General features: G+C 68.1%; 45 protein-coding genes and 1 pseudogene (1 of these 46 running past the window's edge). 18 read left to right on the plus strand and 28 right to left on the minus strand.

What is annotated here, in order from left to right; all coding sequences use genetic code 11:
* Positions 1 to 68 precede the first annotated feature (68 nt).
* The 5 genes from ABZ671_RS17240 to ABZ671_RS17260 all read right to left on the minus strand — a co-directional run bounded on the left by ABZ671_RS17240 (position 69) and on the right by ABZ671_RS17260 (position 9090).
* Complete coding sequence (locus ABZ671_RS17240; RefSeq protein WP_357858357.1) at positions 69 to 758, minus strand: hypothetical protein; 690 nt, start codon at positions 756 to 758, stop codon at positions 69 to 71.
* 312 nt (positions 759 to 1070) lie between these two features.
* Positions 1071 to 4262 (minus strand): type I restriction endonuclease subunit R, encoded by a 3192-nt coding sequence (locus ABZ671_RS17245; RefSeq protein ID WP_357858360.1) that lies wholly within the window; start codon positions 4260 to 4262, stop codon positions 1071 to 1073.
* A 49-nt stretch (positions 4263 to 4311) separates the two neighbouring features.
* Positions 4312 to 5424 carry a restriction endonuclease subunit S gene (locus ABZ671_RS17250; protein WP_357858363.1) on the minus strand — a complete coding sequence of 371 codons (1113 nt, stop codon included), beginning with the start codon at positions 5422 to 5424 and terminating at the stop codon, positions 4312 to 4314.
* Positions 5417 to 7033, minus strand: coding sequence for a class I SAM-dependent DNA methyltransferase (locus ABZ671_RS17255; protein ID WP_357858366.1), 1617 nt, complete (start codon positions 7031 to 7033; stop codon positions 5417 to 5419). Before ABZ671_RS17255 ends, ABZ671_RS17250 begins: the two co-directional genes overlap by 8 nt.
* Before the next feature lie 20 nt (positions 7034 to 7053).
* The gene (locus tag ABZ671_RS17260; protein WP_357858369.1) at positions 7054 to 9090 is read right to left on the minus strand and encodes an SAM-dependent DNA methyltransferase; all 2037 of its coding nucleotides are present in this window, start codon (positions 9088 to 9090) and stop codon (positions 7054 to 7056) included.
* 149 nt (positions 9091 to 9239) lie between these two features.
* Between ABZ671_RS17260 and ABZ671_RS17265 the strand changes: the two genes are divergently transcribed.
* The 6 genes from ABZ671_RS17265 to ABZ671_RS17290 all read left to right on the plus strand — a co-directional run bounded on the left by ABZ671_RS17265 (position 9240) and on the right by ABZ671_RS17290 (position 19782).
* Positions 9240 to 11648 carry an AAA family ATPase gene (locus ABZ671_RS17265; RefSeq protein ID WP_357858372.1) on the plus strand — a complete coding sequence of 803 codons (2409 nt, stop codon included), beginning with the start codon at positions 9240 to 9242 and terminating at the stop codon, positions 11646 to 11648.
* The gene (locus ABZ671_RS17270) at positions 11645 to 12019 is read left to right on the plus strand and encodes a hypothetical protein (RefSeq protein ID WP_357858375.1); all 375 of its coding nucleotides are present in this window, start codon (positions 11645 to 11647) and stop codon (positions 12017 to 12019) included. Before ABZ671_RS17265 ends, ABZ671_RS17270 begins: the two co-directional genes overlap by 4 nt.
* Positions 12013 to 12513, plus strand: a complete 501-nt coding sequence (locus ABZ671_RS17275; RefSeq protein WP_357858377.1) for a hypothetical protein — start codon at positions 12013 to 12015, stop codon at positions 12511 to 12513. The genes ABZ671_RS17270 and ABZ671_RS17275 overlap by 7 nt, the downstream gene beginning before the upstream one ends.
* Before the next feature lie 329 nt (positions 12514 to 12842).
* The gene (locus tag ABZ671_RS17280; RefSeq protein ID WP_357858380.1) at positions 12843 to 16901 is read left to right on the plus strand and encodes an AAA domain-containing protein; all 4059 of its coding nucleotides are present in this window, start codon (positions 12843 to 12845) and stop codon (positions 16899 to 16901) included.
* Positions 16901 to 17737 (plus strand): hypothetical protein, encoded by an 837-nt coding sequence (locus ABZ671_RS17285; protein WP_357858383.1) that lies wholly within the window; start codon positions 16901 to 16903, stop codon positions 17735 to 17737. The genes ABZ671_RS17280 and ABZ671_RS17285 overlap by 1 nt, the downstream gene beginning before the upstream one ends.
* 200 nt (positions 17738 to 17937) lie before the next feature.
* Complete coding sequence (locus ABZ671_RS17290) at positions 17938 to 19782, plus strand: hypothetical protein (protein ID WP_357858385.1); 1845 nt, start codon at positions 17938 to 17940, stop codon at positions 19780 to 19782.
* Positions 19783 to 19820: 38 nt separating this feature from the next.
* Here the strand turns inward: ABZ671_RS17290 and ABZ671_RS17295 are convergent, their stop codons facing one another.
* From ABZ671_RS17295 to ABZ671_RS17305, 3 genes are all read right to left on the minus strand, one after another.
* Complete coding sequence (locus tag ABZ671_RS17295; protein ID WP_357858388.1) at positions 19821 to 20783, minus strand: hypothetical protein; 963 nt, start codon at positions 20781 to 20783, stop codon at positions 19821 to 19823.
* On the minus strand, positions 20699 to 24055 hold the full coding sequence (locus ABZ671_RS17300) for an ATP-binding protein (protein ID WP_357858391.1): 3357 nt from the start codon (positions 24053 to 24055) through the stop codon (positions 20699 to 20701). The genes ABZ671_RS17295 and ABZ671_RS17300 overlap by 85 nt, the downstream gene beginning before the upstream one ends.
* A gap of 174 nt (positions 24056 to 24229) precedes the next feature.
* Positions 24230 to 24382, minus strand: a complete 153-nt coding sequence (locus ABZ671_RS17305; RefSeq protein ID WP_357858394.1) for a hypothetical protein — start codon at positions 24380 to 24382, stop codon at positions 24230 to 24232.
* 510 nt (positions 24383 to 24892) lie between these two features.
* Between ABZ671_RS17305 and ABZ671_RS17310 the strand changes: the two genes are divergently transcribed.
* Positions 24893 to 26281, plus strand: coding sequence for a helix-turn-helix transcriptional regulator (locus tag ABZ671_RS17310; protein ID WP_357858397.1), 1389 nt, complete (start codon positions 24893 to 24895; stop codon positions 26279 to 26281).
* Between the two features lie 4 nt (positions 26282 to 26285).
* Here the strand turns inward: ABZ671_RS17310 and ABZ671_RS17315 are convergent, their stop codons facing one another.
* Positions 26286 to 28088, minus strand: coding sequence for a prolyl oligopeptidase family serine peptidase (locus ABZ671_RS17315; protein ID WP_357858400.1), 1803 nt, complete (start codon positions 28086 to 28088; stop codon positions 26286 to 26288).
* A gap of 366 nt (positions 28089 to 28454) precedes the next feature.
* Here ABZ671_RS17315 and ABZ671_RS17320 point away from each other — a divergent pair, with 366 nt between their 5' ends.
* From ABZ671_RS17320 to ABZ671_RS17340, 5 genes are all read left to right on the plus strand, one after another.
* The gene (locus tag ABZ671_RS17320; protein WP_357858403.1) at positions 28455 to 28619 is read left to right on the plus strand and encodes a hypothetical protein; all 165 of its coding nucleotides are present in this window, start codon (positions 28455 to 28457) and stop codon (positions 28617 to 28619) included.
* Positions 28616 to 28861: a hypothetical protein gene (locus ABZ671_RS17325; RefSeq protein WP_357858406.1), complete on the plus strand. Its 246-nt coding sequence runs from the start codon at positions 28616 to 28618 to the stop codon at positions 28859 to 28861. Before ABZ671_RS17320 ends, ABZ671_RS17325 begins: the two co-directional genes overlap by 4 nt.
* Positions 28862 to 28872: 11 nt before the next feature.
* A complete protein-coding gene (locus tag ABZ671_RS17330) occupies positions 28873 to 29184 on the plus strand; it encodes a hypothetical protein (RefSeq protein WP_357858409.1) in 312 nt (103 codons plus the stop codon).
* 133 nt (positions 29185 to 29317) lie between these two features.
* A complete protein-coding gene (locus ABZ671_RS17335; protein WP_357858412.1) occupies positions 29318 to 29467 on the plus strand; it encodes an FxLD family lanthipeptide in 150 nt (49 codons plus the stop codon).
* A gap of 83 nt (positions 29468 to 29550) precedes the next feature.
* On the plus strand, positions 29551 to 31794 hold the full coding sequence (locus ABZ671_RS17340) for a lantibiotic dehydratase family protein (RefSeq protein ID WP_357858415.1): 2244 nt from the start codon (positions 29551 to 29553) through the stop codon (positions 31792 to 31794).
* A gap of 549 nt (positions 31795 to 32343) precedes the next feature.
* Here the strand turns inward: ABZ671_RS17340 and ABZ671_RS17345 are convergent.
* The 5 genes from ABZ671_RS17345 to ABZ671_RS17365 form a co-directional block, all read right to left on the minus strand.
* Positions 32344 to 33735, minus strand: a complete 1392-nt coding sequence (locus tag ABZ671_RS17345; protein WP_357858418.1) for a UDP-glucose/GDP-mannose dehydrogenase family protein — start codon at positions 33733 to 33735, stop codon at positions 32344 to 32346.
* A gap of 203 nt (positions 33736 to 33938) precedes the next feature.
* A complete protein-coding gene (locus ABZ671_RS17350; protein WP_357858421.1) occupies positions 33939 to 34550 on the minus strand; it encodes a GTP cyclohydrolase II in 612 nt (203 codons plus the stop codon).
* The gene (locus ABZ671_RS17355; protein ID WP_357858424.1) at positions 34547 to 35425 is read right to left on the minus strand and encodes a class I SAM-dependent methyltransferase; all 879 of its coding nucleotides are present in this window, start codon (positions 35423 to 35425) and stop codon (positions 34547 to 34549) included. Before ABZ671_RS17355 ends, ABZ671_RS17350 begins: the two co-directional genes overlap by 4 nt.
* Positions 35422 to 36705: a hypothetical protein gene (locus tag ABZ671_RS17360; protein ID WP_357858428.1), complete on the minus strand. Its 1284-nt coding sequence runs from the start codon at positions 36703 to 36705 to the stop codon at positions 35422 to 35424. The genes ABZ671_RS17355 and ABZ671_RS17360 overlap by 4 nt, the downstream gene beginning before the upstream one ends.
* Positions 36702 to 38174: an FAD-dependent oxidoreductase gene (locus ABZ671_RS17365; RefSeq protein ID WP_357858431.1), complete on the minus strand. Its 1473-nt coding sequence runs from the start codon at positions 38172 to 38174 to the stop codon at positions 36702 to 36704. Before ABZ671_RS17365 ends, ABZ671_RS17360 begins: the two co-directional genes overlap by 4 nt.
* Before the next feature lie 215 nt (positions 38175 to 38389).
* On the opposite strand from ABZ671_RS17365, the gene ABZ671_RS17370 reads away from it, so the two are divergent.
* From ABZ671_RS17370 to ABZ671_RS17385, 4 genes and pseudogenes are all read left to right on the plus strand, one after another.
* Entirely contained in the window at positions 38390 to 39811 is a 1422-nt protein-coding gene (locus tag ABZ671_RS17370; RefSeq protein WP_357858434.1) for a hypothetical protein, read from the plus strand.
* Positions 39812 to 40134: 323 nt separating this feature from the next.
* A pseudogene (locus ABZ671_RS17375) lies at positions 40135 to 40323 on the plus strand (DNA-processing protein DprA); the annotation flags it as partial.
* 209 nt (positions 40324 to 40532) lie between these two features.
* Positions 40533 to 41054 (plus strand): toll/interleukin-1 receptor domain-containing protein, encoded by a 522-nt coding sequence (locus ABZ671_RS17380; RefSeq protein ID WP_357858437.1) that lies wholly within the window; start codon positions 40533 to 40535, stop codon positions 41052 to 41054.
* A gap of 241 nt (positions 41055 to 41295) precedes the next feature.
* Entirely contained in the window at positions 41296 to 43584 is a 2289-nt protein-coding gene (locus ABZ671_RS17385) for a hypothetical protein (RefSeq protein WP_357858440.1), read from the plus strand.
* A gap of 86 nt (positions 43585 to 43670) precedes the next feature.
* Here the strand turns inward: ABZ671_RS17385 and ABZ671_RS17390 are convergent, their stop codons facing one another.
* The 14 genes from ABZ671_RS17390 to ABZ671_RS17455 all read right to left on the minus strand — a co-directional run bounded on the left by ABZ671_RS17390 (position 43671) and on the right by ABZ671_RS17455 (position 56739).
* Positions 43671 to 44687 carry a hypothetical protein gene (locus ABZ671_RS17390; protein WP_357858442.1) on the minus strand — a complete coding sequence of 339 codons (1017 nt, stop codon included), beginning with the start codon at positions 44685 to 44687 and terminating at the stop codon, positions 43671 to 43673.
* Between the two features lie 353 nt (positions 44688 to 45040).
* Positions 45041 to 45385, minus strand: coding sequence for a hypothetical protein (locus ABZ671_RS17395; RefSeq protein WP_357858445.1), 345 nt, complete (start codon positions 45383 to 45385; stop codon positions 45041 to 45043).
* A gap of 132 nt (positions 45386 to 45517) precedes the next feature.
* Positions 45518 to 48982 carry a LysM peptidoglycan-binding domain-containing protein gene (locus ABZ671_RS17400; protein ID WP_357858448.1) on the minus strand — a complete coding sequence of 1155 codons (3465 nt, stop codon included), beginning with the start codon at positions 48980 to 48982 and terminating at the stop codon, positions 45518 to 45520.
* Positions 48983 to 49002: 20 nt separating this feature from the next.
* Positions 49003 to 49425 carry a TadE/TadG family type IV pilus assembly protein gene (locus tag ABZ671_RS17405; protein ID WP_357858451.1) on the minus strand — a complete coding sequence of 141 codons (423 nt, stop codon included), beginning with the start codon at positions 49423 to 49425 and terminating at the stop codon, positions 49003 to 49005.
* Positions 49422 to 49856 (minus strand): TadE family protein, encoded by a 435-nt coding sequence (locus tag ABZ671_RS17410; RefSeq protein ID WP_357858454.1) that lies wholly within the window; start codon positions 49854 to 49856, stop codon positions 49422 to 49424. The genes ABZ671_RS17405 and ABZ671_RS17410 overlap by 4 nt, the downstream gene beginning before the upstream one ends.
* Positions 49853 to 50194: a TadE family protein gene (locus ABZ671_RS17415; RefSeq protein ID WP_357858457.1), complete on the minus strand. Its 342-nt coding sequence runs from the start codon at positions 50192 to 50194 to the stop codon at positions 49853 to 49855. Before ABZ671_RS17415 ends, ABZ671_RS17410 begins: the two co-directional genes overlap by 4 nt.
* Before the next feature lie 83 nt (positions 50195 to 50277).
* A complete protein-coding gene (locus ABZ671_RS17420) occupies positions 50278 to 50478 on the minus strand; it encodes a hypothetical protein (RefSeq protein WP_357858460.1) in 201 nt (66 codons plus the stop codon).
* Positions 50479 to 50510: 32 nt separating this feature from the next.
* A complete protein-coding gene (locus ABZ671_RS17425) occupies positions 50511 to 51368 on the minus strand; it encodes a type II secretion system F family protein (protein WP_357858462.1) in 858 nt (285 codons plus the stop codon).
* Positions 51365 to 52270 (minus strand): type II secretion system F family protein, encoded by a 906-nt coding sequence (locus tag ABZ671_RS17430; protein WP_357858465.1) that lies wholly within the window; start codon positions 52268 to 52270, stop codon positions 51365 to 51367. The genes ABZ671_RS17425 and ABZ671_RS17430 overlap by 4 nt, the downstream gene beginning before the upstream one ends.
* Positions 52267 to 53796 (minus strand): ATPase, T2SS/T4P/T4SS family, encoded by a 1530-nt coding sequence (locus tag ABZ671_RS17435; RefSeq protein ID WP_357858468.1) that lies wholly within the window; start codon positions 53794 to 53796, stop codon positions 52267 to 52269. The genes ABZ671_RS17430 and ABZ671_RS17435 overlap by 4 nt, the downstream gene beginning before the upstream one ends.
* Positions 53786 to 54586, minus strand: coding sequence for a ParA family protein (locus ABZ671_RS17440; protein ID WP_357858581.1), 801 nt, complete (start codon positions 54584 to 54586; stop codon positions 53786 to 53788). The genes ABZ671_RS17435 and ABZ671_RS17440 overlap by 11 nt, the downstream gene beginning before the upstream one ends.
* A 10-nt stretch (positions 54587 to 54596) precedes the next feature.
* A complete protein-coding gene (locus ABZ671_RS17445) occupies positions 54597 to 55274 on the minus strand; it encodes an SAF domain-containing protein (RefSeq protein WP_357858471.1) in 678 nt (225 codons plus the stop codon).
* Positions 55271 to 56155 carry a hypothetical protein gene (locus ABZ671_RS17450; RefSeq protein WP_357858474.1) on the minus strand — a complete coding sequence of 295 codons (885 nt, stop codon included), beginning with the start codon at positions 56153 to 56155 and terminating at the stop codon, positions 55271 to 55273. The genes ABZ671_RS17445 and ABZ671_RS17450 overlap by 4 nt, the downstream gene beginning before the upstream one ends.
* A complete protein-coding gene (locus ABZ671_RS17455) occupies positions 56149 to 56739 on the minus strand; it encodes a hypothetical protein (protein ID WP_357858477.1) in 591 nt (196 codons plus the stop codon). Before ABZ671_RS17455 ends, ABZ671_RS17450 begins: the two co-directional genes overlap by 7 nt.
* Positions 56740 to 57038: 299 nt before the next feature.
* Here ABZ671_RS17455 and ABZ671_RS17460 point away from each other — a divergent pair, with 299 nt between their 5' ends.
* Positions 57039 to 57560, plus strand: coding sequence for a hypothetical protein (locus ABZ671_RS17460; protein WP_357858480.1), 522 nt, complete (start codon positions 57039 to 57041; stop codon positions 57558 to 57560).
* Between the two features lie 2 nt (positions 57561 to 57562).
* A protein-coding gene (locus ABZ671_RS17465; protein ID WP_357858483.1) for a hypothetical protein crosses the window boundary here: on the plus strand, positions 57563 to 57671 show its beginning. Its footprint extends 464 nt past the window's final position; the window shows 109 of its 573 coding nt (coding positions 1–109); its start codon is at positions 57563 to 57565; its stop codon lies off the right edge, out of view.

Consider the following 57671-nt stretch of genomic DNA (forward strand, 5'->3'; position numbering starts at 1 on the left):
GATCGTGGCCGCCGCACTCATCCTGCTCCACACCGAACACGACCGCACCACATGATCACCTTCGGTGATCAGAACGTTGCGCTGAATGCCTCACTACCTGGTTCTTCCTGTCTGCATTTGTTGTCGAGGGTCCGCATCACGTCGAGTTGTTGCCGAAAGTGGTCGTCGACACGACAACGCCAGGACGAACCGTCGGGGACCATCCGCTTGTACTGGACCAGGACAAAACTGCGCCGTTGCTTGTGGTAGTAGATGAGGTCGGTACCGAGCCGGGTTTCGATCGGCCACCGGTTGACGTTCATGATTTCCAGCGTGCGCCCCTTGCCATCGGTGAACTTCCGAACGGCCAGCCGGTCGCTTTCCTGGCGGGTCCAGCCGAGGAACGTGTTCGCGTCGTGTTCGACCATTGGATCTTCTCGTGGCGTGATGCCGGGCATCGAGGGAAGGAGGGAGTCGCGGTCGGAGATGCTGCCAATCTCCTCCTCTGTAAGGAAACCGTCGGCCGGCAGCAGGTCGGGAGCGCCAGTGAACGCACACAGAGATGCGAAAGAGTCCCGCTCCTCCGCCAACGCCACCTTGCGCGGCACCGGCAGGTCGATGTCCCTGATGCCGAACAGTGATCCAATCACCGGATCAAGCTCGGGCTCCTCGGCAAACAGGACCTCGAGCACGACTCTGCTGGCCTTGTCGGTCAGCTTGCCCTGACGCTCCAGCGGCCGTCGCTGGTCCTTCCGAAGTGCAGCCCGCAGACGGCTCATTTCCAACGGACGCTTGAGTTGAGTCAGTTCTCGCAGCCGAAACGCCCAGCGGAGGTCATCGGCCCTACTGTCGTCATCGACACCCGCGATGAAATGTATGGCCTGTCGATATGAAATCAGGACTACGTCAGCTCCGACCCGGGACCGGACCGGGAAGGAGACTTGGCAGTCACCCGGACCGGCACCTCGTGCTCGCCGGTCAGCGACCTCCTGTAGATACGACATGCATGCATCGTCGGCGAAAACTATCCCCAACTGGCGGCCACCCACTGTGCCTCCCTGCGATCGGCCGAGGTGCGAGTTCCGTTTTGGCTATTTCGCGGTCGCTCCGGGCGACCATTCGTTGGCGAAGGTTTCCATCTGGCGGATGACCAGGTCGACGGCGGCGCGCTCGTGGTCCGGTGGGTAGTCGTAGCGGGCGAGCAGCCGGCGAATGTGGCTGCGGAGCTTGGCGCGTACCGGTTCACGGGAGAACCAGTCCACCGTGATCGACGACTGGATCGACTTGACCAGCTCCCGGGCGATCTCCGCCAGGGTGCCGACACCCATGAGCTCCGTGGCCGCGCCGTTCTGCGCGACGGCGTCGTAGAAGGCCAGTTCGGCGTGGTTGAGCGGAGGGTCGAACTGCTGGCCGCGTCGGGCGTCCGCAGACACCTCCTTGGCCAGCTCGACCAGCTCGATGATCAGCTGCGCGCTGGTCAGCTGCTGGCGCATGTAGCGGTTCATCAGGTCTTCGAGCTGGGCGGAGAAGCGTTCCTGACGAACCACGTTGTGCTTGGTGACCTCACGCATCTTCCGCTCAATCAGCCGGCGCAGCGCCGAGGCCGCCAGGTGCGGGGTGTCCGAGTTCTGCAGGCGCTGCAACGCGACCCCGTTGAGCTCGGTGATGTCGAGCTTGCCGAGGCCGGCCTCCTCGTAGATGTCGGTGATGTCTGCGGCGTCGACCACCTCGGCGGCGAGCTGCGACAGGTAGCGCTCAACCTGGGCCGTGTTCGGCAGGCCCTTCGCCTCCCGGTCGGCGGCCTCTTCCTTGACGATCCAGACCCGGACGTCGCGAAAGAAGTGGATGTCGCGGCGCAGGCGCTGGATGTCGCCAGCACGGTCGACGAAGTCGCGGCTGGTGGCGCAGAGCGTGTAGAACCGTTCCAGCCGGCCCGCCGCGTCGCGGAAACGCTGGTGCAGCGGCTTCGTGCCGGGCTCGACAACGTTGCCGGGGGTCCGCGGGTCGCGCAGGAAGTTGGCGGCCTTCCGTACCGCCCGCAGCCAGCGGGTCGGGTTCGTCTCGTCGTCGAGGATCGCCCGCCACTTCACCGGGGCCAACATGGTCTCGATGACGGAGATCTCGTTGTTCACCTCGCTGATCGCCCGGTCGATCTCCCTGCCGAGGGTCTGGTCTTCCTGATCGCTGGGGGTGTACTCGGTCAGCGCCTTCCGCAGGTTCTCGGTCAGCGGGGCGTAGCCGACCAGCAGCCCGTCCTGCTTCTCCCGGAAACGACGGTTGACCCGGGCGAGCGCCTGCATGAGGTTGGCGCCCTTCATCGGCCGGTCCATGTAAATGGTGTGGATTGGCGGCGCGTCGTAGCCGGTGAGCAGCATCGAATGCACGATGAGCAGCTCCAGCTCGTCGTTCGGATCCTTGGCGCGGGCCTGGACGGTCTTCTGCTGCGACGGGCGCAGGTGATGCGGGCGCAGCACCTGCTCGTCGCTGGGCACCCCATGGAAAACGATCTTCATCTTGCCCTTGTCGACGGCCGGGTCCGCCCAGCAGGGCCGCAACTCCTTGATGGCGTCGAAGACGCGGACGCAGATCTCCCGGGTCGCACAGACGAGCATCGCCTTGCCCGGCCCGCCGAGCTGCGGCCGCATTAGCTCGCGTCGCTTCTCCCAGTGTTCGACCAGGTCCTTCGCAAGGGTCTCGACCCGGTCGGGGGCACCGTAGATGGTGTTCATGGTGGCCGCGTACGCCTCGGCCTTACGCCGCTCCGCGTCGTCCAGGCTGGCGGTCAGCGTCTCCACCTGCTCGTCGATGCTGTCCGGATCGATGTCCGGTGGCAGCGACACCGGTATGATCCGCGGCTCGTGGTAGACCCGTACGGTCGCCTCGTCGTCGACGGCACGCTTGAGGTCGTACACGTCGATGTAGTCGCCGAAGACGGCGCGGGTGTTCACTTCGGCGGTGGCGATCGGGGTGCCGGTGAAGGCAATAAACGTGGCGTACGGCAGCGCGTCGCGCAGGTGCCGGGCGTAGCCGTCCAGGCTGTCGTAGTGGCTGCGGTGCGCCTCGTCGACGATCACCAGGATGTTGCGCCGTTTGGAAAGCAGCGGATGCGGCCTCCCCGCCTTCCGCTCTTCTCTCGTACGCCCGAATTTCTGCAACGTCGTGAAGATGATGCCGCCGGAGTTCCGGTTCGAGAGCTTGTCCCGTAGTTCGGCGCGGGTGTCGGCCTGCTCCGGCTCCTGGCCGAGCAGCATCTGGCTGTCCTGGAACGTGCCGAAGAGTTGATCATCAAGGTCGTTGCGGTCGGTGAGCACCACGATGGTCGGGTTCTTCAACTCGGGGTGTCGGGCGGCGAGCGCCGCCGTGCACACCATCTCCTCGGACTTGCCGGAGCCCTGGGTGTGCCAAACGACGCCCGCCTTTCCGTTGCTCTGCGATGCCCGCACGATGCACTCGACGGCCCGGATGACCGCGAAGTATTGGTGCGCCTTGGCGATCCGCTTGCTCTTCGGCGTGAAGTTAACGAACCCGCCGGTCAGCTCCAGGAAACGCCGCTGGTTGAACAGGCCGTAGAGGGCGACGATCAGCGCCTCCGGCCCGTCGTAGTCGGGCGCGTGGGCGTCGACGCGCTCGCCCTCGTCGTCGATGTTCCACGGCGCGAAGTGCTCGTACGGGGTGAACGGGGTGCCGTACTTCGCGGTTATCCCGTCGGAGATCAGGCACAGCACGGCGTGCCGGAACGCCAGCGGGAACTCCGCGAGGTACGCCTGAAGCTGGGCGTGCGCGCCGGTGAGGGTGGCGTTCTCGTCGGCGGCGTTCTTCAGCTCGAAGATCGCGATCGGCAGGCCATTGAGGTAAAGCACAATGTCGAAGCGGCGCCGGAAATCACCGTCGACGATCGTGACCTGGTTGATCGCCCGGTAGACGTTGCGGTCGGGGTCGTGCAGATCGGCCAGGCGCACGGTGGGGTTGTGCTCGGCGCCGAACGCGTCGGTGTACGTGATCGAGCGGACGCCGTGAACCAGCCGCTCGTGCGCTGCCCGGTTCTCAGCGAATGCCTCCCGGGAGGCCACATCGGTGGCGGCCCGCACCGCGTCCGCGACCGCCCCAGGCGGAAGATCGGGGTTGAGCCGCTCGATCGCCGCCCGCAGGTCCTCGAAGAGAACGAGGTCGGTCCAATCCCGCCGCTGCCCCGACCCCGGCGCGAAGTCCTTCCCGGCTCCAGGCTCCCACCCGATTTCGCCGAGCTGGTCCAGCGCCAGTGCTTCCCAGTCCGCCTCGTTCATCCGCCCGTCCAACCCCATTACGCCCCCTCCCAGTGACTCTTCGTCCTGCCTAATTCGCTTCTTCGACGATCTTCTCGGCGTCCTTGACTCGCAACCGCCCTGAGAGCAGCTCCGGCAACAACGTGTCCCTGAGCTTGGCTAGCGATTGGGATTCATTGAGCGCGGCATCCGCTCGGGTTTCTACGGCGGACAACCGAGCCGCTAGCTCGTCGAGATCGCCCTTCGGAACCCGCACCATGACAGACGCCAGCTTTGCCCGGCTGAGCTCCGTTTGCCCTGTAGAGCCCTCACCCAACGATTCAAACTGTTGCTCCGCGCCGAGGACTGCGAATGCTCCGACGATTGCGGGCAACGCGGCATCAACTCGAACTATGGTTACGTGCGAGTCGACGGTTGCCGCGATATCGTGCGACCAGATTCCAACTCGGCCCAAGGTGCCCACGCCGGTCGAGTTCACCAGCACATCGCCCCTGCGCAGGATTCGATCCGCTTTCACTCTATCCGCTTGAGCTCGACGAGCGGGTTCGAGGCTGACGCGGCCGTCCCGGACGCACTTCTGATTTACAACGACGATGCAGGACTCGTCATCGGCGTATTTCGGTGCCTGTCCTCGGTTCAGGAAACCCGCGATGTCTTGAATCCGCTTGTTCTCACTCGAGTCCTGAATGGCTGAAACGAACAGGTCGATGTTGAGTTGTCGTGCAGTCGCGGCGATTCGGTCGTTGACTGCGATCTTGTCATCTAGCGCACCTAGAACATGTGCGATCGCCTCTTGCTCCACCCTTGAGGGCCACAGCACCGGCAATGGGTGCACATGGTTCCTGTTCAAGGTTGGATTGGATGAGCCGACATCCATTGCCAAAAAATCAAGAGTTTGCAGGAAGTAGTAGACGAACCGCGGGCTATTGCTTTTGAAATCTTTTACCCACAGCGTGGTGTCGTGCGGCCAGTAGGGGCCGGGCAGGTAGAACACCTTGCCAAGCGTTCCCTTACGGCCCATGACAACACCCGGCCCGTCGGTGATCGCTGTGTCATGGAAGCTACTGATGCCACCCGAGGAAACAACCGGGATCTCACCTGGCCGCTGGACCGCCTTGGTGATGTCGAATCCCCGCTGAAGCGTAATGACCTCGCCAATCGTTGTTGGGAACCAGTCAGACATCGATCCTCCTGAGCTGCTCCCGGACGACCACTTCCAGCCGGGAAGCCTCGTCGAAGTGGGCGCACAACTCCTTAGTGAGGCGCTCGATACGGTCGGCGAGTGGTTCGGCGTTTGGGTCTTCTTCGGCTTTGGCGGTGCCGACGTAGCGGCCGGGGGTGAGGAGATGGTCGTGGGCGGCTACCTCGTCGAGGTTGGCCGAGTAGCAGAAGCCGGGCACGTTCTCGTACGCCTGGCCCTTAATTTTGGCGGACTTGGTCCCGCGCCAGGCATGGTAGGTGTCGGCAATCTTGGCGATGTCGTCGTCGGTGAGGACGCGTTCGGTGCGGTCGACCATGGTGCCGAGAGCGCGGGCGTCGATGAAGAGGATTTCGCCGCGCCGGTCGGTCAGCGCCTTCGCGCCGTGCGGTGACTTGTCCTTCGTCAAGAACCAGAGGCAGGCGGGGATAGCGGTGCTACGGAACAGGTTCGGCGGGAGGGCGACCATACAGGCCAACAGGTCCGCCTCGATAATCGCGCGGCGGATCTCACCTTCGCCGGACTGCTTCGAGGACATCGAACCATTGGCGAGGACGACACCGGCGCTACCGCGGTCGCCGAGCTTGGAGAGGATGTACTGGAGCCAGGCGTAGTTGGCGTTGTTCTGAGGCGGCACGCCGTAGCGCCAGCGCGGATCCGTCGCGCGGCGCGCCCAGTCGCTCATGTTGAACGGCGGGTTGGCCATGATGAAGTCGGCCCGCATGTCGGAGTGCTTGTCGTCGGAGAACGTGTCGGCCCAGCGGTCGCCGATACCCACGGGGTCCATGCCGTGGATGGCGAGGTTCATCTTCGCCAGTCGCCAGGTGCGCTCGTTTTTCTCTTGGCCGTAGATGGCGATGTCGTGGGTGTGGTCTCGCCCGGCATGGTTCTCGACGAACTTCTTGGACTGTACGAACATGCCCCCGGAACCGCAGCACGGATCGTAGACCCGGCCCTCATAGGGTTCCAGCACATCGACGAGGACCCGCACCACGCTGGGCGGGGTATAGAACTCGCCAGCCCGCTTGCCCTCGGCACGGGCGAACCGCTCCAGGAAGTACTCGTACGTCTCACCGAGGACGTCCTTCGCCTCCCGGCCGTCGTGGCCGGTGAAGCGGGCGTCGCTGATCAGGTCGACGAGTTCCTTCAACCGCTTTTGGTCGACGTTGTCTCGGTTGAAGATCTTCGGGAGGACGCCGGTCAGCGCGGGGTTCTCTCGCATGATCGCGTCCATGGCGTCGTCGAGCAGCGCGCCGACGCCACCGGGCGCATTCTCCACCAGGTAGTCCCACCGAGCGGTCTCCGGAACCCAGAAGACGTTGGCGCTGGTGTACTCGTCGCGTTCGTCGAGGAACTGGGCGCGGCGGTTCTCCGGGATGTCGGCGAGGCTGGCCCTGATCTGGTCGCGGCGTTCGGCGAACGCGTCCGAGACGTACTTGAGGAAGACCAGGCCGAGGACGAACTCCTTGTACTGTGCAGCGTCCATGGAGCCGCGCAGCTTATCGGCGGCCTTCCAAAGGATGTCCTGGATCTGCTTGGTGCTGGACACGCCGAACAGCTCGGCCTGTCCGTTGGCACGTTTACGTGGGGGCACTGTGCGTTCCGTTCTCTCGTTCAGGAGTTCGTACCGTACAAAGTCGTGAGGGTGCCGTCGGCGAAGCCGGTCACGATGAGTTCGCGCAACTTCGCCAAGAGATCGGCTTGGTGCTGCAACAGGCGCTCGCGCTCCTCCAGGCAGCGCAGCACCTCGTCCAGGCGGGCCGCCTCGTCACGGGCCAGGTCGGGGATCGTGACGTCCTGCGGCCGTGGGCCGCGTACTGCACCAGGGCTACGTGCGGTGTTGCGGGCGATCCCCAGGAGGGCCCGCAACACCCGAGAGGTGAGGGGGTCGCCGGGGGATATGTGCAGGCCGCAGGCCGGAAACTCGATCACCGAGAAGCCGTCGTCGTCGAGGAAGGCGCCGAACTGGGGGACGGTGGTGACCACGAGGTCGCCCGGTTCGGTGAGGGCGACGTGCGGGTACTCCGCGGCGAGCATGAGCCGGTCCATCCAGCGCTTGGACGACTGCGCGAGGACCTCCGCCGAACCGATGACCCGGTGGTGACCACGCGGTCCGACGTGCTGAGGTGAGAGACGGTGCCCGGTAAGGAGGCGGACCCGGCGGGCCGTTCGTAGCGCCCCAACGGAATGCTCCTTTGGCCTGGTTCCGTCGCGCTGCGCCGCCCCGGTGTTCAGGGGGCCGCGCTCCTCCACGTACAGGATGGTTTTCTGCTCCGCATCGGTGAGGCGGCGCTCAATCTCGCCGACGAGCGCGGGGCGGTCGGTGGCCAGCCTGGCACGCAGGGTGACCGACGCCGGACCCGGCGGCCGGAGTGCGGCACCCCGCCGCAGGTGGAGGCTCTCCAGCAGGACGATCCGGCCAGTCCGCGGATCGTGGCCGTCGCTGCGGTGACCCTCGGCGCGCCAGAGGAGAATGTCCTCGGCTGCGGACTCGACAGTGGGTTGGTCGAGTGCAGCGCCGCTGAGGTCGGCGAGCAGCACGCGACCCTTGGTGGTGGGGATCGGGTCCCGGGTCAACAGCCACAGCGCGGCGGGATGGCCCGGTCTGGCCGGATAGACACCGCCCGGTAGCCGCACGACTGCCTCGACGATGCCGCTGCCCAACAGCGCTGCTCGGCGCAGCACTGCGAGCCCGTCCCGCAACTCGTCGACGAGGCTGCTGGCGGGACCGACGACGATGGCCGTGCGGCCCGGACCGAGCAGATCGGCGATCGCCTCGACCCGGTCGAGGTCGGCGAGGGCGTCCCGGCTCTCAGCCGGCCGGTAGGGAAGCCGGGTGACGATGAGGTCCGGATCGGCGAACTCCTCGTTCAGCTCGTCGGCGCGCACGTCGAAATGGAACTCGGGTAGCTCGGCGAGGAGCAACTGCCGGCGCACCAGGCGGGCGAGCGCCTCGTCGGCGACGAACGCGTTGACTCGCAGGTTGTCGCGGTCCTGGTCGCTGATCAGCGCGGTCAGCAGGTCGCCCGTGCCCGCGTTGGCGTCGGCGATGGTGACGGTGCCGTGGGCACGCAGCCGGGCCGGCACGTCGGCGACCCGACGGATCAGGGCGACCGCCTCCGGGGTGAGCGCGTCCGCCGTCAGCTCGGGCCAGCCGAGGCGGTTGGCGGAGCTGAGCAGGAACTGGCAGCTCCGCCAGGGGTCATAGGCCCCCTCGATCAGTTGCTCTACCAGCTGGGCCAGCCCGGCCGGCTCAGGCGCGTCAGCCAGCTCGTACAACAGAAACTCGTCCTCGGGATCGAGGCGGCGGGCCAGCGGCAGAGGATCGGCTGGCAGCGCCCGGCCGGTGAGGTGGCGGAGGCAGAGCGCGGCGCCGAGAACGACGATCGCGCGTCGGCCTCCGTGCCGCCGGGCGTACGCCGCCAGCGTGTGCAGGGACCGCTCGGCGCGCAGAGTGTCCGGGTCGGCGTGGCCGAGTCCGGTCCGGAGTAGCCAAGCCACGACCGCGTCTGCGGGAAAGAGGGGCTGGCCGTGGTTACCCGACACGGGCGCAGGGAAGTCGGGGTGCCGCCGGCGCCAGGTCGTGACCGCAGGCTTGCTGACCCGCGCGAGCAGTGCGATCTCCCGCTGCGACATCAACTCCGCCTCCATGGCTCACCTCCCCGCTTCGGCCCTCACGGTACGAGTCCTGGAACCTCCAAGACGAACGTAGATCTGTTATCCCGGGATAACAGGGTGTAGAGAAGTGTAAGCGACGAATTTGCGATTCCCTCGATGCGCCAACGACATCAGGGGGTCTGATGAACGACACGCTCACGCTCTACCAGGAACTCGCCGACCGCCTTCAGCGGTCCCAGGTGCCGCGCGCGGTCAGCGACCTGGTTCTTGCCGCCTTCCACGGCGAGCAGGTTCTCGATGCCGTGCTGCGGGGTGCGGCCCTCCCGCCGTCGCCCGAGCCGGGCGAGGCGGGCGATGCCACGCCACAGGCGTTCCTGGAAGAGGTCCGGGTCGCCGGCTTCCGCGGGATCGGCCAACAGGTCACGGTCGGGCGGCTGCCCAAGACCGGGCTGACCGTGTTCGTGGGCCGCAACGGCTCCGGGAAGTCCAGCATCGCCGAGGCCATCGAGTACACGCTGACCGCGGATTCCCCGCGCTGGGCGCAGCGCCCGCCGGTCTTCCGCGAGGGCTGGCGGAACCTGCACCACGACGGCGCATCGGAAATCCGCCTCAGCCTCCGGCTCGACACCGGCCAGCAGGTGACGACCCGCCGCGCCTGGCCTGCCGGGGCCACCGATCTGACCTCCGCGACGGTCACCACGACCACCGGCGGCGCCGCGATGCCGCCCGGTCAGGTGCCGCAGTGGATCAGTCAGGCCGCCAGGTACCGGCCGTTCCTGTCCGCCCGCGACCTCGAACGAGTCATCACCGCGAAGCCGACCGAACTGTACGACGCGATCGCGCCGATCCTCGGCCTGGGCCCGCTACGCGACGCCGACGCCCGGCTGCAGCAGCGGCGCAAGGCCTATGACGACCGGGCCAAGGCGCTCAAGGCGGCCTTCACCGAGCTGCGCGAACAGCTCGGCCAGATCGACGACGACCGCGCCCGCGACGCCGTGCGCGCCCTCGGCACGCAGGCCGGCCGGGCGAACCTGACCAGTCTGGCCGACCTCGCCGGCAGCGACACCGCCGCGTCGGAGGAGCCCGCAGCGGCAGCCGCGCGGCGGCTCGCCGAGCAGGAACTGCCCGACCTCGGCCGGGCACTGGTTGCCCTGAACGAGGCCGAGGCGGCCGTGCGGCGGGCGACCGCCACCGACAGTGGGGCCGCCGACCGGAACGCCCAGCTGCTGCGGGCCGCGCTCGGCGTGCACCACGACCGTGGGGACGGGCCCTGCCCGGTGTGCCGCGCCGGCACTCTCGATCAGGATTGGCGTACGCAGGCGGAGGAAGAACTCGCCCGGCTGGCCGCAGCCGCCACGGCGGCACGCGCAGCCCAGCAGGCACACGCGAACGCCCGCCGCACGGTCGACGGTCTGCTCGACGACGTACGCCGGCTCCTGGAACCAGCCGCCACCACGCTGGCACCCCACGTTCCCGCGCAGAGCACCGCGATGCGTGAGGCTCTTGCCGTGCTCGGCCACGACCTGGCCGCCTGGGACGGTGTCGTTGCGGCGCACGCCGCCCTCGCGGCGGAGGCAGCCGACTGGCTCGCCCAGCGTCACGACGCCTGGCGCGAGCCCGGTGCCGCGATCCGCCGCTGGGTCGACGCCGCGACCCTGAATCGCGCCGAAGCGCCGACCCTCGCGCTGCTCACCAAGGCCCGCACGGCACTCGACAACGCCAACAAGGCGATGCGAGCCGAGCGGCTGAGCACCTTCGCCGCGCAGTCGAATCGGATCTGGCAGAAGCTGCGGCAGGAGAGCAACGTCGAGATGCACCACCTACGAATCGAAGGAGCGAACAACACCCGCCGGGTCCTGTTCCCCGTGGCCGCCGACGGCGTCGAGACCAACGCCCTCGCGGTGATGAGCCAGGGCGAGCTGCACGCCCTCGGCTTAGCAGTCTTCCTGCCCCGCGCCTGCGCCGAGACCAGCCCGTACCGGTTCGTGATCATCGACGACCCGGTGCAGAGCATGGACCCCACCAAGATCGACGGCCTCGCCGAGGTGTTGCGTGACATTGCCTTGACCCGGCAGGTCATCGTATTCACCCACGACGACCGGCTGCCGGAAGCGATCCGGCGCCTCGACATCGAGGCCGACGTCCGGGAGGTCACTCGCCGCGAAGGCTCGATCGTGGAGGTCCGTAGGGTCTGCGACCCGGCGGACCGCTACCTCGACGACGCACGTGCCCTGGTCGCCGCAGAGATCTCGGACGAGGTGAAGTACCTGATGGTCGCCGGGTTCTGCCGGTCCGCGATCGAGTCGGTGAGCATGGATCGCTACCGGGCCGCCCAGCATCAGCGCGGCACGTCCTACCAGCAGATCCAGGAAGGGCTCAGCCGGGCGCACACGGTCAAGGACCGACTCAGCCTCGGGCTCTTCGGCCGCCTCGTACCCCGCCCGGAGCTCTTCGCTCGTCTCGACCGCGACTACGGCGTGCAGGCCACCCGGACGGTTAAAGCGGTGGCGGAGGCGGTCCACGGACACCGAAGCATGCCTGTCCGGGCAATGGTCGCCAACACCGCAACGTTCGTGGGGCGGTTGCGATGACGGCGTCTCTGTATCTCGCCACCGCCGACCTGATGCTCACCAGCGTCATCCGGGGCGCCCGCGGCGCTTGGCCCCGGGCGTGCGCGTGGCTGCTGCGCCACGAACTGGAAGCGGCGATGGACCGTTACTGGGCTCGGGTCTGCCCGGAGATCGGACGGACCCGGGTGCAGCGGCCGAAGCTGCTGCTGCTCGCCCACTACGCCGGCCCCCACCTCGGGCGCCGAGCCGGCTACCTGTGGTGGGCGCTGTCCCGCGCCGGCCACCACCACCACTACGAACTCGGCGTCACCGCAGCCGAGCTGGCCCGGCTCCGCACCGAACTCCTCGACATCGTCGCTCTCCTCGACCACTCGGAGGCCCCCACATGCTGAAGCGGGATCACGCCCTGCTGATCCTCGGCGTTGAGGCGCTGGCCATCGTCGGCGTCGTCTACTACCTCATCACGCTCGACCTCATCAGCCTTGCCTGGTCGGCGTCGATCGCGGTCGCCATCCCGGCCTGGCTGCTCGCCGTGAAGGCGCCGACGACGTGCGGCGTGACCACCCAGACTGGCGGCCGGTGTGGACGGAAGGTCAACGGGGTGATTTTCGGCTGCGGTCGGTCGAACCACACCTGGGCCAAGTTCTTCGCCCGCTTCGGCTGGCGTCGTCAGCCTGACCCGAGTATTCGGCGGAGCCGGTCCGCCGAGGCTGCGGAGGTCACCGAGGTGGTGACGGTGAAGATCGCCGAGGACTGGAAGAGCACCGTGGCGTTCTGGCTCGCCCTCACCGCGACGACGTGCGCCCTGGTCAGTGCCACCATCGATGCCACCAACTTCTTTCGCGGTCAGGAATTGCCGAAGTCGCCGGCCGCCGTCTCCCGTTGAGGGCCTGTCCTCCTCCATCGATGCTTCGATGGCCCTGTTTCCGGGAGGGTCGCCTGATACGGCCTCTCCCCGCGCCATGCACCACCTGTGCGAGTTGGTCTTCATCTGCGCCAAGCACGCACCCCCACTGCAACATCCCGGCCTGCTCAATGAGCCGACACTGCATCCAGGAGAGGTGGAGATTACTGAGCGGGGTCGTTCCGATGACGGCGGTGTCGGTAATCCGATGCATAGATCAACGCGTTATGCGCCCTATCCTGGAGAGCTTTGCCTCGGGCCGACGGCCCGGCGGATCAGCACTGGCGTACGTCGACTGACTTGGAGACGAGATGCTGTTGACCGAACCGGATGTGCTCAACCTCGTCCAGCAGGCCGCTGGCCGGTGGGCAGACCAACTGATCGACTTCGGCCCGCGGAACACGCTGCTCTATTTCAAGGAGCGGCAGGCCACCACGCTGGATCTCGCCGAGGCCGCTACGGACGGGATCGGCGACTTGCTCCGGGGGAAAAAGGTTCGCCTGCGGACGCTGTTTCCGGATCAGGAGCACCACAACAAGGCCTGCAACACTGCCCGCAGCCTGCGCCGCAAGTTGGTCGAGTTGGAGGAGGAACAGGGCATTCAGGCAGGCTGGGTCGCCCGCGGCCTGCTCTGCATGGTCGGTACGTACACCCGCGGGTCCGTGCCGATGCAACCGCTGCGCGCACCGCTGATTCTGCAGCAGCTTGCTCTGGACAGCCGGACGGCGACCGAAAACGACTTCACCCTGGAACTCTCCGACTCACCCGAGATCAACCCCGTGCTCCTGTACGCGCTGGAACGGCAGTACGGCGTGGAGGCGGACATCAGCGCCCTTGGCGAAAAGCTGGGTGCCATGCTGACCGAGATCGCCGACCCCGATCAGCAGCTCAGGACCGCCTACGACCTGATCGCCGAAGCGGTCGCACCAAGCGGCCTTTCCCTCCAGCTCGACCAGGCGATGATCGGCGGCGTCTTCAGCTTCGACAAGCTGCCCATGGTCAAGGACCTGCGCACCTCCGCCAAGCTGCTGGCGTCGCACCCGGTAATCGGTGCCATGGCCGGCGACCGGAGCTCACAGCAACAATTGCGTACCGAGACGGCGCAGGGACCCAGCTCCAGCGCCGACCGGATCGACCCGGCGAAGGAGTTCCTCGTTCACGACGCGGACTCGTCCCAGCAGGCTGCCATCGATGCAGCGCTGTCCGGCCGGCATGTGGTCATCGACGGCCCGCCCGGCACGGGGAAGAGCCAGACGATCGCGAACATCATCGCGTACATGGCTGCGATGGGCCGCAGCGTGCTGTTCGTCTCCGAGAAGCGGGCGGCGATCGAAGCGGTGATGAACCGGCTCGGTGACGTCGGACTCGACAACCTCGTGTTCGACCTGCACGACCGCAAGATCAGCAAGCGGCAGGTCTCCCAGCGTATCGCCGCGGTCCTCGCTCAGGCTGGCACCGAGCCGCCGGTCGACACGAGCGACCTGCATCGACGCCTGCACAGCCGGCGGGCCGCGGCACAGCGCCACCCGGCCGAGATGCACGAGGTGCGGCAGCCCTGGGGCATGAGCGCGTTCCAGGTGATCGAGCAGTTGCTCGCCCTGCCCTCCTACGACGTCAGCGGGTACAACCTGCGGGCATCCGAGCTGCGAAACCTGGACCGGTCGGCGGTCGAGGCTGCGCGGGAGGACCTGCGCACGTTCGTGGATCGTGGCGGCCTGAGGATCTGGCGCGGGGAATCGCCGTGGGCAAAGGCTGAGATCCGCACCACGGACGACGTGGGCGAGGTGCTAATCCATCTCGACGGGCTGGCGGCCGGTGCCCTGCAGGGCGCGCAGCGGCAGATCCGGGAGTTGGTCGACCGGGCCGGGCTGGACGTACCCGATGATCTCGCCGCCTGGACGGACCTGTTCGACTTACTGAGCGAGGTTGATCGCACCCTCGCCAGCTACGGCGAGCAGGCCTTCGGCCCGGACCTGAACGACTTTGTCTACGCGACAGCGCCAGGGCGTTCCCGGCCACGACGGCCAGAAGCTCTCGGACTCTTCCGCCGGTTCCAGCTGCGCCGCGAGCTGCGGCGAGCCTGCCCGGCCGCACCCCGCAAGCGATCCGAGATGTATCAGGGCTTGATCGCTGCGGTGGACCAGCGCGAACGCTGGCGAAAGCTCAGCCGTCAGGACAGCGCACCCACCGCTCTGGCAGGTGCTGATCTCTGCATGTCGTCCTTCGTCCAGGTGCGTAACCATCTCGCGGCGGTGGCTGCCTGTGCGCGCATCGACGGCCTCGACCGGGGACCGGCCACGACCGCGGCCAGCACCCTCGCCGAGTTGAATGGCGACCGTCACACGCTGTTCCTGATGCCCGACCTGAACAAGCAGCAGCAGCTCTTCCGTTCGCTGGGACTGAGCTACATGCTCGATGACCTGGCGGCACGACGCGTCTCGAGCGACGAGGCAGCCGACACCTTGCTGCGCGCCTGGCTTGAGGTGATCCTCGACGAGATGCGCATGCGTTTCCCGTACCTCGGTCAGTTCCTGGGACAGCAGCATGCCGGGGTGGTCGAGGACTTCTGTGCCGCCGACACCCGCCACATCGAGGTGGCGGCCCGACACGTGCGCCGCAACGTAGCAGTGAATCTGCGTAGAGCCCGGGACGCCTATCCCGACCAGAACAGCCTCGTTCGGCGGGAGGCGGCCAAGAAGAGCCGACATCTGCCGCTGCGTAAGCTGCTCAGCAACGCACGAGAGGTACTCCTCGCCGCGTTTCCATGCTGGGCCATGTCGCCCCTCGTGGTCAGCCGCATACTGCCGGCTGAGCAGCTGTTCGACGTGGTCATCTTCGACGAGGCGAGCCAGATCGAGCCGCACGACGCGGTCGCATCGATCATGCGCGGCGCTCAACTCGTCGTGGCCGGCGACCCCAAACAGCTTCCGCCCACGCCGTTCTTCCGGCGGCTCGTCCAGCAGACCACCAACGGCGAGGACGACGACCTCGACGACGACAGCCTCGAAGACTACGAGTCCGTTCTCGACGTCCTCAGCGGTCTCATCTCCAACCGGCACCGCCTGACCTGGCACTACCGCAGCCGGGATGAGCGACTCATCGCGTTCTCGAACGTCGAGATTTACGACCGATCCCTCGTGACGTTCCCCGGCGTGCAGGTCGGCAGTCCGCTACGCCTGGAGACCGTCGACGGTCGCGTCGCCCCCGGCCAGAGCGGCTCCTCACCGGAGGAAGTCAACCGGGCGGTCGACCTCATCCTCGAGCACGCCGAGCGGCAACCCCACGAGAGCCTCGGTGTCATCACCATGGGCCAGAAGCACGCCCTGCGGATCGAGACGGCGCTGCGCAGTCGACGCCGCGAGCACGAGCACCTCGACGACTTCTTCTCTCAGGACCGGGCCGCGAGTCAACGCTTTTTCATCAAGAGCCTGGAGAACGTCCAAGGCGACGAGCGCGACGCGATCATCCTCAGCATCGGCTACGCCAAGACCCGCGACGGTCGCCTGACAATGCGGTTCGGACCACTCAACCAGGAGGGCGGTGAGCGGCGCCTGAACGTCGCGGTCACCCGAGCACGGAGTCGGATGACGGTGGTCAGCGCCTTCTCGCACCACGACATGGACCCAACCCAGACCGCAGCGACGAGAAACCGCGGCCCCGAGCTGCTCCGTCGCTACCTCGAGTTCGTGGCGCTCGGCGGCGACCTTGGGGGACGGCAGCACACCGGGGTTGAGCTCAACGGCCTTGAACGCAGCGTGCTGACGGCCATCCAGCAGCAGGGCATCAACGCGGTGCCCCAGTGGGGGGTGTCCGGATACCGAATCGATCTGGCACTCGCTCACCCGGACCAGCCCGGCCGGATGGTGCTCGCCGTTGAGACCGACGGCCACTCATACCACCAGGCGCACAGCGCCCGAGACCGAGACCGGCTACGCCAGCAGCACCTGGAGCGGCTCGGGTGGGAGTTCCACCGGATCTGGTCGACCGACTGGTACGTGGACCCGGCCGGCCAGACGGCCCGACTCGTCGCCCGTTGGCAGCAGGCGGTCGACCGCGCCGATCACGCTCCGAGGGCTCAACCCACGCCAGCGGCACCGCGGCACGTCAGCCAGCCACCCTCGCCCACGGCGTCCCGCCGTAGTCTGCGTCCCCAGGTACCGATCGGCCTGCGGATCACTGAGTACACCCGGGATCAGCTAGTGCAGATCTGCACGTGGCTGTTGAGCGACCAGCTCCAGCGCGATCGGGACGAGCGTCTGCAGGAGGCCATGACTGAGCTTGGGTTCCGCAAGCGGGGCTCCATCATCATCCAGCGTCTGACCGAAGCACTCGACATCGCGCAGCAGCGCGCCGACCGGGAGGTGTCCTGATGGTCGCACTCGACCTGCTCACCTTGGAACGGGTTGCTCGTTTGATCTGTGACGTAGACGGGCCGTACGAGCGGACCGGGTCGCAGGTCGAGCGATTCCTGCACCGCGTCCGGTGGCCCGGCGATCCGCAGTACGACGGCTCTCCGCGGATTCCCTGGCTTGCGGAAGTCCTGAGCTCCCACGCCGGCGACGCCGCCGCACTCGACCGGCTGCTCTGCCGCATCTGCGATCCCCTGGAGTACGACGGCGGCACCGAGGCCGCAGAGCCGATCGCGCAGGAGCTGAACCGCATCCTGGCTCCCGAGCAGCTCACCATCACGTACGTCGGCGGGCGCCCGGTGCTCGGCCAGCTCAGCCCGGCCGGCGAGATCCCCCTGTATGGTCCACCGCCGGACCTTCACGAGCGAGTGCGACGGCTTACCGCAGACAGCAAGGCAGTCGACATCCTCATGGCGCGCGCCGACGAGGCGTCGATCTGCCAGGCCAACGGTGCGTACGCGCTGGCAATCATCGGCATCGGCAGCTTCGTGGAAGGGCTGCTGCACGTCGTGGTGACTGATCGCGACGAGAGCGTCCGAAGGAGCGGACTGGTCGGCCGGGGTGGCCGGCGGGTTCCGGCCGAACGCGCCGGCCTTCATCTCCTACTCGAGTACGCGCATCGGCAGAAGTGGGTCCAGACCGACGCCAAGGACTTCATGGAGAAGGTCCGAGACTATCGAAACTTCGTCCACCCTCGGCATCAGATCGAGTACGGACTCGTACCCGACCTGGACACCGTCCGGATGTGTTGGGCCCCTGTGCACGCCCTCCTCAATGACCTGGAATCCGCGCCCTGATTACGGATCCATCCTCCTCTGACAGCAGCAAGCAGTTTGACCCACTCCTCGTCCAGATGGTGGCCACGGCCCGCCCGCCACTTCCACATTTAGCTGCGGAAGCAGCGTGGGAGTGGCGGGCGGAGGCAGTCGCCGCATCAAGCGAGTACGACAACGCGTTCGGCTAAGCCTTTCGCCTGGAACCCCACGGGACGGCATAGATGCTCGGATTCAGGTCGATCTTCACGACCCGCGACAAACGTAACTATCTGCTACCGCTGGTGCGGGAACAACTGGACCGGTGGATCGCGGACACCAAGGGCTGGGATACGTCTGCGCTTCGCGAGAACCGGTGGACGACCATCGGCGACAGCGTCCGGGCCCTGCTGCTGCAGCACGAAGGGCAGGACGGATCGGCGTCGACTCGCGTGCGGATTGTTGAGACGAAGCCGGACGGTCGGTGGATCGTCCAGCTGACCGCACATGTGCCCAACGCGAAGGAGCGCGCGGCATGGGCCTGGGTCGACATCGAGTCTCCTGACTCCGACAGCGAGGAATCGCGCAGCCGCCCCCGCCGAGCCGGCACCCCCCGCTTCGTCGCGCCGATTCTCGATGTCATCGATGCCTGGGATGGTGCCGCTCGTTTGACGACGCGGCCGATGATCATCCGCGGCGACGAGGTTGACGAGGTGCACCAAGCGTTGCTCGACACGGAACGGCGAGGCGTTGTCTTCCTCGCTGGCAGCGACGATTCGTTGCCGATGGTCCCGTGGGTGGACCTGATCGCAAAGTTGACCCGGTTCACCAAGGGGACGGCCTCGTGCTACGTGCTCGACGGTGAGGCCACGCGGCTGCTGAACGACCGGGTCGGCCATACCCACGCTGTCCTGCCTGGTCGGCTACGTTCCTATCGCTCCCAAGTCCAGCCAGACTCGGCCGTCGACGCCCTGCGGCACAGAGTGCTGGGCACCGAACGAATCCTCGATGACGGCGAGCATGACCGGCTCGCTCGGATCCTTGCCTCCAACGCCCAACTTCAGGCGCTCGAACAGCCCTTGCAGGCGTCGGTGGCGCGGGTACACCGGATGCTGGAGCGCATCGCCGACGACATGTTAGTGAATCGGCTCAGCGATGCCGGTCTCAAACCGGCATCACTGATTCCGTCGCAACCCCGACCGACGGCCCTCGAGGCCCGGAAAAGTGAACCTCGCCAGGACAATATCGGTGTGCAGCAGAGCATGCTGCTCGATTACCTCAAGGTGAAGACAGGCCTCGACGATCTAACCGTTGACGGGATCGACGAAATCGCGCACTGGGTCGAGGCCGGCAGAGCATCCCGGGAGGCTCAGGAGGATATCGCGTCCCGACTGGCACAACTTCAGACCGAACTCGATGAGACGCAGACGGCATACCGAGACGTCATCCGGCAGCTGGAGGACGAGCAACTCGAAAACCGGGAAGCAGTTGATCTTCTCACTCGGTCGGAGGAAACCGTACGGACGCTACGTCACCGGCTGGCGTCAACGGGCCAGGCAGATGTGGCCTGGACGACTCAGCCATCGGAGGAGGACGTCTCCCGACCGGACAGCTTCGGCGAGTTGCTCCGATGGCTGCCGAAACTCGTGCACGTCGAGTTCACCGGCGACCCTGACCATGCCGCGGACCTCGACAGCAAAGACACCCTCGGCTCCTGGGCCTCCAAGACATGGGACGCGTTGCTGGTGCTTCAGGACTATGCGACTGCCAAAGCAGACGGACGCTGGGACCGCGACGTGCACGGCTTCCTTGAGCACACCCCGGACGGCTGCCACGAGTGGCCAACCCGACGCCACGCCCGCGACGAGAGCGAGGAAGTGCGCACTAACCCGGCCTTCTGGAAGAGGCGCGTTTTGCCCGTGCCAACCACCGTCGATCCGACTGGCATGACCTTCATGGGAGCCCACTTCAAGATCGCTCAGTTCGCGATGATCAGTCCTCGGATGCACTACTACGACGACACGGCGCAGAGCGGCCGCATCTATGTCGGTTACATCGGCCGGCACCTGCCAACCGGGCAGACCAACTGACGGCAGTGGCGGCGGCCCGGTTTCGATCAGGGGTAGCACTATCGGGCGACCGACCGCCGGATCAGCTCATCGGTGTCCTCGTCAGCTGCCGCCGCCCACTTCTCGCCGTCACCGAACGGCTGGTAGGCCAGCTTCGCCGGCCGGCCCCGGTGCCCCTGGGTAACACCGTCGACGACGGAGATCTGCCACTCGCCCCGGGCCTTACCAAGCCGGGCCGTCATCCATGGGCCGATCGGGATCCACGAGTCGGTGCCGGGCCGGTACAGGCCGACTGAGTTTTCCACGGGAGAAGTCCTGCTGATCAATTCGGCGCTGGGCAGCACCGGACCGGTGCCGGTAACCCGGAACGCGGAAACCGCGTACCGTTTTCCATCGAATCGAAGGGATTGGGCGATCATCACGGTGCGGTCCGCGATGTGACGTAGAGCTGTGGCGAACTGCTCCAACAGCGGATCGACCTCGTCTAGCATGCGGGCCAACTCGTCGTTGGGGCGCTCCGAGCGGTGACTGACCACATTGCGGCCGGTCTTTACGACGGCGAGCGCGTCCAAGTCGAGACTACGGATGACCTGCCCCGCATACGAGTCTTGCGCCAGCCGCGAGCCGAGCGTCCTCAGCAACTCAACCCACTTGCCTAGCATCATGTGGGGCGCCAGCACCGGCCGGGGCACCCGCGCGTCCGGGTGGCCGTCCAGGAGCTCGCCGAGCCCGACCGCGCCGACGAACCGGAGGGCGTCCTCCAGCGCCGCGTGACCGGCCCGCACCCTCAGGTTGGCCACCGTCTCCGACTCGTAACGCTGCAGGCCGAGCGCCACCGGCAGTGGCAGATGCTGCAGATCGCTGCGGCTTTGCCGGCGTAAATCGGCTAGGACCTCCTCGACAACGGTGGCGAGTTTCTCGGCCGCGTCCGCCTTGGTCACGTACTTGACGGCGCCCCCCACGTTGATCGCCGCAATCGCCTGATCCAGGCTTCCCTCGCCGGAGAGCACCACCACCGGCACCCGGTGGCCCTCCTCCCGCAGCGCCTCAGCAGCCACAACCCGCCCCAGGGCTCGGGTGGCATCTGCAGGTCGGTGACCACGACGTCGTAGTGCCCGGTGCAAAGCCTGGTCAGGGCGTCTTCGCCGTCGTGAGCGATCTCGACCCGGGCGGCGATCGGCTCGAGGTGCCCGGCCATCGTCCGGGCGACGTTCTCCTGATCATCCACGAGCAACGCCCTGACCGTGCGGCGGGGACCTGCCACCGTCTGCGGCATCGCAGCCGGTCCCCGGTAGGGCGCGTTGGAATCCGTCACCTCCTCGCGTGCCAGGTCGATGATCCAGCGTTGGCCGTCGGCGGCGGGGTCGTCGGAGATCGTGGCACCCAGCCGGCGCAGGTCCATGCGGACCAGCCACAACCCCATGCCCGAGCCGTGCTCCTTGGTGCTCGTCACCGTCTCGTCCCGCCAGAAGCTCTCGCGGATTTCGTCCGGCAGCCCCGGGCCGTCGTCGTGCACGACGAGAAACACATGACCTGGCTCGGTGTACCAGTCGACGATGATCCGGCCGCCATCCGGCATCGCCTCGACGGCGTTATTGACGAGATTGTCCAGAGCCCCCCGCAGCAGCGACGGCGAGAGGGTGACCTCACACTGGCCGGACTCGGCGGGTGGGATCAGGCGTATGTTCGCCCTGTTCCTGAGCTCCAGAACCTTGGCGGCGCAGTACTCATCGAGCCAGCGACCGAACTCGACCGTCTCCTCGTCGGCGTTCGCTAGCGCTCGGTTGGTGCGGTCCAGGTGATCGGCCAGATGGACGGCGGCCTCGTGGTGCCGGGCGACATCGGCTAGCCGGCGGAAGCGGGTCACTCGGTCGCTGGCCAGCGCAGCCTTCTGCGCGAGGTCCTCCATGCCGATCAACTCGTTCTTGAGCCGGTGCAGGACGTTCGCCAAGATCTCGACGCCGTCCTGGTCCTGGGAGCTGTGAAGGGCGAGCCTGCCGGCCGCCGTGAAGGACCGGTCGGCAGGGTCGGGGGCGTAGGTGGCGCTCAGCGTCTGCGTGTCCGGTCCGGCGAAGACCGCGAGGCCCGGCGCCATCTCGGCGAGCAGGTCGATCAGAGTGCGGAGACGGTCGGCCGCGCCCGGAGCCGTGGTGGCGCATTCAACCCGGACCCCGTCGGAGAGCCGCCGGAACCGGACCGTCCCGGCGGACGTGTCAGAAAATTGCCGGAGCAGTTCACCGATGGCGGCAGCGTCGGCCGCGGAGAGGGGTGACGCCGACTCAGGGCCCCACACCGGCCAGGAGCCGGCGAGCTCGTCCACCGTCTTCCGTTCTCGGGCGGCGCCAGCCCGTAGCGCGCCCGCCACCGTCAGAAGGAGGTCCCACTGGGGTGCCTTCCGAACCACGACGTTGCCTTCCGGGTCGAGATTCCGCACCCAGGCCGCTAGGTCCCGCAACGCCTGCTCCAGCTTCGGCCGCGGCCGTGGCTTCACAGCGTTGCCGTAGGCGGTCACCAGATGGTCGAAGACCTCGTCGTCGAGGGGGCCGATCAACGAATCAGCCTCCTGCGCCCAGGTGAGGAAGTCGCTGAGGTCGCCGTCCGAGGCGGCCAGCAGACCCAGCCCCAGAACCCCGTCCTCTATACAGCGCCGCAGATCACGGCCCCGCAGCACCGGCAGGCGCCGGGCCAGGCACTGCAGGAGCAGCATGCTCTCCTCCCGCTCCGCAGCGCTCCGGCCGACGCCTCGGAAGTCCGGTCTCAGGGTGAAGAGTCGGTACAACCGCTCTGCGGCCAGCCGGACGGCCTCTTTTTTCCCCGGCGTCGGAGAACCGGTCCGAACGAGTTGGAGCTCGTCGATACGGACTGTGAGGGTCGCGATGAACCGGGAATCGTGCGCCGGGCCGGCGGAGGTATCGGTGGAGGAGGTCTCGCCGCCGAAGATGACACAGAGGCGCTGCAGCCGGCTCAGCTCATCGAGTCCCCGAGCGAGGGTCTCCTGGAGTATCCAACCCCGCAGCGTCTCCGACAGGCCGGCTTCCCCGAAACGCCAGGCGACCGAGACGATCGCCTGAAAAACATCTGCCTTCATGCGGGGCTTGCACTCGGCCTCACCATGACCGCGGAGCACCGCCGATTCCGGCACGAGCCGGTCGAACATGTCGACGTAGCAGCGCTCCGGCAGCGAATGGATCGCGCCGTCCTCGGGTCCCGGCTTGAGCGTGCGGCGCAGCAGGTCGCGGGTGAACTCCGCCGCTGACACCGCTCTAATGACGTAGGACCCGTGGTTAGCCAAAAGCTCGTAGTCGTTCTGCCGAGCCTGACGGACCAACGACTGGTTCTCGTAAGCCCATGACCTGTGGGTGAGTGCCTGCTGCAGGAAGGCCCGGCGTTCCCGAGTGATACGGAGCGTGTTGGCTAGTTCTGCGACTGTGCGTTCCCAAAGCGGAAGGCCCCGCCCCGGTGGGTAGTCACGGGGCTCCTCGGTGAGCCGCGAGACCGAGCGCCCGCCGAGGCGCGCGATGACCTCGTCATAGAGGCCCGTGTTGCGCAGGTATTCCTGGACCGCCAGATCCTTCGCGCCGATTCGTTTCGAGAACTCACCGCGCCCCCGCCGGCCTCGGTCGTCGACGATTTCCACGACGAAGGTCCGCTGGTGATCCGGGCCCTCCTGATGGTCCTGGACCCTGAACTGTTGAACCGACACGGAGCGGGTCAGCTCAGCCCACCAGTTGACGCCGTCCATGAGCACCTGCGGGAGTTCCTGCTCGTAGACGTCCGCCACCAGCCGCTTGACGGTGGCGTAGCCGCCTAGGAGCACCACCACACCGAGGATCTGGTGCATGACGTCCTCGGCCAGGCGCAACGTGCTCCGCCGGTTCGGCTCCTCGCCCTTGCCCAGGTTCATCGACTCGACGACGGTCAGATTGCCAGCGACCCGCTGGGCGACCCGTGCGGGCATGTGGGCGATGACCTGGTTCTGCCTGCTGACCTTGTTCGGACGAGTGCGCTCCACGACCAGGTCGGCTACCGCGAGCGCCAGATGGGTGGCACCCACCTTGCCCAGTGCCGCCAGCGCGGCGACCGAGATCGGCGGCCGGCCGAGCTCGTATAAGAAAGTGGAGTGACAGGCCGCAAGCCGCAACCAGCGCTCCCGCAGCGGGTCGTCGTCGACCCGCCAGCCTCGCTTGCCGAGTTCGGCGACAAGCGAGTCACTGAGCGGCACGTCATCCGCCGCCAGGGTCGGGTTGGGAAGAGAGGCGAGGGCGAGTCGGGACATGCCGGCGGTGTCCTCCAAGTAGCGCAAGGGTAGGGCAACTCTAACCCGGACGGACTTAGCACAAGGGACGGTCCTGAGTGTGGTTCTCGGCCCGTCATGCCCGCAGCGAGCCAGTCCGCTGCGTACCAGCGCACCCGCTCTACATCGACGCTGCCCATGATCCGGCGACGTCGTGACACGTCCCGGTCGAGGTCACCGAAACGAACACGGGCCTCGGTCGTCGGCGGCCAGTGAAAGATCCTGACCGTTGACAGGTGTGATCTCGTACAGGCAGGCCCGCCACACGACGGTTTCCCCACCGCCGGGCACCACCTGGCCGTCACCGGGCCCGCCGCGCAGCAGCACGTCCGCCCCTCCGACCGTATGTGTGCGATTTAGCCACGGACGCGACGTACGAAACTCTGCCGCCCGGCCGGGGCGCTGCGGGCGGAGCTGGTCCCGCAACTGAATCGCTGCGGGGTCGTCGGTGACCTGCGGCCGTAGCTTTTCCACCTGCAATGGCCGTGGCCGACAGCCACGCGTGTCGTTGATGCGTGAAGAAGTCTTTCGGCCGCCGTTGACAAGTCCACGGCGAGATCGCGGCGCGCCCAGGTCATCGCTTAAGCTCGGCGGCGGCCTCGGGCGGCAGCACTGCGATGCGGCAGCGTCAACTGCTGCCTCCGACTCGTCCGATTGAATGCTGGGCATGCGGACAGCGCGATTGTCCGCATGCTGCGGCCCAACGTCATGCCGTCTTTCACCACGCCGTGCTGATCGCTCCTGCTTGCGCTCTTTCGAACCGCGAGTGACCCTATGCGTGCGCGCTGTCCACGCTGCCGTTACCGTTGCTATGGGCCAGCCCGAGGAGGCGGTGTCATGGGTCAGACCCCGCGGGCGCTCCAGCCGTCGTTGTCCGAGCGCCACTTCTTCGGTGCTGAACTGCGGCGCCTGCGGGAGCAGGCCAACCTCTCGCAGGCGCGGCTCGGCGCCATGATCCGCTTCAGTGCTGACCTGGTGCGTCGCGTCGAGACAGCGGACCGCTTCCCCTCGCAGGAGTTCGTCGAGGCCTGCGACAAGGCGCTGGCGACCGACGGTGCCTTGATGCGGCTGCTGCCGCTGCTCGAACAGACGCGAAACAGCGAGCGCGTGCCCGCGGCTGCCTCACCAACGAGCCACGCCGGAAGCATCAGCTTGTCGCCCACCTCTTCGGCCGAGACACCGGGCTTGGCGGACATGGTCAAGCGGGTGCCGTTCCAGCCAGGCGTCCTCGATCGTGCGGCACTGGACTGGCTGAACGCTCCCGCCGGTCCGCGACTGCCCATAACCAGACAACCCAATTCGCCCGATCAGGTCTCCGAAGAGGATCTCTTCTCCGCTGAGACCGCTCTGGCGATGTTCCGACAGTTGGACCACACGCACGGAGCGGGACGAGTCCACGACCAGGTACAACGGTACGTCGAAAGCGAGCTGAACCGCCTGCTGGCAAACACGCCCGCCTCGGAAGCGATCGGCCAGCAGCTAAACACGCTGGCGGCGGGCTTCTTCGAGCTGTGCGGATACCAGGCAGTCGACACCGGCGCCCACGGTCTTGCCCAGCGCCGGTACCTACGTGCGCTGCAGCTGACGCAGTCGGCCGACGACCGCCTCTACGGCAGCTATCTGCTCGCCGTGAACGTCGGCCACCTCGCGCTGCACTGCGGTCATCCCGAGGCGTCGCTGCGAATGGCGCTCACGGCGGTCAGAGGAAGTGAGATTCAGGCGACGCCAGCCGTAACTGCCGCGTTACATGCCGTGGTAGCGCGGGCACACGCCCGCCTCGGTCGAGAAAGCGATTGCCTGACCCACCTCGACATCGCCGACGGGCAGTTGAACCGCAGCAACACGGAGGACGAGCCAGTTTGGATCCGATACTTCACCCCGGCGTACCTGGCGGACGAGATCGCCCACTGCTTCCACGACCTGGGTAGGCCGCAGCAGACCCAACGGCATCTGGGCGACGCCCTCGCCACGCTGAGTCCCACACACGTCCGGCGACTCGCCATCGACACCGCACTACTCGCGTCGTCACTGGCTGCCGCCGGACGCATCGACGAAGCCTGTTTCACTGCTCGCGAGGCGGTGGACCACGCCGCGAAGACCGCCTCGCACCGCTGCTTGCAGCGCATCGTCGAGGTACAGGCCGACCTTGAGCCCTACCGGTGTGAACCGGAGGTTCGTGAGTTCGGCGAGTACGTGCGCCATCAGCTACCGCTAGCGACCTTGTGATCCCTCAACTGGTCGCTCCGGCCGCCATCACCTTGCGGTAGTGGGCTAGTTCCGCCTCCAGCGCCGCACCTGCCCGAGCGGACGTCGCCACGTAGTGGCCGACATCGGGAAGAAGGAGCAGCCTGTGGGGAGCGTTGCGGGCCGTTAGCTGGTCGGCAAGTTCCCGAACATCCTCTACCACGGCCACGTCATCGGCGGTGCCGTGGATGAACAGCACAGGTCGCTGGACGCCGGAGGCCCGAACCCGCCCAGCGCCGCCCCGCAGCCGCAGAGCGTGCGCGCGCTGGAACCGAGGCACGGTTTCCGCCCACCGATCAGGATCTACGATCGCTGAGACGGCAGTGGCGGCGGCGAACGGACCGGTCTGCGCCACGGCGTGCAGCGCCGTGTATCCGCCGGCGCTGGCACCGCGAATGAAGATCTGCCCCGGCACGGCTCGTCCTGTCGCCAGCAAGTGTTCCGCCACTGCCGCGCAGTCATGGACGTCGTCCAGGCCCCACCGGCCGTACAGCGACTCCCGGAAGACCCGGCCGTACCCGGTGCTGCCCAGGTAGTCGACATCCACGACTGCGAACCCACGACTCGTAAAGAACTGCGCCTGCCAGTCCAGGCGCAGCAGGCAGGAGGCGGTGGGCCCAGGATGAGCCCGAACGATCACGGGTGCCTGCCAGTCCGCCGTCGGGCCTGCAGGCGGATATACCAGGGCCACGACGTCGCGGCCGCGCATGGCCTGAACCCGCAGTTCCGTCGGCGTGGACACCTGAGCCCCGGAGAGTTCGGCGTGCTCGGCCCTCGCGACCACCTCCACCCGCGGCTCGCCATCGACCAGGTCAACCAACGCGACCTGCGGCGCCGCGGTCGGCGACGCCCCGATCAACGCCACCCTCGTCCCCTGAGCGACCAGGTAGGGCTTGATCGACGTGTACGGAAGGCCGACGGAACGAACGGCGCCGCCCGGGCTGATGATGACGAGGCGGTGTCGCGGCCCCTCCTGCACCGCCACGACGATCCGTCCGTCGTCAAGGAAGTCGTACGACGCGTAACCCAGCTCCCACGGCTCTGCGGCGCATTCCCCCGCGATAGCTGCCACCGCTTCGACCTTATGGCCATCCCACCGGAACAGGTTCCACCAGCCGGTGCGGTCCGACATGAAGTACAAGGCCCCATCAGGCCCCCACCGCGGCTCCACCGCCGACTCATCCGGGCCTCCGGCGACCTTCACCGGATTCCCGGCGTGCCCGCGCGGCGAATAGGTGGCAACCCACACTTCACACGCGTCCCAGGGCATGTCGCGTTCATTCCAGGCGCACCAGGCCAGTGATCCTGGGCCCGGTCGAGGCGCACCGAGGAAGCCGCTGCTCGCGAGGAGGGTTCGCGGCTGCGGTGAACCCGTGAGTGGCACCGCAATCAACTCATCGCCGTGCTCAGACTCCCGCACCGCTAGCAGCTCACCGTCACCGACGGTCAGATCTCCGAGGGATGCCGGCAGGATCAACTCGAGCTCATCGCCATGGCGACGGCTCCGGTAAAGGCCATCGTCGCCGACGCACCACAAGGTTCCCCCGGCAACAGCGAAAGATCCACCACCGTACGCGTGAATGCCGCTGGTGACGTTGAAACCCGCAGGGCTGACGTCTCGCGTACCCTCGCCGCGCCGCCAGCGCGTTACTGTCGCGGCCCCGCCAGCGTCGGGGCGAGCCTCCAACCAATAGAGCGACCCATCGCAGGCGCGAAGCTGGTCATAGCTGACGGACGCTCGGACAGCGTCCGCCACCGAGACAGCGGCGACGCTATCCGCCAGCCTCACGGGCCCCTCCTCGAGTAGGAACTGCGTGCCGCAGCCCGAACGGCAGCCGTCCGCCTCATCCGACCTCCGCAGCGTTGGCGCAGCGGCCTCGGCGGCTTCCGCCCGCCAGTGCGAGTGCTCCTCGGACACAGCCGACTCTACGTCCGAACCTACCGCGCCTCGCCGCTGGGCGTCCTGTCCCCACTGCCCGTCGCACCAGCACCTCAACGACGACGACTTCGATGCGGACAATCCCCGCTGTCCGCATTTCCGGTATCGACTCGGCCAATTAGCACGAGCGACCATTTCGGCAGTGCAAGCCATTCACTGATTGTTCAGTAATTGACGTTCCAGTCACCGAGAACATCGGCTTCGTGGAAGGGTGCGATGCAATTGCAGAAGGAGCTGACGCGCTACGACTGCCGCCACGAGCTGGCAGGACGGCTGCGCTTCCGTGACCCGATCGCCTACGGCCTCATCCGCCAACAGCCGTTTCCACCGGCGGCAGTTCACCCGCGCTGTGCACCGACGCCTTACGGGATCGGCTCATGACCGGAGAGCAGTTGACGGTCCCGCGCCGGTTCGCCTTGCTGAGATATAGCGACGGCGATGACAGCCCGGCAGTGGTCGCCTGGGGTATCGAGCTGCCCAACGGATCCGCCGTCTCCGTCGGGCTCGACGGCCAGGCGGTCGCCGTATGCAGCAGAGCCGAACATTGCGAGCTCATCCACGGTGCCGAGCTGTCCTGGATCGATGGCGAGGTCGGTGACTCCGAGAAGAGAGCCTCGCTATGAAGGCCGTTGGCATGAACGAGAGCCAGTACGCCCAGCAGGCGCCCTCGGACAGCGACTTCCATGCGACCGCGCGCATGGTTCTGGACATCCATCGGGATGACAACGGCTTCTGTCTCGGCTGTTACGTCTACTTCTACCAACTCAAACCGTTCCCCTGCGAGTACTACTCCTGGGCTGCGCGAGTCATCGCCACCTACCCAAGGGCGGCTCCCTCGGCCGGCAGAGCACCCGTTCGCAATCGTCAGCCCGTGCCGTCCCTTCAACTGGCGCAACCGGCGACCGCCTCCGCCTGCGACGACACGGTGGTCATCCGCCGGCAGTAGCAGCCAACCCGCCGAGCCATCGGCACCTCGATCTCCAGTTGAATCGGCGGTAGCGGCGACCGTCCCAAAGACGCGGACGCCGAGCTTCATCGCAGGCCAGGTCGGCCCGCAGAACTTCGAGAAGGAGGCGCACATGGCAAACGACACCCTGGAGCTGAGCGCGACGGGCACCGACGACGAGTTCGACCTCGACGTCAGCCTGCTGGAGGTGGCGGACGTCGCCAGCCTGGTCAACCTGACCGACGACGGCTGCGGCAGCGCCTGCACCACAAACGTCGCCTGATCAACGGGCTCCGCAAGGCCGCCGGCCGGCACCCGCGAGCGCCCAGCACCGGCCGGTAGCCCCTGTCTCGCCGAGGTAATCACGTGAGCCGTTCCGGAGACTCCCCCGCCTATCGGTCGATGGACGCGGCGCTTGTCCGGGCCGTCGCCCATCCGGCGATCGAGCTGCCCCCGTGGCCAGATTTGACCGACCCCCGCCCTGACCTCGTGCCATCCTGGATCACCTGGCTACGACAGGTCTGGGCCATCGAAGCCGTGGCCGAGGCGGTCACGCTCTCCAGCCCGGTGCTCGCGCAGCAGGTCGGCCGGCTCTGCGCGGGGGAACCATCTTCCGTACGCGAGGCGCGGCAAACGGTCCACGCCATCGCCCGGTACGCGCAGCGTCTGCTCGGCCATCCCACGCCGCTCGGGCTCCTCGACGGCGTGGCACTCGCCGTGTTCGGGTCACGCGCACCCACCCGGTGGGGCTCGTCTCATCGGGCAATCGCCCGGGCTGGTTCCGCCTGGCTCAACGACGTGATCGCCCATCTCGAAGGGTGCCCGGAGCTGCTGTCCCGACTTCCGGTGGTCGCGAACAGCACGATGACGGTCCGCGATGACCGGCTGGTCGTCCCCTATAAGCCGCAACCGCGGCCCGACGGGCGGCTGAGAGCGGTGGACGTTTCCCTGCGCCATACCGCGCCGGTACGTGCCGCCATCAAGGCGGCCCGTAGCCCGATTCGGGTGGAAGTCCTTGCCGCCCAGCTCCGCGGGGCGTTTCCGCAGGCGTCTGCGGCAGTCGTTATGGCGATGCTCACCGAGTTGATCGCGCACGGCGCTCTCATCACGGGCCTGCACGCTCCCAGCACAGAGCCGGACGCGCTGGGACACCTGGTGCGCCAGCTCGAGGATTTCGGCGCTGGAACGGGTACGCCCGTCGCTGGCATCGTCACCGCTCTCCAGGAGATCCACGCCGGGCTGCAGCGCCATAACACGTCGCAGCAGGACGACGCCGCAGCGACCCGGGGACTGGTGGCGTTTCGGATGCGCGGCCTCGCCCTCTCCGAACACGAGCCGCTCGCGATGGATCTCCGACTGGACGCCTCCGTGGCACTCCCCGATCAAGTGGCGAGAGAGGTCGAACGCGCCGCGCTGGTGCTGACGCGATTGAGCGCATACCCATACGGCACCGGCGCGTGGCGGGCCTACCACCAGCGCTTCTATGAGCGCTACGGGATCGGCTCGCTGGCGCCGTTGCGGGAGGTCATCGACCCAGACAGCGGCATCGGCCTGCCGGACGGCTACCCGGGCAGCCCGGCCACGGATCCTCGTTCGCCGATGTCCCGGCGTGACGAGGTGCTGCTCGGCGTGGCGCAGCGAGCAGCACTGGACGGCGCCAGCGAGGTCGTCCTCGACGAAACACTGATCGGGCAACTGGAGCTGGGCCCGCAGCGGCTGCGCCTACCTCCGCACCTGGAGACGTGCGTACGCGTGCAGGCCTCCGACGAGAAGGACCTGGCGCGCGGCAAGTTCACGATCGAAGTCACCTCTGTCTCCCCGACGGCTGGGAAGCTCACGGGCAGGTTCCTCAGCGTGCTGAGACCGAGGGACGCGGCAGGGCTGGCCGCCGGCTTGAGCGACCTGCCCGCCGGAGACCGGCACACCGTGCCCGCCCAGGTGTCGTTCCCGCCGCTGGATCCCGCGACCGCGCACGTCGCGCGCGCCGTTCAGGTGCTGCCGACGGTCATCAGCCTCGCCGAGCACCGGTGGCCACGCCGGTCGGTGCTCACCGTCGACGACCTGGCGGTGGGGTGCGACGACCGACGCATGTACCTCGCGGTGCCGGACCGCGGCCGCCGGATCGAGGCGGTCGGCATGCACGCGCTGAACCTGCGAACCCACACCCCGCCGCTGGCCCGGTTCATCATGGAGGTCGGGCGGGCCCAGTGCGCTCAGGTCACGGCCTTCGACTGGGGCGCCACCGCCCGGACCAAGCTGCCCTTCCTGCCCCGGGTGCGGTACGGGCGGGCGATCCTGGCCCCGGCGACCTGGCGACTGGAAGCCGCCGAGCTGCCCGACCGTGACCAGCCCTGGTCCTCCTGGGACGAGGACTTCGACGTATGGCGGGCTCGCCTGCGGTTGCCGCGCCTGGTGCACCTGGTCGAAGCCGACCGGCGGCTGCCCTTGGACCTCGATGAGTCGGCACACCGGGTCCTGCTGCGCAGCCACCTGTTCACCGCGCCCCGCGCGGTCCTCGTGGAAGCGCCCACTCCGGAGGATCTCGGGTGGTGCGGCGGCCGCCCACACGAGGTCATCGTCGCGCTGCGCGCCACCGCGCCGCTGCCCTGACCGCCCCTGCCCGCGCCGACCCCGGCCCGCGTCATCGGGCGCGACCGGGGGCAGAGTCCGGCCGCCTCGCGGATCCTGCTCGCGAAGCTGTACGGGGACATCCGCCGCCAGGACCTCCTGCTCGCCCAGCACCTGCCCCAGGCTTCTTCGGCCCGGAGCCGGTCATGAGCCCCGCGTACGAGGACCACCATCTGGCCGTCGCGGTCGCCGACTTGGTCGCCGATTCCGACGCCGCCGGTCTGCCCGTCCACCAACCGTGGTAGCGGCAGTCGCTCGCCCTCGGCGTACTCGGGATCGCGCTGCTGCGCGTGGAGCTGGCAGCGGCGGGGCTAAGACCGTGGCAACGCGCCCATCACTGGCTCACCGCCGCTACCAGGCACCTGGTAACGGCAGGCGCCCACAGCCATCCCTTCCACGGCGCACCCGCGCTGGCCCGCGTCCTCGGCCCCTGTCTGCCAGGGCGAATCCAGCTGCGAGGCCGACCTCGTCAGCACCGTGAGAGTCGGCCGGCCGCTACGAATTTGGGTCGGCGGCCCGTCCGTGCGTCATCTAGAGATGGGAGCGCGGGGGGATGGCAGGCGCGGTCATTGTCAGGTATCGGTAGCCGAGTTCGGTGAGCCTGTCGGCGTTGAGGCAGTGTCGTCCGTCGAGGACGAGCGGTGAGCGCATCGTGGGGGCGAACTTGGCCCAGTCGAGGTCACGGTAGTGCGACCATTCGGTGGCGACCACGATGGCGTCGGCGTCATCGAACACGTCTTCGACGCGGTCGGCGAGGTGCTCGGCCAGGGCGGGTTGTTCGCGACGAAAACGGTCGGCGGCGACGGGGTCGTGCAGGGTGATTCGGGCGCCGCGTTGGAGGAGCAGGTTCGCGATATCGATGGCCGGCGAGTCGCGCAGGTCGTCGGTGTCCGGTTTGAACGCGAGGCCGAGGATGCCGATCTTTCGGCCTTTGATGATGTGGAGTTCGTCGAGGAGCCGGTCGACGACCTTGGTGCGCTGGCGGTGGTTGACGTCGCGGGCGGCGGTGACGATCGGCATGGCGAGGTGGTACTCGCCGGCGGTGGCGATGAGCGCTGCGGTGTCCTTGCCGAAGCAGGATCCGCCCCAGCCGATGCCGGGGTTCAGGAAGCGGGGGCCGATGCGGGCGTCGAGGCCGGTGCCACGGGCGACTTCGCGGATGTCGGCGCCGACCTTGCCGGCGATGGCGGCGATCTCGTTGATGTAGCTGATCTTGAGGGCGAGGAAGGCGTTAGCCGCGTATTTGATCAGCTCGGCTGAGGCCAGGTCGGTGGAGACCAGCGGCACGGCGCCAACGCCGGCAGGGCGGGGCAGCATGGTGGGCGGGTTGAAAGACTGGTTGAGGATGGGGCGGTAGAGCTGGTTAAGGACGTCCAGGCTGTCTTGGCTATCGGAGCCGATGACGATCCGGTCCGGGTACAGGGTGTCGGCGAGCGCGGTGCCCTCGCGGAGGAACTCGGGGTTCGACGCGACCGCGAATTGCCCGTCGGGACGGTGGCCGTGGTGGCGTTCGTACGCTTCGCGCAGGATCGCGTCGACCCAGTTGCCGGAGCCGATCGGGACGGTGCTCTTGTTGACCACGACGGTGAAGTCGCCGCGAAGGTGCTGGGCGACGCTTTCGGCGGCGGATCGTAGGTACTGCAGGTCGGGGTTGCCGTTGTCCAGTTGCGGGGTCTGCACGGCGATGAACACGACGTTGGCGTCGGGTACGCCGACGGCGTAGTCGGTGGTGAAGGTCAGGTGGGAGAGCGCTTGTTCGAGGAGCGCTTCCAGGTGCGGCTCGTAGATCGGGCAGTGGCCGGCGCGGAGGATGTCGATCTTCTGCTGGTCGAGGTCGATGCAGGTGGTGTCGTGGCCCAGGTAGGCCAGGCTGACACTGGTGGTGAGACCGACGTATCCGGTGCCGACAACGCAGACCTTCATTGAGCGTTTCCTCTTCCCGTCAGCCATACCGACTGTGGTGATCCGGTTCGGGATGTCAGTGGTGCCGCTGCTCAGCGACGTCAACGGGCGCCACCGTTCTACTGCGGTGGTCGTCCGGCGTGTAGCCGGACCCCGCCTGCTGCACGCCGGAATGATACATACCGGGGGCAATCGGCGGGCCGTGTCTCAGCCGGACATACGGGTCAGGAAGCGGCGGGTCCGCTGCTGTTCAGGTGCCCGAGCAGGGTGTCCTTCTGGTGGAGATAGTCGCGGTTTGCGGGGGTGACGAAACCGGAGAGTGGGACGCGGTCGACGGCGATCCCGGCGGTGCGCAGGGCGGAAATCTTGTGGGGATTGTTGGTGGCGAGGTGGACGGCGGTGACGTCGAGCCAGGTCAGCGCGTCGGCGGCGGGCCGGTAGTCGCGGGCTTCGGCGGGGGCGCCGACGGCGGCATTCGCGGCGACGGTGTCGTATCCCTGGTCCATGAGGGTGTAGGCGCGGATCTTGGCGGCGAGGCCGATGCCGCGGCCTTCGTGGCGCAGCAGGTAGAGCAGGATCCCGTAGTCGGATGTGCCGATCATGTGCAGGGATGTGGCCAGCTGAGGGCCGCAGTCGCATTTGAGTGATCCGAGCAGGTCACCGGTGGCGCAGGCGCTGTGCATCCGTACCAGCGGGATCCGCTGGTCGGCGGGGTGGGGGCGGTGGACGGCGGCGAGGACTTCTTCAGGCCCGGCCTGAGGGCCGAAGACGTGCAGTTGGAAGTGTCCGTGTGCGGTGGGGAGGTCGCAGCCGGCGAGCCGGACGGTGGTGTTCATGTCGTCTCCTCTGTGGCGGTGCTGTCGAGTGTGGGCTTGTGGGCGATGAGCAGGATGTGTTCGGACATGCCGAGCAGTGAGGGTTCTGCCTCGATGCGGCGGATCGCGCGCAGGAGCAGGTCACGGCGGTGTGGGTCGCGGAGGCGGTCGGCGAGGTCGGGCAGCAGTTTCGCGGCGCCTTCGACCGCGAGAAGGGCGTGCGGGCGCAGGCCGGCGGTGGTGGCTTCTGCGGCGAGGTCGTCCGGGGTGTGGAAGTAGCCGGTGGTGAACAGCCGTCGGTCACCGGTCGGGTTGCGGTGTTGCCCGTCGCGCAGATGCCGGGCCAGGATCGCCTCCACATCCGGGTCGTCGTAGAGGTTCTTGGCCAGGTATTCCCAGGTGGTGTAGAAGCGGGACGTCGCCGCGGCGGCGACCACGCCGCCCGGGACGAGCACGCGGTGCGCCTCGGCCCAGGCGCGGACGCGGTCGGCGGCGCTGGTGAGGTGATACAGCGGGCCGAGCAGAAGAACGGCGTCGCAACTGCCGGAGCCGAGCGGCACCCGACGCGCGTCCCCGTGCAGGATCGACGCCAACGGCGCCTCGGCGTGGGCGGAAGTGGTAGCGGCTTGCTCCAGATGCAGGGGGACGGGGTCCACGAGGTGGACGCCGTAGCCGTCCGCGGCCAGGCCAAGCGCGTACGCGCCGGGTCCGCCGCCGACGTCGGCGACCGTGCCCGCTGGGGGAAGGTGACGGGTCAGGATGTCGCGGGTGCGCAGGTACTCGATGTGGCGGCGCGGGTCGCTCAGGCGTGCCTGCTCGGCCCCGTGGGCGTAGAAGGCGAGGATCTCCGGGGTGATGCCCTCCCCCACGGCCGCGTCGGGCGTACGGCTGGTCACGCTGCCGCCTCCGGCGCGTCGCGTTCCAGCACCGCGAGGAAGCCGTCCTGGAACTGTCGGCGCAGGCGGGTCTGCTGCGCCGACATGATCGGGCCGCGGAAGCGGTCGAGGATCGAGGCGACGCCGCCTCCGATCGCGGGGCTGCTGCCGATGGCGCTGAGCAGCTTGAACTGCATCACGAGGTACACCGGCGGATGGCCGCGCCAGCTGCCCAGTTGCGGTGGGGACCAGAATCCGAGGTGGTAGTCCAAGCCGGCCAAGGTCAGGCAACGGTTTGCGAGGTCCATGTCGGCCCGCATCAGGTCCATCTCGTTGGCGGTGACGTCCCGTAGCAACGACCTCAGCATGGCCAGGCCTCGCCGGCTGGGTTCGGACAGCCAGGCGAGTTCGTTGAGGTTCGCCGTGACCTGATCGGGCGGCAGCAGCTCTGGCCGGGTCCACGGCGGTGACGCCGCCGGGCTACCGGTGAAGCACTCCCGCAGCTGCCCGTACGCGCCTGCGGCCACGTCGTGGAGATCAACGAGAAGCCGCGCGCAGGCGGGATCGGACAGGAAGTCCCAGTCCGGAAGGGCGATCTTGAATCCGACCGGGCCACCAGACAGTTCCGTGTCCCCGGCCAGCCGGCAGCCGGCGGGCAGCGCCTGCGTACGGTACGCGTCACCCATGACCTGCGCGGCGAGGTGCGCGATGGGGTCGACCAACGCCCGTCGCCGGTTCACGTCGTGCACCTCGCTGAGCGGCACGATCGAGGTGTCGCGGTAGGCGGTGGCGGGCCAGCAGTTGAGGTGCCAGTGCATCCGCTTGTCCCACCACTGCCCGTTGTCTCGGTCGGTCGTGGACGGGTCGTAGTTCGTGCCGATCATCAGCTGCGCCCCGTCGAGACCGAAGCGGCGCCGGGTCGAGGAGGCGTGGATGTAGCGGACGAACTGCCCGCAGAAGGTGAGCAGCGCCGTCAGCATGGCCTTGGGGACATCACCGACCGATGACGCGATGACTCTGTCGTCGCCGAGCGTGGCGAGCAGCATCATGTCGTAGACGCTGTGCGGGAACGCCTTGTCGATGACGGCGATCCGGTCCCCGGAGTTTCCGGCCGGGTATTCGCGCAGAATGTTGGGGCCGTAGTGGTCGCGGTAGTGCGGGCTGAGGTTACGTACGTCCGGTGGCGGTGCGGCCAGTCGCGGCATCGGGAGGCTGGGGATGACCGGCAACGTCATCGCGGACGCTGGGTAGAGCGGCCCGAACCGGTCCGCGACCGGGCGGCGGGTCGTGGCGGCGGTCATGCCGGCTTGCCGTTCGCGATGGCGTCGCCGGCGGCAACGCCCATCATGGCGGCCTGCACGATGCCTTGGGCGATCCCGGCGGCATCACCGACCACGAAGATCGGCAGGCCCGGCACCTTACAGTCCTCGTCAACCGGGACCCGGTCCCACAGGAACTCGACCTCCGGCCCGATCACGAGCACGTCGTCGGCAAGATCATCCACGGACATGCCAGCGCCGGCGTGGTTCAGGATCGAACCCATGACGCGGCGGAAGCTTTCGATCAGGCTGGCGTGCTCGGAGCCGGTGAACAAGCTGTCAAGCCGTCCGGTACTCAAGTCCTTGACGGACGGCTCGAACGTCACCGCCGCAGCCAACTCCGGCCAGCTCCGCGGCTCGGCCGTCTTGGCCATGAACGCGCGCAGGCTCTGCGCGACCGGCCGGCCCGTGCTGAGCCGCCAGTAGTCGGACAGGATCTCGGCGCGGACTTCGGCGCTGGTGCCGGGTCGGGCGAGCTGGCACAACAGGCCGAAGTTGGCCGCCAGCGGCCGTGCGCCCGGGACGCGTTCGGTGGTTTCGTGCCCGTCGAGAGTGATCACCTCGCGCCCGAACGAGCTCTGGTAGTTGGTGAACTTGATCCGGCCACCGTTCGGGCCGCCACAGAAACAGAACGTTTTTGTCTTCCGGTCCACCTGCTCCAGCTGGGTGATCTTCAGATCGGGGTGCTCGACGCCGATCTCGGCCAGCACCTCGGCCCTCGTTTCGAGACGCACGCCGAGCGACATGTCCGGCGCGATCGTCTGCACCCCGAACGCCGTCAGGAGGTTCTGGGTGCTGGTCACCCCGTGCCGGCCCGTGGCCAGCACCAGATGCGCTGTCTCGACCGTGACGGGGCCACCGTGCGTCGCCACCGTCACCGTCAGGCGGTCCCCGTTGAGGGCAGCGGCGAGCAGTTCCGACTTCTCCCACACGGTCAGAGCGTCGTCGCGGAAGCCATGCAGCGCCGTGAGCATGTCCCGGACCTGCGTCTCCCCCAAGACCGCGACCGGGTACTCCCGGATGGCCAGGCCGTTACCGGCGAACGCCTCGATCACCGGCGCGCCAAGCCTCGTGCCGTGCAGCACCGGCTGCTCCGGCAGTGGCGCGGTCAGGAACTGGAACGCGCGCTCGCACAACTCGCCGGCGCGGTCCTCGCCGAAGTGATCGATGAGGCGGCGGCCGGACGGCAGCAGGCTCAACTTCACCCCGTCGCCGTAGTGCACACAGCCACCGAAGCCGCTGATCACGTTGCAGATCCCGGCGCACCCCGTGCAGCGCAGCCCTCGGTCGACCGGGCACGGCCGATTCCGCAACCCCCGCCCGGCCTCCAGCAGCAGCACCCGCCGGCCCGGGGCCTGGCGCGCGACCGTGTGGGCGCAGGCCAGACCACCCGGGCCGGCACCGACGACAACAACATCGACGAACATGGCGATCCTTCCGCGAGCAGGCATGAAGCCACCGGACCAGGCACGGCAGCTCGATGTCCGGCCGCACCCGCTCATCGACTGTCAACGCTGTCGAGCGTCTGGGGCAGAGATCGACGCGGTGCCATCGGTGCGGTTCGCGCGGAACATGGTGCGGATGGTGCGTTTCCTTTTCCGCCAGTAATCGGGCCGCTACTGTCGACGCGGCCGTACCTCCGGCATCCGGAAGAGAGGCTCCAACGGTGGAAGCCGAGCCAACCACTCCCCGCGTCAACCGGCGCCTGTCCGGTCTGCTCCACGACGCGGGATGGCGACCGGAGGCCCTGGCCCGACGGATCAACGCCGTCCTGGCGGCACGCGGCAACAGCCGCAGAGTCCACGCCAAGACCCCCTACAAGTGGATCTCAGACGGCGCCGTGCCGCACGGCGACATACCCGAGCTCGTCGTCGAGATGCTGTCCACCCAGCTCCAAACCAACCTGGTGTACGCGGATGTCTGGGGTCAGGCCGCGCCACACCCGCAGCCTGCCCTGCCCGCTAACCACGCGATGGATCTACCCTGGGACGGCAACGGACTGTTCAGCCTCGTAGGAGGACCAGTGCCGACCCGTCGAACCATCATCGCCGTCACCGGCGCCGCCCTGACCGCCCCCGCCTGGACCGCGCTGCAGCAGCCCGTCCCGGACCTGGTCGCCGCCGCAGGCGAAGGCGGTCCCGTCAGCCCGCCACTGCTGGACATGATCGACACCGTCGTCGCCCAAGCTCAACAACTCGACGACAACCAGGGTGGCGCCGCACGAGGATTCGTCAACGACCAATTCACCGCCGTCGCCCGGCTCCTACGCCGCGGGTCCTACAACGCCGCAGCCGGCCGCCGCCTGGCCGCTGCCCTGGCACAGCTCGCACAGACCGCCGGATTCATGGCTTTCGACGCAGGCGAAGACGGCGTCGCGCAACGCTGGTATCTCACCGCGCTGCGAGCCGCGCACGCAGCTGCGGAGCCGGGCCTCGCCGCCAGCGTCTTGGCTCTCATGTCCAATCAAGCCGCAGACCGAGGCCACGCCCTCGACGCCCTGCAACTCGCCGCAGCGGCGCAAGAAGCGGCAGCGACCACGCCACCCGCCGTCCGCGCGATGGTCGCCGCCCGCAGCAGCCTCGCCCACGCTGTCGCCGGCGACGTCACCAGCTACTCACGGATGCGCACGAGCACCCTCGAACTCCTCGACGCCAAGCCCGACACGCCGCTTCCCCGATGGGCCTCATACATCGACCGCATCGAACTCGACGCGATCACCGGCCGCGGCCTCGTGGTCCTGGCCGAGCGGGTGCCGACACGACGCAAACAACTGCTCCGCCAAGCCGGCCAGCTACTTCATGCGCGTGCTCACACCAGCCCCACCGAAGCGCCACAACGCTCCGCACTACGACACGGCGCATGGCTCAGCCTTGCCCACAACGCCGCCGGTGACCTGGACCTTGCGGTCAGCACCGCCCGACTCGCTCTCGGCCGTCTACCCGCTGTCAGCTCCGTACGCAGCGTCGCGCTCCTACTCCGACTTCACGACGAACTCGCCCCCGCTGCCCCGCGCTCTCAAGCCGTCCGCGACCTCGTCAACGAGCTACGCACCCTGCCCGCACCGGCAGGGCGAGCCGCACCAAGGTAACCGGCCCGTCCCGAGCTGCTGCCCGCCAGCCACCCCTGCACTGCCGCGCTTCAGCAGACAGCCAGCTTGATGCGGCGGAACCGCACTCGTCACCGTTGGACTCATGCAGGCTCACATCCGGGATCTCAGCACGTCGACCTCGCAGCATGGCGCGGACGGGTCGAAGCGTGTTCTACCAGCCAGCGGATCGTCAGCAGGCTTCGCAATGACCACCACGCGCGGATCACGTCGAGGTCGACGGGGTTGCCGTAGCCGGGAAGGGACTTTGGCCCGACAATCGTAAGCGGCGGTGCACCGTGGCACCCGTGCGGCGCGGATTTCCTGGCGCCTCCGGCATCGACGCTGCCCTACACCGAGGCGCGTTGGCGGCAGGCGAGCAGACAGTCGCGGTGCATGCGAGCGACCTCAACCGTCTCTACCCCGCGGGGAATCGCAACCTTCTGGAATTTACCGGCGACCCCCGGCTACGCGTCAACGAGATGGCTCCGAGGGTCGCGCAGATTACCATGTGATTATGAGTTTCTGTACGGCCCCGGTCCGGGGCCATCGGACCGCCAGCGCAGCTGCGGCCTGCCCTGCGTGTGGCCGCTATGGGTACTCACCGCCCCGGCCCTCCTACCCGCAGCCGGATTACACGCCGCGGAGCGGGGGCGGCGCGAGCAGTGGGGGCGGGTCCATCAGCGGCATAGCGCGACCGCGTTGGTCGCCGAGCACTTCCTCCGTGACTTACACGCCTGCCGAGGTGCGGGCGCTGACTCCCGTTCGCCGCACCGTCGAGTTGCGCGCGCATCAGGATCCAGACCTTTGCGATGTCTTCCTCTGCCACGCGTGGGATGACCGGCGCGGTGCTGCTACGGAGTTGCACAACCTGCTGGTAGCAGAGGGTGTGTCGGTCTGGTTCAGCGAGAAGGACATTGTGCTCGGCCAACCGTTCCTGAGGGAAATCGACAGAGGCCTGGCGAAGTCGCGTACGGGTCTCGTCCTGGTCACCCCTGCGCTACTGAAACGCGTCGACCGCCGGGGCGTCTCTGACAAGGAGCTCTCGGAGCTCCTTGCACGTGACCTCCTAATCCCTGTCGTGCACGAGACGACATACGACGAGCTCCGGAAGGTTAGCCCCTTGCTTGCCTCCCGAAACGGGTTGAACACGGCGGATGATTCGATGGCAGACATTGCCACCAAGATCGCCGAGCTGGTCGCCGTTGAGGACGACCTGACCGCGCCGCTCACATCGACGAACTAGGCGTCCGGCGGCGTGCCCGTGCGTCGCTCCACGTCGCCGGCGCCAAGCCAAAGCACGGGAGTCGGTCGCGCCTGCCCTCAAACTGCGCGAGCCCAGCTGAGAAGTCCACGCGCGGAGGCCGCACAGGTTAAAGATCAAGCTAGTCGATGAGCGAGCCGTACGTAGGCGGAGCGCCACAGCGTTCCCCTGGCCCATCCGCACCTCGTGAACGGTAGTCGCGGGCCTCTGGCATGATCCGCGAGTGCCTGTTGAGCAAGATCAGATTGTCTACGAGCCGTCCGAGCAGATGGTCCTGATTCCCCGCGGTAACACGCGCTACTCGACAGGGATTGCCGTGTTCGACGACACCGTCGATGCATTGCGCCGGTTCGTGCTCGACAGCCTCACGCGTGCAGACAGCGTCGTCGGGGCGCGCAACAGGCACGACGAGGTCGAGTTGCGGCTTCCGGTGGTCCTGGGGCTCGTGCCCCGTCCGGATAACACTCACAACCCGAAGGCGATCTCGGTGGTCGCTCCGCCGGCCCGTGGCGGCTCGGTCATCGACCGGCACATGGGCTTCATGTACGACCACACCCTGCACTGGGTGGGCGAAGGCCTGCAGCGACTCGCTGCCGCCGCCCTGCCTCATCCGATCGGGTGCCACGGCTGGATTCAACTCGACCCCATTGAGGAACCCTACGAACCCGACCATGACGAGGAGTGGGAACCCAACCGCTCCAACCCGGTTTCCCCCGCCGAGGAGCGCCAATTCGGATACCGAATCGGCCGCGTCTACCTGGATCTGCCAGACACCGGGCCACTCCACCAGCTCGTCGATGCATTCGTGGCCGCGCCGGTGCCAGCGGCGATGGGCGTCCCTGCCGAGGACAGCGTCCGCATGGGTCTGATCAAGAAGTTCGGTGAGCTTCTGCATGGCGCTCTCGCCCACAGGCTGGCAACGGGAGGCTGGGGTATCCCGACCGAGAGAAGCCGGACCCAGGACCTGTGGGACGCCGCGGCACTGGCGGATCTCACGGCCTGGGCGGACTTCCGGGGCGTGCCGCATCCTTACGAGGGCATTCGTGCCATCAGCCGATCGACCTGGGGCTTCGAGCGAGCCATTATCACTGACCGGACGGGCCTCGAGATTGGTCAGTACCGGCTACCCGACGGTCCCTTGACGTTGGTCGACGAGCGCACGCGCCCGGATGCCATTGCGGCCCTGCGCGCCCACGGCGTGGACACCTCGCTCCCGGAGGGATTCGAGGAGCTCGACGAGTTCCCGGATGCAACTATCAGGACCGACCGCTTCCGTGACGAACCTGTCGACCGCGAGCGGATCTGGTCCATCCGGCTGGTGCGGGACGGAGTCGACTTTGACGAACTGCCGGAAGCCGGCATTTACGACCCTATTTCCGGCGTACTGATGGTGTACGCCCGACCCCACGTCGGGCCGCTGTCCACCCTGCTCAAGCGGCACGGCGTCAATCCCGCCGAAGTTCGCTGGGCGGCGCCGTCTACCACCACCGTCAGGCACAATCGCCGCTCGGCTGCGTTCCTGGCGGCAGAGATCGGGCCGTTCCGTCCGGTGGTTCGCGACAACTCGGTGTACGACCTGCGAGGCGCCCCCACCCGCGATGACCTGTCGATCGTTCCCGCGTCGTGCAGCCTGATCGGGCGTGCCATCGACCTGGTGCCAGAGGCTCACCGGCCCTGGCTGAACGTACGGGTGAGGCACACCTCGCCGCATGACGCCGGTGCCATCACACTGGAGGCGCAGCGCCGCCTGCTTAGCGGCCTGTTTCGCACCAACGACATCGGTGAGAGCACTCGCCCATGCCGTCTCTGCGGCATGGACGCCCACAGCACACGCTCGGGACTTGCGTACTGCTTCGACTGCTGCATTCTGGCCCGTGACGGCGTACTCAGGGACAACGGAACCGACGGGCCATGGACCGACGCGACGATCTGGGCGCTACGCCGACTCGCCCGGATCGAGTTCTCCGGCCCGCCGTCAAGCGGACAGCTCTCCCGCATCTCACTCACTGATCCGAACCTCGCGGACGAGGCGATGCTCTGCCGGTTCCTCATTCCCCGCACCCAATCACCGGCCGCCCGCCCCGGCCGCAAGCCGCATACCTGGACTGATTGGCTGAAGGAAGCCGGGCTGCTGGTCGGCGCCACCAGGCCGGCGCGCGGCGTCGTCACCGTCGCGACCGACGGACACCTGTGCCGCTCGATGTTCGAACGGCACATCGACGACTTCCTGCACCACAACGGCATTGACCACGAGGTCGAGCCGCACTACCCGCGGCACCATCTGCTGAACACCACGGGCCTGCGTGCCGACTGGCTCCTGACAGACGGAACGTACGTCGAGGCGCTCGGAATGATGGAGCAGGACACCTACGCCGACAAGGTCCAGCGCAAGATCGAACTTGCGAACCTCACCGGCATCCGACTTGTCACGGTTCTGCCAAATGACCTGAACCGCCTGCCTGAGGTTTTCGCCGACTGGACCCCTTCAGCTCGCGCCCTCTCCCTATCCTGACCCTCAGAACAGGATGCTGCGAGCATGCAGTCACCACCCCAGTTCGAAGAGCAACAGGAGAAGACGCCTCACGCGCCTGCCGCCAGTCATCGTGATCGACGGGGGTCACGCCCCGGCCTCGCATTGACGGCTGGGTCGAACGACGTCTGAGCCGTCGAAGACCTCGATCGTGGGGGACGCGGAAACGCCCGAGCCGCAGCACCCGGCTGATCGCCGCCCCTGTCGGCATCATGCCGCTGCAGCAGCGCCCGGGTGAGGTCCTGCACCACGTCGTCATCGCTCGCGGCCGGTCGCCACCGCTCGGTAGCCCGGAAGACGAGCGATCCAGCCTGACGCTTCAAGGATGACTCGGCCCGGACGAACAGCTCGCGTCGCTGCAACGCAGCGCTCAACCCCTTGTGGAGCGTGGCAGCCATGAACGAGAGTTCCGCGTCGAGGCGTACGACGTGCTGGTCGGGTGGTTTCCCAGAACCGCCGCGGCGGGCCGGTGTTTGTGTCCGAAGCCACCGCAGGACCTCCGCCAGCTCCGCAGCAGCATCCCGAGCCGGACCGACTGGCGGGGTGGCGCGAAGCTCTCCGGCCGCGATGGCCGCCTGCCGCCACCCGCCGACCATCTGCAGGTCACCACCGCTGGTCAGGACGTGCACGGCCAGCCCAACTCGAGTCCCGAGCTGCAGGTGAGCGCCGGTGAGCTGGGCCGGGTTGTGCCACATCCAGGTTCGCGCGGCGGCGACAGCCGTAATCGCATCGTCTACGGTGCTGACGCCTGGTACAGGGTTCAGCGGAGACCGAGCAACGTTGAGTTCGCCCAGCGAGGGTTGTCCACGTCCTGCGCCGATGAGTTCCCGGGCAGCCGAGCTCAGCCGACTGCTGGCTGTCCACCTGGCGGCCTCCGCCGCCGGTCGATAGATCTCCGCCAGGTGTCCCTTTCCGCGATCGAGCCATGCGGGGAGAGCGATATCGACCATCACCGCGTGCAGGGTAAGCCTGGCGATGTCGGCGAGGCCGGATTGGACGCCGCCGCTGGCCCGGATGGCGAGGCCTTCCGGTGTGCAGGGGCCTCGTCCGGGTGGTACGTGGCTGGCGAGGATGTCGCCGATCACGCCGACGGCGTCCGCAGCGCGGCGTAGGGAGCGCACAGGTTCGGTGCTGGCTGCGGCGGGAGCGGATGGGAATCTCCGGTCGACGATCGCGGCGGCTCGAAGACCGACGTAGAACTTCGTCAGCGCCTGTCCGCGTCTCGCCAGGATTGCCGCAGCTCCCGCCCGATCGGGCACCTCGGCTGCCGGGCGGCCACCGACGAGCAGCTCAGTCACTCGCGCCAACTGGGTGTAGAGCGCGGACCTGGCCGTGACAGCAGCGTTGATCTCTGCTGCGGTGTTCGCCCGCCGCTGCCCGAGCGCCGCAGTCGCTGCGCTCAGCGCCTCAGACGCCTCCCGGTGCCAGTGGCCGAAACTCATCCCAGCGCCGCCGCCGCACGTCGTAACTGCTGGGCGCCGGCGTCGTGACTGAGCCGTTCAGCCAGCCCGAAGCGATGGTCGCTGGCGCACCGGTCGTGGTAGCACGCGAGTTGCTCGACCATGGACGTCACGGCGAGGCGGGTTTCCGCGTCATCACGGACGGGTGCCGCAGCGTCAACGGTCACGTCCTGTTCCGAGTACAGCCGCGCTCGAACGTCGAGGAGCTCTAGACCGAAGCGGTCCCAAGCGAGGTCTCTACCAGCCAGCTGCCGCCAGGCTTCACATGCCAGATACATCGCCCCGGCTGCGACGAGATCGTCGGGTTCGCCGCGAAGGCTCACGCTGAGCTCCTTCGCCGCCTCGACGTACGTCAGGACGTCACCTTGGTTCGAAGTCTGCAAAGTGGTTCACCCGCTCCGATTCGTTCTTGTCGTGATCTCACTGGGGCCGTCAGGTCTATCGTTCGAAGGTAGTCAGGCGGTGGCCGCGAGCAGGTCTGGAAGGAGCTCTCGCAGCAGGGCGTATGTGGTCGGCGTGAGGTCCTCCGGCACCTCGGCCTCGCGGGCGCGCATCAGCTCCCCCAGCAGATTGCGTAGTTCCGCGGCGTGTCCCTCGGCGTGAGCAGCCCGCATGATGTCTCGCCAGGGCCCGTCGTCAGCGCGGTCTGGGTCGGCCAGCCACGCCTGCTGTACGGCCCACCGAGCTCCGGTCGTGTCCCCCGCATCGAGGTACAGCTCGGCGAGGTCGTGGGCGGTGTCCACCACCGCAGACATGATGTGCCCGGGATAGATGTCGGACTCGGGCAGCCAGGTGAAGGGATTCCGGGCTCCAACGGCGTACGCCCGGTCAGCACCGTCGAGCGGCGCTCCGCGTACCAGCTCCAGCGCGGCGCGCAGATCCTTGACCCCGGCCGGGCCGCGGCTCTGGCCCCTGCTGCGGAGACGGCGGAACAGGTGCCAGTCCAGTAGGTAGCCCGGCTCAAGTCGGTACAGCCGATCGGATCCCATCTCGGGCAGCCAGGCGGTGCCGTCCTGTCTCTCCCCCAGCCATCGCCGGGCCCGCGTGATGGCCACGCGGCGGCTGGCGTCCTTGACCTGCTGCTCGGGCCACAGCGCGTCGGTGAGCTGCTCGGCGGATGCTCCGCGAGCGCCGCGCTGGGCGAGGTAGACGATGAGCTCCGCGTGGAAGCGACGGCGCTGAGCAGGCGCCGGGCCCGGTGCGTCGACATCCACCGGGCCGAGCACGCTGATACGGGGACGAGCACCGTCCTGCTCACGCCAGGCCCGTAGGTCCGAATCGAGTTCGGGGTCGGACTGGCGGCGGCGCTGCCGGATCGCCGCGTTGACCTCTCGCCGTGGCCCGGCGTAACCCGCGTGGCCGCTGTCGATCCGAGGGACAGAGACGATGGGACCTGGTGGCGCCGACGCGTCAGAGAGGCTCCGCTCATCGTTCTCGGGTGCCTGCGATATCGCGGGTTCGGCAACAGCGGCCGCGGTTAGAAGTTCAAGCACTGAGCCGGCGGCGTCGGTGCCCTCGGCCCAGTCCTCCGGCTCGGCGGCCGGCGGGGTCGGCTCGTCCGTGGCGCTCCGGGCCTGCGCCATGATCTCGACGAGCGGTTCCAGCTCGCGTACGGGTAAGCCCGCCGCAGCTCCCTCGACGGAGAAGAACGGCAGTGCGAGCTGCAGCATCCCGTCCTCGTCGATGACGGCCGTGTTCGGGCCGGTTGCCGCGTGGACCCTGGTGGTACTGGCGACCGCGACGGCGCACCGGCCAGCATCCCGTAGCTCTTTGCCGAACTCGTCGAGCAGATCGAGGTCGTCGGCATCCGGATCGGCGACGAGCAGCACCTGGGGCGCCCAGGCCTCGCCGTTGTCGGAGATACGGCCCGCAAGTGCGTCCGCTGCTCCGGAGGCGGAAAGGGCGGCGGCCACGGCGGCGGCTCGCCGTCGGAGGCGAGTGACGGCCTCACTGACGGACGAGGCTGCCCGCACCCGGTCCGGGTTGAGCGCGACCAGAAGTTCAGCCTCGTACGCCGGGAAGCCGGTGACGATGATCTCGACGTCGTCGGACCATGCGTTGCAAGCCAGCTCGCAGGCGAGGTAACGCAGCAGCGCCTGGGTGCGCTCGCTGTCGCCAGCGATGGCGAGGCTGCCCAGGCGTTCGAGGTCGAGCAGGAGGTGCCGGCCCGGCTGGGACCCGACAGCGACGAGGGCGGGCAGCGGCGCGAGTTGCTCGGTGACGGCTGGCACGGAGGCGTCCCCGGGCAGGGTCCAGTGCCCCCGGTCGTCGATCCACGGAGCCGGCGGCTGGGCGCCTGGCGTGGTGAGCACGACGGTGACGCTCTGGTCGACGATCCAGGCTGCGGCGATGTCCGGCAGGGGTTGCTCGCGTTCGGCCAGCGCTGCGGCGAGGCTGCGCAGGGCAAGGTCGAGCCGGTCGACATCGGCAGGTTGCTCGGCGACCCGCAGCGCGCGTTCCGTCGCCCCACTGCGGGGATGCGGTATTCGGCGACCGGACCGACGGTGCTGGCGCTGACGGGTTCGCCGACGTACAACGGCGGCGAGCAGCAGCGCGGAGAGCAGACCTGCGCCGGCGAGCGACCCCAAGAGGATTCCCTCGTTGACTTCGCCTTCCTCTACTGGCTGCGTGCGTCCCTGTTCTGCCTCAGCGGTGGTCGGCTCATCGGTGGGACGTGCCGTCGCTGTCCGTTCGTCGGCAGGTGAGCTGGCCGAGGCTGAGGGTGTAGCCGTAGCAGTCGGGGGGCTTGTGGGAGCGACGGCCGGCGACGAGCTCGCGTCTCCTCGCCTCGCACCGGATGCATCCGCAGGACTGCCGGTGGCTGCCCTTGGACGGGGATCGGCCGACGTGCTGTCAGCTTCCGAAGCGGGCGGGCTCGGCCGAGCATGGTCGCCATTCACGACCAGACCCTGAGCCCGCTCGACGGGGCCGCGATCGCGAGCCTCCTTGGGCAGCAGAATCCGCCATCCGGGCTCGATGTGGTCGGGGAAGCGGGCGTCACGCCTTTTGAGTTGCGGGTTGAGGTCGGCGATCTCGACGTAGCGGTCGGCGTCCCCAAGGAAGCGCTGTGCTACACCCGACAGCCAGTCACCGCGTGCGACCAAATAGCTAATCGGACCAGTAGTTGCAGCGGGTGCGGCCTGCGTCGACGTGATGGTGGCGGTCGGAGCGGTGGCCCGCGGGATCCGCAGAGTCCACCCGGCGTAGACCCGGGTGTTACCGGGTTGGAGGCTGCGCCCGTCTGGTTGCGGCAACCCGTGGTTCGCCTCGGCCAGGCGCTGCCACGAGACGTGGTAGCGCTCGGCGATGGCCAGCAGACTCTCTCCGCGCTCCACCGGGTGCTCGAGGTAGTTCTCTGCCGTCGCCGTCTGGGTCGGCGCGGGGCTCGGCTGTGCAGTCCCCTCGGCAGCCGTTGCGAGTCCGACCGTCACGGGTTGCACGATGGCGGCGGGGGCGGCAGCCGATGCCAGGGCCGGCGCAGCGAAACCACCGAGGATGGCAGCCACCAGCACGGCGGCGGCTCGCTGTTGGAGGCGCATGCCGGGAACCTGGGCGATGTGGCGCGGAATACGTCCCTTCCGGCGGCCCTGTACCTGCGCGGCGGCCTCCGCGACGACGGCGACGAGGAAGGTGATCCAGGCCCACGCGGCCAGGGCGGTGGCCACCCAGCCGACCAGCGACAGGGCCCACAGGAACAGGTCTCCGTCGTCACGCGTGCCGAGTGCATGCCAGACCTGACTGACCGCGGCGCCCGGGTCGTCGGTGAGGGTGGCGAACCAGCCGCCGAGCTCGGCAAGGGGATTGCCGGCGGCCCAGAGCAGCAGAATCGGCAGAGCAGCGATCAGGACAACCAGGACGAGAGCACCGAGGGCGGTGAGGGCCTGTTGGCCGCGGCCGGCGGTGAGTGCGGTGCGTGCCACGGTTGCTCCTTTGCGAGCTGCTACTGGGCGATCAGGTTCGCGGTCGCCCGGCCGGTCACCGTCGTGCCGCCGCCCCCGCCGAACAGGTCGAGCAGGATCGGGTTGTAGGTGACGGTGACGGTGACCGTGAGCTGTTGGGGGTTGTTGACGCGGACGCTGCCGGTGACCCCGTCGAGATCGTCGAGGTACGCCTGCACGGCGGAGGCGGCCCGCGAGGGGTCGATCTCCTTCGCGCCGCCATCTATGGCCTGTCCGGCCTTGATTGCTTGCCCGCCCGCACGGGCAGCCTCCGCGGCGATGTTGTCCGCGCGCTGGTAGGCGCGTACCTTGGCGCCGCCGTCGACTATGAGGCCGATCAGGGCGAGGAAGGCGGGTGCGAGGACGGCGAACCAGATCGTGACCCGGCCGTCATCGTCGCTCAGCCGGCGGATGGCGACTTTCATGATCTTCCCCGGTATGTGTCCAACGGGCTGGTGAAGGATGCGCTGATCGGCACCGTGCCGGGCATGCCGGGCAGTGCGACGTCGGAGAAGGTCGCACGGCACCTCAGGGTGGCGGTGACGGTGGCGGGTTGCCCGACGGGGACGTCGAAGCCTGCGGTGGAGACCGTGACGTTCAAGCTGGTGCAGCTCAGCCCCTGGGCCTCGAGCGTGGCGCGGGCGGCCCCCTGCGCCTGCGCGTTCGCCTCTCTTGAAGTGCGTGCCAAGGACGCGGTGCGTGCAGCGTCGTAGGCCGCCGCTTCCAGCGCCTGACGGGCGAGGTTGACCCGGCCAGCGATGACAGCGCCGGCGAACAGCGCCAGGATGGCGGGCGCGACGACTGCCATCTCGATGGATGCCGACCCGCGTTCCCGGCGGTTCCGTCGCCTGCTCATGGTGCGGTCGGCCGTTCTACGGGGCCGTGCGCGGATCTGCTGATAGTCCACCTGAAGCCGGGAAGCACGGTGATCGCCCGGCCGGTGACGGTGACACGCACCTCCGTTGCCGTACGGGTGACGACGACCTGCCGGTTCTCCAGGCCGGCTCCGGCGGTGGACAGGAAGTTGAGGGCTCGACTCTCGCCGGCTGCAGCGGTGGACTGGTAGCCACGGGCGCCGTTGACGCCCTGGGTGGCGGCAGCCAGCGCGATGGACTGGGCGAAGAACACCAACCCGGTCTGCACGACGGCGAAGGTCAGCAGGAGCATCGGCAGCGCGATGATGGCGAACTCCACCGGCGAGCTGCCACGGTCGCGAAGGCAGGGGTGTATCCGCCCGCGCCCGGCCGGGCGCGGGCGGATGAGGGGCGCTCTCATGGTCACGGCTGGGTGGGGATGAGTGCGACCCAGCCGTTGGCGACGGCGACGATCGCCCCGGCGACGACAACGGCACCGGCGACGAGGATCGCGGTGATGACGGCGGTGCCGACGGGGCTGTCGCCTCGCTCGGCCTCAGCCGGCGTGGTCAGGTTCTGCCAGCGGGCTGCCAGGTGGGCGAGGAGTGCGTGGATGGTGTGCATGGCGGTTCCCTCCGTGAGTGGGTTGTGGCGCGTCAGCGGACGAACAGTCGGGCCATGAACGGGTAGCCGATGAGGACGAGGAGTACGAGGATCAGCGCTGCGGCGGGGATGTCGAGCTTGTTGGTGCGTAGCTCGGCTTGGGCGAGAGCCTCGGTACGGATCCGGTCCCGCATCGAGTCGGCGCGAGCGCGCAGCGTCTGGTGGACGTTGGCGCCTTCGTTGCCGGCGGTGCGCATGATGTCTGCGAGGTCGCCCAGCTCGACGACCTCGATGTCGCGGGCGAGGACCTTCAGTTCGTCCCATGGCGGCCGCAGCTGGAGCTGTGCGCTGAGCAGGGCTTCCCGGATTCGGTCGAATACCCAGCCTTGGCAGACGCTGGCCGCTCGGTCCAGCGACTCGACCGGGCCGTGACCGCCGAGGACCTGGTGGGCGGCGAGGTCGAGGTAGGTGCACATGGCTCGGGTGAATTCCGCCCGGGCGGCGGTGGCCTTGACGACGACCTCCCGGTGGGCCAACGCCGCGCCGGCCAGCGCGGCGGCGACCGTGCCACCGGCGGGGATGAACACGGGTATCGGCAGTGCCAGCACCGCGACGGCGATGGTGATCAGGGCGGGCAGGACGAGGCAGAACAGCGCGGACAGCCCGAGGGTGAGGAGGTACTGGTCGGTGCTGCGGTTGAGGAGCCGCAGGTCGGCGTGCGGCACCGAGAATCGGCGTCGGAGCCAGCTGATGCTGGCGGGAGTGCTGCTCGGGGTGCTCATGGGATGTAGCCGGCGAAGCGCGGGCCCGAGCGCCGGTGGCGCGGGGATCAGCTGTACGACCAGCAGGAACAGCCCGAGCCCCGTCAACGCGCCGGCGACGACCATGGCGGTGAGGTGACCGTTGTTCATGCTGGTGCTCCCAGGGTCTGCGTGTCGGCCGGCGGCAGTAGGCGTTCCCGTTTCGGCGGGAGGCTGAGTTTGCGTACCGAGGTCATGAGCGCGACGTACAGGCCGGCGAGGAAAAGCAGAACGAGTTGCCCCAGCACGCTGCCGTACGGCTGCAGGTAGTGCGGATTGATCACCCCGTAGGCCAGGAGCAGGATGGTCATGCCGGTCAGGAACCGCACTGCGAAGCGGGGTCCTTCGCGCTTGGCGTCGACCGTTGAGCGCATCTCGATCTCGGCGGCGATGGACCGGCTGATGCCGGTCAGCACCTCGTGCAGGCCCTCACCCCGGTCGGTGACGTGGAGCATGAGCGGTGCGATGACCTGGTCGGCGGTGTAGTCGTTGAGGTCGTCGGCCAGTTGCTGCAGGGCCGCGATCGGGTCACCGCCGGCCTGCAGCCGCGCCGCCAGGTCACGGATCTCCTGTTCGATGAGTTGCGGCGCGGTCGCCGCAGCCGCCACGACCGCCTGCTGAAGGCCGATCCCTCGGGCGACGATGTCCGCCAACCGGCGGGTCCAGGCCTCAACGGCCTCCAGCCGGGCGATCGCCTGCTTTTCTGCGCGGCCGGCGGCGAACAGCCAGGGTATGCCCGGGACGGCGATGCCGATGATGGCCCCGGCGGCGGGCCAGCCGGTCAGGAGCCAGGCCAGGGCGCCAGCAACGATCGCGGTGATCACCTTGAGCTGGTGGTTGCGTTGCTCCCGCCGCGTTCGCCCGGGCCCAATCCACCAACGGCGGGCCAACTGCTGCAAGGCCGACGGCGGTCGGGGCGAGCGTGTGGTTCCCACGACGCCGAGCACACCGACGACCGCCCCGGCGACGGCGAGTAGGCCCGCCAGCACAGCGGCGAGGTCGAGCAGGCTCATGGCCGCCTCTTCAATGTGTCGAGGCAGGTGGTCCAGGCACCTCGGTTGTGCTCGCCCTGCTGGATGTAGCCGGTGAGCAGGCGAGGGTCGTAGTCGACCCGTAGGAGGGACTCCAGCAGCCGTTCGGGCAGATGGCGCGGCACGGCTCGCCCGTCCGGCCCGGGCCCGAAGATCTGCGTGGTGACGAGCTGCTCTCCGCTCATCCCGCCGACCTCGACGATCTCCGAGACGTAGCGGTGCTTGCGGCCGCCGAGCTTGGTCTCGTCCTCGACGCTGACGTACACGATGAGGTCGATGGCGCCGGCAGCCATCCGTCGGGCCAGTTCGGCGGTCATCTCGGGCCCGTGCTGCAGGGCGAGCTCGATGACGCGGTCCATGACGGCCCGGGGATGGCGAGCGTGGATGGTGCAGAGCGATCCCTTGCTGGTGGCCATGGCCTGCAGCATCGGCACGATCTCCCGGGACCGGACCTCGCCGACGATGATCCGCTGGACCGACATCCGGAGGGTCAGCGGGATCATGTCCATGATCGTGACCTCGCCGGCCGGTCGGCCATCGGCACCGCGTGAGCCGTGGCCTTCGCGGGATTCGAGGCTCATCGCCCAGCGGTGCCGGCCGGTGGTGTGCAGGCCGAGCTCGCGCGATTCCTCGAGGGTGACGAACTGCTCCACGGCAGGGATCTCACGAGCCAGCCCTCGTAGCAGTGTGGTCTTCCCGGCGTCGGCGAGGCCAGCGACCATGATGTTGAGGCCGGCGGCCATGGCCGCCTTGAGGAACTGGCAGATCAGCTCGTCCATGGCGCCGTACCGGTCGCGCAGGTCCTCGAGGCTGACGTCCATGAGGGTGTGCCGGCGGATGGCGGCGTAGGGCCGCACCGACACCTGCATGAGTACGGTGAGACGGCTCCCGTCAGGCAGCTGCATGTCCAGCCAGGGCTTTGTCGACGACAACGAACGTTCGGTCGCCCCGGCGCGCATCGCGAGCACCTGGAACATGTCGACCAGTTCCTTGTCGCTGTCGGCGACCGGGTCGCCCACCGTGATCCGCCCGTCGGTGTGCTCGATCCGCACGTTGTCGCAGCCGAGGATGTGGATGTTGACGATGTCCTCGCGGTCCAGGAGCTGCTGCAGACGCCCCAGGCCGAACATGTCGGCGGCGACGGCGTCGAGCAGGGCGTCCTCTTCCGCCTGTGAGATCGGCTGCCCGGCTTGGTGCAGGGCGTCGACGTGGTCGCGTACCAGCCGCGCGGCGATGCGTTCCGCTTCCGCTTGGCGGTGACCGGGAGAGACGTTCGGTGTCTCTCGAAGTGCGGCGGTCAGCTCCGCACTGACCCGGGCGCGCAGCAACCGCACCGCCGCGTAGTCGATGCTGACCGGTGTCACCGCCTGATCAGCGGCGGGTGACGGGCCAGGATCAGGTACGGCGGCGGCTGCGTTGCCGTTGGTTGGCCAGCGGTGGCTATTCGTGGCGATCCGGTCGACCGATGCCGGCCAGGTCGAGCCGCTGGGTCCGCGCTTATCGACCATGGCTGCTCCCGGTCGACGACGTGGGCACGAGATGCGCTCGCCGGCGTGCGATCGCCTCCCGTACGGCTGGTTCAGCGCTGGCGGCGGCACGTAACAACTGCTGGCTGCCGCGAAGCCGGCCGCCACCGTCGCTGAGTACCTCGGCGGTGCGCCGGTCGTCGGGCAGCTCCATCAACGTTGGGAGCTGCAGCCGCTGTTCGATGTCTCGCCGGCTGTATGGGCCGTCGCCAATCAGGGCCAGGGCGAGCCCACCGTGCCCCTGTCCGTGCTGGGTGAGTTCCCGGCGGAGGAGCTCGGCTGCGGCCGCGGCCGGGGCGATGGTTCGCAGGGTTGCCGTCCGTACGACGAGGAGCACCAGGTCGGCGCGGAACAAGAACGGCCACGGCGGCGCGCTGGTGGTCAACCGACCGCAGTCGGCGATGACGTCGTAACCGTCCTCGCCGCGCTCCAGCTCGCTGAAGAACGCGGCAAGCGGCTCCCAGGTCGGGCGGATGGTCCCCGCCTGGACGGGGTCGTTGATGCCGGGCAGCAGGAGCCGTCGGCCCGGATGATCGGCGTCGAGATCGACCAGCTGGCGGGCAAAGACGTCGCTGAGCTGGTCGCGCAGGGCAGCCGCCGCCAGTGGCAGCAGGCCGATCGGTGGAATGTCCAGGCTCGAGAGATATCCGCTCAGGATGCTGCCACCTGCGGGATCGCACTCGGCCAGCACCGTGCGCTCGCCCCAGGACAGGGTGCAGGCCAACGCGGTAGTGGTGACGCCAGGCGAGCCCTTGGCCGAGACCATCGCCATGAGTGCCACGTCAGCTCCCCGAGGTCAGGGCAACGACGATCCGACCGGCGGCGGCGCGTGCGGCCACGAGTGGCCCGTCGCGTTCGACGACGGCGACGTTGAGGAGTGTCGTCCCCTCCTTCACACCGTCCCGCACGTCCACGACGGTGGCCTTGATGCTGATCGGTGCGGTCGTGGGCTGCTGATTCGCGACCGGACCGTCGTCGGTGGTCACGACGAGTAGGACCTCGGCACCAGGTTTGATCCGCTCAGCAGGCATGCGCTCCTGCGGGAGGCTGATGCCGACCAGCTGTCTACCGGGTCCCGGCACTGCGGTGTCGGTGAGCTGCGCCTGGGTCAGCAGGGTGCCGGGCACCAGCGCGACCGCGGCGAACTTGCCGATGACGGCGTCGGCGGCGCTGCTCGGGATGGGCTTGAGGGCCGGGTCCACCGTGATGCGCACCGTGCGGACGTCAGAGCGACCGATCGTGGAGCCGACCTCCACCCTGGCGGCCACCGCCAGATACTCGGCGGTGGTCCCGACCTTGCGAAGCACGCCCGCAGCGATCAGCCCACCGGCTGCCACCAGCGCCACCGCGAGCCAGACGAGGGCCGGGCGCCAGCGTCGTTGCGGTGCGACTCGGGGCACGGCGTATGGCGCGGCAACCGTTGGGGTGGCCCGGGAGGAGGTGGTCGGGGCGCTGGTCATGACGTGATCACCTGCAGTTCGCCGATGTCGAGCGTGGCCGTGGAGGAAAGGTCGATGGACTGCGAGCCGCTGTTCCCGCCTCCCCCGCTCCACGTGATCAGCCATGAGGTGGTCGCCGTGACGGTGTACCGACCTCCGGATCGGGTGCTGCTTGGCCGCGAGTAGCCGTCGTATCCGCAGTCCGGTGACTTCCGGTTGCCGAAGGACGGCTGGTACGGCGTACCGGGCTTGGTGCAGGTGACGGAGCTACCGTCCCCCATGCTCCAGACGATCTTTTGCGCGCGGGCGGTAGCGGTGACCGACCGACCTGGCACCGCTGCGGTCCGGGTGATGGGCCCCCAGGTGGTGGGACTGACGTTGTTCCAGAGCCAGATCGGCAGTCCGACCAACCCAGAGCCGTTCGTCCGCGGAGCGATCCCGATGTTCGGCCCGTCGAGCTTCATCTCGGCGATGGCTCGTTGGGCAAGTTCCTGATACGAGGGCAGGATCCCGGCGGGCGGGTCTGGCGACCAGGTCGCCGGGCTCTGCGAGGCGATGTCGCCGTAGACGCACGTACGGATGGTCCAGTAGCCGTCGGTCCGGCCGCCGGGTGGCGGTGGGACGCGCTTGACGTAGCAGGAGCCGTCCCAGACCCCGAGTTCGTCGACCACGCACGGCACGGGCTGGCCTTCGTAGCTGCACCCTTGGCCCGCACCGCCGCCGTTATTGCCTCCGCCGTTGCTTCCGCCGCCGCCGGTGCCCGGTTGCTCCACCACCCAGTAGCAGTTGCCCAGCGCATCGCAGTGCTCGTAGTCGGCGTACGCGGGGCCGGGTGCGAGCAGAGCGCCGACGCTGGCCAGCAGAATCAGGACTGCGGCGGCGAGCGGCGTACGCCTCAGCATGACCTCTCCCGCTGCGCGTTGACCTCGCGGATCCGCCACTGGCCGTCGCCGAACAGCTCCGCCTGCGCGATCACCACGTACCTCGTTGCCTGGCCCTTGGTACGCGCCGACTTGCCGGTCTTCTTGGAGACCACATCCCACCCGCTGGTGTCAAAGCAGTCCTCGATCTCGGCAGTGAAGGGACGCCGGGTGGTGTCGACCTTGCTCACGGCGGGCGCAGAGACTGGCTCCCCGGTGGTGACGAGCCCCTGCTGAAACTTGATCAGCAGGTCCTGGCGCACCGTCAGCAACGCCGGGTTCGCCACGAACCTGTCGAGTTTCGCGTTGTAATCACCCTTGTTGGACGCGGCGACGTAGCTCCGGACGTAGTTCTGATAGGCGGTCAACGCTGCCGCCTCAGCCTCGGCGCTCTCGGCGTCGGCGGTCGGAGATGGCGATGCCGACGCCGCTGACGGGCTCGAGCTCGGCGTGACGGCAGGCTTGTCGTCGCCGCACCCCGTCATCCCGGCGAGTACGGTGCCGGTGAGCCCAGCGGCGAGCCACCGGGCTCTCGGGTTCACGGCCTTGCTGGTGATCGCGATCAAGGCGTATCTCCTCTGATGGCTGGCATGGCTCCGGCCTGCCGCCGGATGGCCGGGCCTCAGCCCCGTGGCGCTCCTCGTGGAGCCGCTCCCGTACGCACTGGCTCCTCCCTTATGGACCGGCGGACCTGTTGGCGCCGGGCCCCCGGACACACGCGTTGAGTGAATCCGTCGCATGCTCAACGCACGTTGCTCGAACCCGGGGCGATCATACGTTCACGTTCCGTGCGCGTGTCAACATCTGTTTTGCTAGCGCATGCATCTGCGACACTGTTGTTTAGGTCGCTGGAGGGTGAAGAGTCATGGACGAAGATCGGCATGTTGAGCTGGAGTTGCCACCCCTCGACACTCTGGCCGCCAGGCTGGAGTACCTGTTCGACAAGATTCGCCCCACGCCCGAAGAGCTCAGCGACTCCGACGAAGCTGGACGCCGGTACACGAACAAAGAGATCGCCGACAAGATCAACGCAGCGGCGAGCGACACCGGTGTCACGATCAGCGCGGCCTACATCGGAGAACTCCGCCGGGGTGTGGCCAGCGACCCTCGGATGTCGCACGTACGCGCCCTGGCCGCCGCGTTCGGCGTCAACTCGGGTTACTTCGTCGACGAGGCGGCCGCGCGACGAATCCAAGACCAGATCGGGCTGCTCAACGAGCTCCGCCGGATGGACGTCAAGCAGGTGGCACTGCGTCAAGTGCTTGCCGACAGTGGACTGTCGGCCACGGACACCCAGCTCATTGAGCAGATGGTGGCCCGCTTGCGCGCCGTGGCCGAGGGTTCAGACGCCAACAGGGCCAGCGACGAGCCGGACGAACGCAGGTAGCGGTGCTGTTTCTTCGGTGGCAGCACGCCAATGAGCGGGAGAACGCTGACGTGACGTTGAACCGACTACGCAAGCGCTGCGAGAGGCTGCTCGCCGAGCTGGAGGTGCCGG

The sequence above is a fragment of the Micromonospora sp. NPDC006766 genome, from assembly GCF_040636055.1.
Classification (GTDB): Bacteria; Actinomycetota; Actinomycetes; order Mycobacteriales; family Micromonosporaceae; genus Micromonospora.

Bases quoted from the DNA above. Each gene is read 5' to 3' on its own strand.
- ABZ671_RS17240 (WP_357858357.1), bottom strand. From the start codon at position 758: ATGAGCCGTCTGCGGGCTGCACTTCGGAAGGACCAGCGACGGCCGCTG.
- ABZ671_RS17245 (WP_357858360.1), bottom strand. From the start codon at position 4,262: ATGAACGAGGCGGACTGGGAAGCACTGGCGCTGGACCAGCTCGGCGAA.
- ABZ671_RS17250 (WP_357858363.1), bottom strand. From the start codon at position 5,424: ATGTCTGACTGGTTCCCAACAACGATTGGCGAGGTCATTACGCTTCAG.
- ABZ671_RS17260 (WP_357858369.1), bottom strand. From the start codon at position 9,090: ATGGAGGCGGAGTTGATGTCGCAGCGGGAGATCGCACTGCTCGCGCGG.
- ABZ671_RS17265 (WP_357858372.1), top strand. From the start codon at position 9,240: ATGAACGACACGCTCACGCTCTACCAGGAACTCGCCGACCGCCTTCAG.
- ABZ671_RS17270 (WP_357858375.1), top strand. From the start codon at position 11,645: ATGACGGCGTCTCTGTATCTCGCCACCGCCGACCTGATGCTCACCAGC.
- ABZ671_RS17275 (WP_357858377.1), top strand. From the start codon at position 12,013: ATGCTGAAGCGGGATCACGCCCTGCTGATCCTCGGCGTTGAGGCGCTG.
- ABZ671_RS17280 (WP_357858380.1), top strand. From the start codon at position 12,843: ATGCTGTTGACCGAACCGGATGTGCTCAACCTCGTCCAGCAGGCCGCT.
- ABZ671_RS17285 (WP_357858383.1), top strand. From the start codon at position 16,901: ATGGTCGCACTCGACCTGCTCACCTTGGAACGGGTTGCTCGTTTGATC.
- ABZ671_RS17290 (WP_357858385.1), top strand. From the start codon at position 17,938: ATGCTCGGATTCAGGTCGATCTTCACGACCCGCGACAAACGTAACTAT.
- ABZ671_RS17310 (WP_357858397.1), top strand. From the start codon at position 24,893: ATGGGTCAGACCCCGCGGGCGCTCCAGCCGTCGTTGTCCGAGCGCCAC.
- ABZ671_RS17320 (WP_357858403.1), top strand. From the start codon at position 28,455: ATGCAATTGCAGAAGGAGCTGACGCGCTACGACTGCCGCCACGAGCTG.
- ABZ671_RS17325 (WP_357858406.1), top strand. From the start codon at position 28,616: ATGACCGGAGAGCAGTTGACGGTCCCGCGCCGGTTCGCCTTGCTGAGA.
- ABZ671_RS17330 (WP_357858409.1), top strand. From the start codon at position 28,873: ATGAACGAGAGCCAGTACGCCCAGCAGGCGCCCTCGGACAGCGACTTC.
- ABZ671_RS17335 (WP_357858412.1), top strand. From the start codon at position 29,318: ATGGCAAACGACACCCTGGAGCTGAGCGCGACGGGCACCGACGACGAG.
- ABZ671_RS17345 (WP_357858418.1), bottom strand. From the start codon at position 33,735: ATGAAGGTCTGCGTTGTCGGCACCGGATACGTCGGTCTCACCACCAGT.
- ABZ671_RS17350 (WP_357858421.1), bottom strand. From the start codon at position 34,550: ATGAACACCACCGTCCGGCTCGCCGGCTGCGACCTCCCCACCGCACAC.
- ABZ671_RS17360 (WP_357858428.1), bottom strand. From the start codon at position 36,705: ATGACCGCCGCCACGACCCGCCGCCCGGTCGCGGACCGGTTCGGGCCG.
- ABZ671_RS17365 (WP_357858431.1), bottom strand. From the start codon at position 38,174: ATGCCTGCTCGCGGAAGGATCGCCATGTTCGTCGATGTTGTTGTCGTC.
- ABZ671_RS17405 (WP_357858451.1), bottom strand. From the start codon at position 49,425: ATGAAAGTCGCCATCCGCCGGCTGAGCGACGATGACGGCCGGGTCACG.
- ABZ671_RS17410 (WP_357858454.1), bottom strand. From the start codon at position 49,856: ATGAGCAGGCGACGGAACCGCCGGGAACGCGGGTCGGCATCCATCGAG.
- ABZ671_RS17420 (WP_357858460.1), bottom strand. From the start codon at position 50,478: ATGCACACCATCCACGCACTCCTCGCCCACCTGGCAGCCCGCTGGCAG.
- ABZ671_RS17425 (WP_357858462.1), bottom strand. From the start codon at position 51,368: ATGAACAACGGTCACCTCACCGCCATGGTCGTCGCCGGCGCGTTGACG.
- ABZ671_RS17430 (WP_357858465.1), bottom strand. From the start codon at position 52,270: ATGAGCCTGCTCGACCTCGCCGCTGTGCTGGCGGGCCTACTCGCCGTC.
- ABZ671_RS17435 (WP_357858468.1), bottom strand. From the start codon at position 53,796: ATGGTCGATAAGCGCGGACCCAGCGGCTCGACCTGGCCGGCATCGGTC.
- ABZ671_RS17440 (WP_357858581.1), bottom strand. From the start codon at position 54,586: ATGGCGATGGTCTCGGCCAAGGGCTCGCCTGGCGTCACCACTACCGCG.
- ABZ671_RS17445 (WP_357858471.1), bottom strand. From the start codon at position 55,274: ATGACCAGCGCCCCGACCACCTCCTCCCGGGCCACCCCAACGGTTGCC.
- ABZ671_RS17450 (WP_357858474.1), bottom strand. From the start codon at position 56,155: ATGCTGAGGCGTACGCCGCTCGCCGCCGCAGTCCTGATTCTGCTGGCC.
- ABZ671_RS17460 (WP_357858480.1), top strand. From the start codon at position 57,039: ATGGACGAAGATCGGCATGTTGAGCTGGAGTTGCCACCCCTCGACACT.